Here is a 42,989-nt window from a genome sequence, read left to right on the forward strand (position 1 = left end):
GGCCTGAGGCCTCCGGCCTCAGGCCACGGGCACCGGGCGCGGCGCCCGCGCGGGCAGGCCCAGCAGTTCCAGGTCGGCGCGCAGGGCGTCCTCCCAGGGCGTGGCCCGCACGCCGAGGACCTGCTCGGTGCGGGTGGAGTCGACGAGGAAGGGCGCGGCGAACTGCCAGCGCTCGGCCTCCACCGCCGCCACGCTCGCGGACACGCGCGCGGCGGCGCGCAGCAGGGGGCGGGGGGCGACGCGCACCCGGTGGGGCCGCACCCCGCGCAGGCGGGCGACGTCGGCGGCCACCTCGTGCATCGAACGGGCCGCCGACGGCACCAGCCAGGCCCGGCCGTCGGCGCGCTCGTCGTCCACGACGGCGAGCAGGGTGGTGACGGCGTCGGGCAGGAACGTCCAGGCGTGCGGCGCGGCGGGGTCGCCGAGCAGCGCCCACGGGACGCGGCCGCGCGCGGCGCGCGGCACGACCTCCAGGTCCAGGTGGCTGTTGGCGCCGGGCCCGCCGCCGAAGTAGTCGGAGGCGCGCACCTCGCTGGCGCGCAGGCGCCCGGCCTCGTGGCGGGCGAGGGCGTCGAGCCAGGTGCGGGCCCGCACGGCGCCCTTGGTGCCGGGGGCGGCGGCCAGGGGGGCGTCCTCGGTCATCGGCGCGGTGCGTGGCCCGTAGCCGTAGAGGTTGGAGAAGGCGACGTAGCGGGCGCCGCCGGCCTCGACGGCGTCGAGGAGGGCCGCGGTGAGGCCGGGCCACTCCTGCGGCCAGCGGTGGTAGGCGGGGTTGACGGCGTTGACGAGGGTCGACGCCCCGCGCACGGCGTCGGCGAGGGCGCCGGTGCCGGAGCGGTGGTCGGCGGCGACGTCGAGGGCCAGTCGGCGCACGCGCTCGTGGTCGGGGCCGCGGCCGGAACGGCTGACGAGGACGACCTCGTCGCCGCGGCCGGCCAGCGCGAGGGCCAGGCGGGTGCCGACGGGGCCGGCGCCGGCGACGACGTGGCGGGCGGGGGTGGGCTGGACGGGCACGGCGGACTCCTCGGTGTGAGCGGCGCTCTCGGACGAGAGCAGTGTTCACGCGACTCGGCTCCGTCGTCAAGAGCAGCGCTCTCGATGATGAGCGGTGCTCTCGGGCGTGCGAGGATGCCGGGATGAGCCCCTCCGCCGCCGCCGAGGCCCGCGCCCGGGCCCGCGAGGACGTCGTGCGCCGCATCGTCGGGGCCGGCCGCCGCCAGCTCGCCGAGGTCGGCGCCGCCGGCCTGTCGCTGCGCGCCGTCGCCCGCGAGCTGGGCATGGTCTCCTCGGCCGTCTACCGCTACGTCGCCACCCGCGACGAGCTGCTCACGCACCTCATCGTCGAGACCTACGACGCCCTGGGCGAGGCCGCTGAGCGCGCCGACGCCGCCTGCGCGCCCGAGGATGCGGCCGCCCGCTGGCGGGCGGTGTGCCGGGGGACGCGCGCGTGGGCGCTGGCGCACCCGCACGAGTTCGCCCTCGTCCACGGCAGCCCCGTCCCCGGGTACGCCGCGCCGGTGGAGACGGTGCGCCCCGCGGGCCGGGCGCCCGCGGTGATGGGCCGGCTGCTGCGCGAGGCCGTGTCCGCCGGCGTCGTCGACCCCGCTGCCGTCCGCCCCCTGCCGGCCGGGACCCCCGCCTCCCTGCGGGCGGACCTGCGCGCGCTCGCGGCCCAGCCGGTCTTCGGGCTGCTGCCCGCGGACGGGGGAGCGGTGGAGGGCGAGGACGCGCTCGTGGCCCTCGTCGCGCACGGCCTGGCCGCCTGGCAGCAGGTGACCGGTGCCGTGGTGCTGGAGCTCGACGGCGCGCTGACGAACGTCGTCGGCGACCGCGCGGCGTGGTTCGACGTCCTCGTCGACGGCTGGCTCGACGTCCTGCTGCCGGGGGCGGGGAACTCCCGTCCGGGTGCGCGGGAGGACTCGGTGTAGTCGTCCCGCGACTCTCCCCGGAACCCCCGGACGCGGTCCCCGGAACTCCCCGTGCACGGTTCCTCGCGACCTGCGACGGAGTTCCGTCCACGGGCCGTGATGGTTTCCTGACGGTGCGTCGAGAACTCCCCCGCAGTGGTCCCCCGGTCGGGGGACGGGTCGTGAAAACGTTGCAGCGCAGCCCTTCCGCGCCGGTACGGTGCCCGGGTCCCGGGCCGCCGCGAACCCGGGGGTCTGGGGGAGACCGTGAGCACCACCCGCACCGCGCTGCCCGCGCTCGTCGCCGCCGCGTTCGCCGGCCACGTCGCCTACCCGGCGTGGCTGCTGGCGCACCGCCCGCGACGCGCGGGCGCCACCGCGATCGGCGCAGCCGACGCGGGACCCGTCGGCGAGCACGGCTGGACGTGGGAGGACGTCGACGTCCTCGTCCCCGCCCACGGCGAGGCCGGCGTCATCCTGCAGACCCTGCGCACCCTCGTCGACGCCTGCCGCGTGCCGCTGTCCTGCGTCACCGTCGTCGTCGACGAGGACGAGCGCACCCGCGACCTGTGCCTGGCGCACGGGTTCCGCGTCGACTACGCCGAGCGGCGCGCCGGCAAGGCCGCCGCCGTCAACCGCGGCGTGGACGGCACGAAGGCGCCGTACGTCGTGGTGGTCGACGCCAACGCCACCCTCGACCAGGACGGCTTGCGGGCCCTGCTGAACACCTGCGTCGCCCGGTACGACCTCGTCTCCGGCCTGCGCCGCGAGCGGGGCGCGGCCGACGAGGGCCTGTACTGGCGCTACGAGAACTGGATCAAGACGACGGAGGCGGCCCGCGGCGGGTCGCTGGCCCTGGTCGGCGAGGCCGTCGCGTTCCGCCGTCCCGTCTTCCGGCCGATCCCGGCCGGGACCGCCAACGACGACCTGTGGCTGGCCTTCGACGTCGCCTCGCGCGGGTACGCCGTCGGCGTCGAACCGCGCTGCCTCGTCGTCGAGGACTCCGCCCCGCGCGGCGACCAGCTCGAGCGGCGGGTGCGCATCATGGCCGGTCAGCTGCGCCTGTTCTGGCGCTACCGCGCGCAGTTCGCCACCGGGCCGGTGGAGTTCCGCCGCTTCGCCGCGCACAAGGTGTGGCGCTCCACCGTCGGCCCGGCCGCCCAGGTCGCGCTGCTGGCGGGCGCGGCCGCCGCACCGCGCCGGCGCACCTCCCAGCTCGTCCTGGCCGGCCACGCGCTGGCCGTGCTCGCCTACGCGCGCGGGGACCGCCTGCACGGGCGGGCCAGCGCCCCGCTGCGGCTGGCCGGGCAGGCGGTGGGGATGCCGCTGGTGGTGTTCTGCCGCGCCCTGCCGCGCGCCGTGCGCGGGCAGTCGGGGGTGTGGACCAAGCGCATGCGCTGAACCCGGGAGGGTGCGCTGAGCCCCGGGAGGGTGCGCTGAGCCCCGGGAGGGTGCGCTGAGCCCCGGGCGGGAGCGCTGAGCCCCGGGAGGGTGCGCCGACCCGGGGGAGGGTGCGCCGACCGACCGCGGGGGATGATGGCGCGGTGAGCCCCGAGCCCGTCGTCCACGTCCTGCACGAGAACCCCGAGTGGCTGCCGCCGTTCGTCGAGGCGTTCGCCGCCGAGGGGGTGCCGCTGCGCGAGCACGTCCTGACCGGCGGCGAGCTGGACCTCGCCGCGGAACCGGAGCCGGGCGTGTGGTGGTCGCGGATGTCGGCGTCCGCGCACACCCGCGGGCACACCGCCTCCGTCGCCCACACCCGTGCCGTGCTGTCGTGGCTGGAGGCCTCGGGGCGGCGCACCGTCAACGGCCGGCGCGTGCTGGAGCTGGAGCTGAGCAAGGTGCAGCAGCTCACCGCGCTGGCCGCCTCCGGGATCGACGTCCCCCGCACCGTCGCCGTCGTCGGCACCGAGCGGCTGCGCGCGGCGGCGCTCGCCTTCGCGCGCGAGCTGGGCGGGCCGTTCGTCACCAAGCACTCGCAGGGCGGCAAGGGCCTGGGCGTGGCCCGGTTCGACTCCGCCGAGGAGTTCGAGGCCGGTGCCGGCGACCTCGACGAGCCCGCCGACGGGGTGTGGCTGCTCCAGGAGTACGTCGAACCCGCCGACGCCTCGATCACCCGCGCGGAGTTCGTCGGCGGGGAGTTCCTGTACGCCGTGCGCGCCGACACCGCCAAGGGCGGTTTCCAGCTCTGCCCGGCCGACGCCTGCGAGCTGGACCCGGTGACCGGCCGGCCCGTCCTCCCGCCGGGGGCGACGGTGCCGCAGGAACCGGGCGACACGGTGTTCAGCCTGCGCGAGGGGTTCGACCACCCGGTGCTCGCGCAGCACGCGCGGTTCCTGCGCGAGCAGGGCGTCGAGGTCGCGGGGATGGAGTTCATCGAGACGGTCGACGGCCGGCTGGTCACCTACGACGTCAACACGAACACGAACTACAACGCGGCGGTGGACGCCGCGGCGCCGCGCTCGGGGCCCCGCGAGATCGCCCGCTACCTGGGGCGCCTGCTGCGCGGCTGAACCCCGGCCGGGGCGCCGCGAGCGCACCGCGAGCGCACCGCGAGCGCACCGCGAGTGCGGGAGGCGGGACTCGAACCCGCACGCCCGGAGGCACAGGATCCTAAGTCCTGCGTGGCTGCCAGTTACACCACTCCCGCTCGCCCCGGCAGCCTAACCGGGACGGGCGGGAGGAGGTGGGTCCGGCGGCCTCCGGGGCGGGCGTCAGGCCGCGTCGAGGCCCAGGTCGCGGCGCAGCTTGGCGACGTGGCCGGTGGCGCGCACGTTGTACTGCGCCAGCTGCACGACGCCCTCCGGGTCCACCACGACCGTCGAGCGCACCACGCCCACCGACGTGCGCCCGTACATCGTCTTCTCGCCCCACGCGCCCCACGCCTCGAGCACCGCGTGGTCGGGGTCGGACAGCAGCGGGAAGGTCAGGCCGTCGCGCTCGGCGAACTCGGCCAGCTTCGCGACCGGGTCGGGCGAGACGCCCAGGACCCGGTACCCGGAGGCCGCGAGGGCGTCCAGGGAGTCGCGGAAGTCGCACGCCTGCGTCGTGCAGCCCGGCGTCATCGCCGCCGGGTAGAAGTAGACGACGACGTGCTCGCCGCGCAGCTGCGACAGCGTCACGGTGCTGCCGTCGTGCGCGGTCAGCGTGAAGTCGGGGGCGGTGTCGCCGGGCGTCAGCCGGCCTGCGGGGCGGTCGGTCACGGCGTCACCGTAGCCGCCGGGGCCCGGCCCGCGACCGGGCCGCGGCCGGGTGGGGAACCGCGTCGGGGCCGACACGTGAGCGCGGCGGGGCCGCCCGCGCGTGCGGCGGGACGCCCCTCCGGTACGGTCGGGTCGCCCCGCCGCCCCCCGGGCCGGTGCGCGGGCCGCAGCACCAGGCGCAGCAGGAACAGGGCACGAGGACCACACCGGTCGGCAGGAGGCACCGTGGCGGGCAGCGACGGCAAGGTCGAGATCACCACCACGGACCCCCGTGCGCTCGAGCGGGAGGTCCAGGTGCGCCGGGACCGGCTGGCCGCCACGCTCGAGGAGCTGCACGACCGGCTGCAGCCCTCGGAGATCGCCCGCCGCGGCCTGACCTCGGCGCAGACGTCCGCCCTCGGCTTCGTCACCGACCGCCGCGGCGGGCTGCGCACCGAGCGGGTGGCCGCCGTGGCCGCTGTCGTCGTGGGCGTGGGGGTCGTGATCGTCGTCCGCGCCGTCCGCCGGCGCCGCTGAGCCGGCGGACCCGCCCGGGCCGCGCGCGGGGGCCCGGCTGTACGGTCCCCGCGTGACCAGCGCGCCCGACCCCAGCCGCCTGCCGGTGCGGATGCTGCACGACCGGGTGCTCGTCTCCGCCGACGACGCCTCCGAGCGCAGGTCCTCCGCCGGCATCGTCATCCCCGCCACGGCCGCCGTGGGTCGCCGCCTGTCGTGGGCGACCGTCGTGGCCGTGGGCCCGCACGTGCGCCAGGTGCAGGTGTCCGACCGCGTGCTGTTCGACCCCGACGACAAGGCGGAGGTCGAGCTGCACGGCAAGGGGTACGTCCTGCTGCGCGAGCGCGACCTGCACGCCGTCGCCGCCCCGCGCGTCGACGACGGCCAGACCGGGCTGTACCTCTGAGGCGCTCCGGCACCGCGCCCGCCGCGTCGCCCGGCGCTCGCCGCAACGCCCGCTACACCCCGCTGGCGGCCGACGGTCCGCTGCCGTGGGACATGGTCCGCGCGGTCCCGGCGATCCGGCGCAGCCCGGTGGACTTCCTCACCGCCACGGCCGCCCGCTACGGCGACCTGGCCGCGTTCCCGCTGCCGCGCACCCCCGTGCTGCTGCTCAACGACCCCGCCGGCGTCAAGCACGTCCTCGTCGACGCCCACCGCCGCTACGGGCGCGCCACCCCGCAGTACTCGGCGCTGGCCACGGTCACCGGCCAGGGCCTGCTCGCCAGCGACGGGGACACGTGGCGCCGGCACCGGCGCACCGTGCAGCCGGCCTTCCACCACGGGGCGCTGAGCGACGTGGCGGAACGCGCGGTGGCGGCCGGCGCCCGGCTGGGCGCCGAGGCCGACGCGCGGGCCGGCGCGCCGCTGGAGGTCCTGGACGCCACCTCCCGCGCGAGCCTGGAGGTCGTCGGGCACACGCTGGCCGACGCGGACCTGTCCGGGGTGGCGCAGCAGCTCGTCGACGCGGTCGGGCGGGCGCTGGAGCTGCTCGTGGCCCGCGCCGCCAGCCCCGTGCCGGGCTCGTGGCCCACGCGCTCGCGGCGGCTGCTGGAGCGCGAGACGGCGCGCATCGACGCCGTCTGCGCGCGGATCGTCGCCGCCCGCAGGGCCCGCCCGGCCGCGGCGGACGGCGACGAGCGCGAGGACGGGCGCGAGGACGTCGTGGGGCTCATGCTGCGCGCCGGGCTCAGCGACGCCGAGGTGCGCGACGAGCTGGTCACCTTCGTCGTCGCCGGTCACGAGACGGTCGCATCGTCGCTGACGTGGACGCTGGACCTGCTGGCCCGCCACCCGGGCGCGCAGCAGCGGCTGCACGCCGAGCTGGACGAGCTCCTCGACGGCGGGCGCCGCTCGCCGGGGTGGGAGGACCTGCGCGGGCTGCGGTTCACGCGGGCGGTCCTGGAGGAGTCGCTGCGGCTGTACCCGCCGGCGTGGGTGATCACCCGGCGGGCGCTGGAGGACGACGTCGTCGCGGGCGTCGAGGTGCCTGCGGGAACCCTCGTCATCGTCTGCACGTGGGCGCTGCACCGGCACCCGGCGGTGTGGGAGGAGCCGGAGGAGTTCCGGCCCGAGCGCTTCCTGGACGCCGCCCGTCGCGAGAGGGGCTACGTGCCGTTCGGGGCGGGGCCGCGGCTGTGCATCGGCCGCGACCTGGCGCTCGTGGAGTCGGTCCTGCTGCTGGCCGAGCTGCTGCGCACGCGCTCGCTGGCGCCCGCGCCGGGGCCGCGCCCCGCGGTCGAGTCGCTCGTCACGCTGCGACCGCGGGGCGGGCTGCACCTGCTGGTGCGGGACCGCGACGGGTTCAGGCCCGGGGGAACTGCGGCGTCCCGCTGACCCGCACGGTCGTGGACGTCGCGCCGGACGCCGTCGGCGGCAGGCCGTCCAGGACGACGGAGGCGCCGGTGGACCAGGCCCGCACCACGGTCGTCGTGGAGCGGCAGGCGCCCAGCGCGCCGCTCGAGGGCAGCGTGAACCCGGCGCGCAGGACGGCGGTGTCGGCGTCCACCCGGGTGGCCGGGCCGATCGTCGAGGCCGAGCGCGGCCACACCGGCCCGACGGGGACCTGGGTGCGCACCCACGTCGAGCGCGTCGACGTGCCGCAGCGCACCTCCAGGGTGACGCCGGCGGCCCCGCCGAAGCCGATCCCGCCGCCGGCGCGGTCCCCGGCCGCGGCCAGGCCGCTGACGCGCACGTCGATCGTGCCGTACCCGCAGGGGCTGACCGGCGGGGTGGCCGTGCGGCACGTCTCGGGCAGGACGGCGGGGCGCGGGGAGAGCGTCACGGCGCCGGGTGCCGCCCGCACGCCCGGCGGTGCGGTGGCGGCGCTCGCGGCGGGTGCCGCGGCGAGGCCGGCGGTCAGGACCGCGACCGCGGCGAGGGCGGGGACGCGGCGTCGGGCGCGGCGTCGGGCGGGGCGGGGGGTGGGGCCGGTGGTGCGCGTGCGCTCGTTCACGGGTGCCTCCACGGTGAGGTCTGCCGGCGTCGGTGCTCGGCGGCACGCAGTCTCGTCCTACTGTCCGTGACCATCAAGCGACTCCCTGAAGTCGCCGGTGTGGGCCCGGCGGTGGGAAGCGTTTGCTCGTGCTCAAGCGGCGTTGCCCGCGGGCCGACGACCACGGGGTGGGGCGAGAGCGGTGAGGGGCGGCTGGCGCCTCGTGCTGCCCGCGCTCACCGGCCTGGGTGCCCTGGCCGTCGTCCTCACCGGGGCGGGACCGGTGCCGCAGGCCGTCGCCGCTGTGGCCCCCGGCGTCCTGGCCGTCGCCGCGGTCGCGGCGGGCCTGCCGCGGCGCCCGCCGGCGCACCGGCCGCCGTGGTTCCTGCACGGCCTGGGACTGGCCTGCATCACAGTCGGCTACGCGCTCTTCCACGCCGAGCTCCGCGGGGACGGAGCGGTGGCCGCAGGGACCTCGAACGTCTTCTTCGTGCTCGGCAACGTCCTGGTGCTCACGGCGCTCGCCTCCCTGAGCTGGCGGCGCTTCGACTCGGGCGCCCTGCTGGACACCGCCATCGCGGCGACCGGTGCTGCCGTCGCCGTCGGCGCCCTCGTCGTCCGGCCCGCGCTGGCGCAGACCGGGGTGTCGGGCACCGGGGCGGTCCTCGTCGTCCTCTACCCGCTGATCGACCTGCTGCTCCTCGGCCTGGCCCTGCACTGGCTGCTGTCGGGACGATCGGCTCGAGCTCCGTCGGTGCTGGCCGCCGCGGCCTACGCGTGCCTGCTGTGCGGGGACGTGGTCACGGGGGCGGTGGCGGTCCTCGCCCCGGGGCTGGCCGGTCCGTGGCAGCTGCTGCCCTTCGCGTGGTGCCTGTCGCTGCTGGCGGCCGCGGCGCTGACCTCGACCGGCCTGGCGGCCGCCACCCCCGGCGACGCCGGGATCGGCTGGCCGCTGTGGCGGTGGCTCCTGGTCGGCGGGGCGGCGTGCCTGGCGCCCGCGGTGCTGCTGGGTCAGGGCCTGGCCGGGCTGCCCGTCGACTGGGCCGTCGTGGGCGCCGGGTCCCTGCTGCTGTCGGCGCTGACCCTGGCCCGCGTGCGCCAGCTCGTGCGCCGCGTCGAGGAGCAGGCCCGCCAGCTCGCCGAGGTGGCGCGCACCGACGCCCTGACCGGGCTGCCGAACCGCCGGACGTGGGACGCGGGTCTGCAGCGCGCGCTGGCCGACGGCGGTCCGGTGGCCGTCGCCCTGCTGGACCTGGACCACTTCAAACGGCTCAACGACACCGCCGGCCACGCCGCGGGCGACCGCGTGCTGCGGGGAGCGGCGAGCGCGTGGCGCGACCTGCTGCCGCCGGCGGCGATGATCGCCCGCTACGGCGGGGAGGAGTTCGCGGTGCTGCTGACCGGCGCGGCCGTGCCGGACGCGCTCGACCTCGTGGAGGACCTGCGCCGGGCCACCCCCGCGCCGCAGACGGCGTCGGCCGGTGTGGCGCTCTGGGACGGCGCCGAGGGCGCCGCGGAGCTGGTGGCGCGCGCCGACGCCGCCCTGTACGCGGCCAAGCGCGGCGGGCGCGACCGGGTGGCCGCCCGCTGAGGCGGGTTCGTGGGGGCGGGCCCGTGGGGGCGCGGGTCAGGGCGCCTCGACGGTCTCCCGGCGACGCACCTCCGCCAGGGCGGCGTCCAGGTGCGGGGCCAGCGGCCGACCGGCGGCGCGCAGCAGGTCCTCCAGCAGCAGCAGGGCGTGGGCGACGAGGGGTGCTGGGAGGGCCGGCGGCGGGTCGCCGTCCGCCGTGTCCGGGTGGGCGCCCAGCGCCCCGGTGAGCACGAGCACGAGCAGGTCCGGCGACAGGTCCGGCAGCCACGTCGCGGACCGGGCGGTGCGCGCGACCACGGCGCGCAGGTCGTCGGCGTCCAGGCCGTCGGGGTGCAGCCCCTCCAGCAGGTCGCGCAGCACGTCGCCGCTCACCGTGCGCACCTGCTCGGCGTCGAGCTCGGCCAGCGCGGCCGCAGCGGCGCGCAGCTCCTCCGCGTCACCGGCCGCGGCGGCGTCCACCCCGCGGACCAGGAGGCGGGACAGGCGGGTCGGGGACGTGCGCGGGGACGTGCCGGAGGACATGCCGCGATGGTGGCGCACGCCACCGACACGCAGGCCGCGCGGGCCCGGTACGAGCGCCGTGCGGACCCGGGACGCACGAGCGCCCCGCCCCCGCGGCGGCGGGGACGGGGCGCTCGGGTGGTGCCGGCGGTGCGGCGGGTCAGGCGTCGCAGGCCAGCCCGTCGCGCAGCGCGGCGAGGTTGGCCTCCATGAGGCCCAGGTAGTCCTCGTCCCGCGTGACCCGCTCGATCGGGTGCAGGACCCCGGTGCGCACGCCGAGGTCGTCGGCCAGCGCGGCGGCCACGCCCTCACCGGCGGCGGCCTCGAAGAAGACCGTCTGCACGCCGCGGCCGGAGACGGTCTGCACGACCTGCCGCAGGCGGGCGGGAGACGGCTCGACGTGCGGGTCGATGCCCGTGATGCCGAGCTGCTCCAGGCCGTAGCGCTCGGCCAGGTAGCCGAACGCTTCGTGCGAGGTGACCAGCGTGGCGCCGGCGCACCCGGCCAGCGCCTCGGAGTACTCCGCGTCCAGCGCCCGCAGGTCCTCCTCCAGGTCCGCGGCGGCGCTCGTGTAGGAGCCCGCGCCGTCGGGGTCCACGTGGGCCAGCTCCCCGGCGACCTCGCGGGTCACCTCGACCATCCGCACCGGGTCGAGCCAGAAGTGCGGGTCGGCGCCGAGGTCGGCCAGGGGAGCGGTGTCCACCAGGTGCTCCGGCGGGTCCTGCGCCAGCGCGGAGTCGACGGCCGGCTGCAGCCCGCCGAGGTGGACGACCAGGTCGGCGGCGCCGAGCTCGGCGACCTGCTGCGGGGACAGCTCCAGGTCGTGGCTGTCGGCGCCCGGCGGGACCAGGTTCTCCAGCGCGACGTCCCCGCTGCCGATCCGCTCGGCCGCCACCCGCTCGACGACGAACGCCAGCGGGTAGGAGGAGGCGACGACGGTGGTGGCGTCGCTGCCGGCGCTGCTGCCCGGGCCGCCCGCCGCGCCGCACCCGCCGGCCGGCACCGCGAGGAGCGCGGCGCCGGCCAGCAGGGCGGCCCGGCGGGACAGCGGGGCCGGGGTGCGAGGGGTCACGACCGCTGCTGCTCGCCCTCGTGGTCGTGCTCCTCGCCCTCGTGGGCGTGGTCGTCGTGGTCCTCGCCGGCGTGGTCGTGACCGTGCTCGCCGTCGTGGGCGGCGTTCTCGTCGGCGGAGCCCGTCACGCCCTTGAGCTCGTTGGGCGTCACCGACAGGTCGGCGCTGGCCCACACCTCACCGGTCTCGATGTCGACCGCGTGGACCTTGTCGTCCACCGGGTCGCTGACGTACGCGGTGCCCTCCATGGTGAACACCTGCGGCTGCGGGGTCTGCCAGTCCTCCTCGACCTCCCACTCGCTCATCACGGGGATCGAGCGGGTGACGGTGCCGGCGACGGTGTCGATGACGTGCAGCTGCCCGTCGGTGCCCAGGACGACGCCCTCGCCGTCCTCCCCGCGGCCCAGCGAGCGGTACCAGTAGGAGGACGGCAGGTCGACGAGCCGCAGCTGCCCGGTGGTGGTGTCGATGAGCGAGACGCGGGTGGTCAGGTCGATCTCGGCGTCGGGGTCCGACTTGTAGTCGCCGAGGACGATCGGGGAGTCCTCGGTGCCCCACTGGTTGCCGATGCGGCCGTACTCGTCGGGGCTCTGGACCTTGGTGATCTCCCCGTCCCTGTACACGAGGACGCCGTCGGTGCAGCCGACGACGACGACCTCGTCGGCGGCGACGGTCTCGCCGTGGACGTCGGGGCACTGGTCGTTCGCGGCGATCTCGTTCCCCTCGGCGTCCAGGACGCGGATGCCGGTGCGGGACTCCTCGTCGCCCTCGGAGACGACCATCCGGCCGTCGGACAGCTCCACGGCGAGTCCGTGGTGGGCCGAGGGGGTGGTGAGCTCCCGCGTCTCGCGGTCGGGGTCCTCCAGGTCGGCGCTGTCGAAGGCGACGACCTGGCCGGTGGCGTCGTCGAACAGGACGGTGCGGCCGGCGTGGGTGACGACGTGCCCGGCCTCCTCGGCCTCGAACACGGTGCCGGTGACGCGCGGCTCGGACGTGTAGTAGTGCGAGTGGTCGCCGTGCGCCTGCTCCCACGCGCCGGCGTCCAGGGAGTGGAACCCGCCGGCCGCGGTGACCAGCAGGTGGCGGCCGTCACCGGCCGGGTTCAGGCGGGTGAATCCGTCGAAGGGGAAGTCGCCGAGGACCTCCAGGGACGTGGCGTCCAGGACCTGCACGCCGCCGGAGTGCGTGATCGCCAGGCGCGGCTGGCTGGCGGCGGCCTCGGTGGGCTCGGGGGTGCTGGTCGCGGTGGGGGTCTGCTCCGGGGCCTCCTCGGGGGCCGCGGCCGTGTCGGCGCTCGAGCAGCCGGCGACCAGCGCGAGGGAGAGGGCCGCCGCCAGGGCGAGGGGTCGGCGGAGGGGAGGGCGGTGCACGGGGACGCTCCTGTCTGACCGGGGACTTCGACGGCGCAGACGCTAACACCTCTGATAATCGTTATCGACTAAGGTGTCGGGCGTGCGTCCCTCCACCGGCAGCCCGCCCGCCCTCCTCGACGGTCCCGCGCTCGCGGTGCGCGACCTCGTCGCCGGCTACGGCGGCGTCCCCGTCGTGCGCGGCGTGGACCTGACGCTGTCGCGGGGGGAGTGCGTGGCCCTGACCGGCGCCAACGGCTCGGGCAAGACCACGCTGCTGCGCTGCTGCCTCGGGCTCGTCCCCGTCCTCGGCGGCGAGGTGCGCCTGTGCGCCCGGCCCGTCGGCTACGTGCCGCAGCGGCACACCGTCGCCGCCGTGCCCGCCACCGTCGCGGAGGTCGTGGCCGCCGGCCGGCTCGCCGCCCGCGGCCCCCTCGCCCGCTTCGGCCGCGCGGCCCGCCGCGCCGACCGCGAGGCCGTCGCCGAGGCCCTGGCGGCCGTCGGCCTGTCCGACCGTGCCCGCGCCGGCATCGGGGAGCTGTCCGGCGGCCAGCAGCGCCGGGCGCTCGTCGCCCGCGCCCTGGCCCCGCGCCCGGCCGTCGTGCTCCTGGACGAGCCCACCGCCGGCGTCGACACCCGCAACCGCGAGCTGATCGCCCGCGCGCTGCGCGCCGCCGTCGACCGCGGCACCGCCGTCCTCGTCGTCACCCACGACGTGCCCGCCCTGTCCGGCGTCGTCCACCGGGTCGTCGAGCTGCAGGCCGGGCGCCTCGCGCCCGCCGTCGGTGACGCGCGCCTGCCCGCGGAGGTGACCCGGTGAGCGCCCTCGCCCTGCTCGCCGACCCGCCCGCCTGGCAGACGTGGACCGGCCTGGAGCACGCCTTCATGCAGCGCGCCCTGGTCGCCGCCCTGCTCGTCGGCCTCACCGCACCGCTGGTCGGCGTCTTCGTCGTCCAGCGGGGCATGGCCCTCGTCGGCGACGGCATCGGCCACGTCGCCCTCGCCGGCGTCGCCAGCGGCCTGCTGCTGGGCTGGGCCCCCGTGGCGACGGCCCTCGTGGCCGCCTGCGCCGCCGCCCTGGCGATGGAGGCCGTGCGCCACCGGCGCGGCACGGGCGGCGACGTCGCCCTCGCCGTCGTCTTCTACGGCGGCATCGCCGGCGGCGTGGTGCTCATGGGGTACGCGCCCCCGGGCGGGCCGACGCTGGAGAGCTACCTGTTCGGCGCGGTGACGACCACCAGCACCGCCGACCTCGTCAGCTTCGCCGTCCTGGCCGGCGCGCTGTCCCTCGTCGTCCTCGTGCTGCGGCCCTGGCTGTTCTCCGTCACCAGCGACGAGGAGCACGCGCGGGCCACCGGCGTCCCGGTGCGCCTGGTCAACGGCCTGCTGGGCGTCCTCGTCGCCGTCACCGTCGTGCTGTCCATGCGCACCGTGGGCCTGCTGCTCATCAGCGCCCTCGTCGTCCTGCCCGTGGCCGCCGCCCAGCGCGTGGCCCGCAGCTCCCTGGGTGTCCTCGTCCTGGCCTGCGCCGGCGGCGTCCTCGCCGGCAGCGGCGGGGTCGTGACCTCCTACTGGACGGGCACCCCCACGGGCGGCACGGTCGTCCTGCTGTCCCTGGCCCTCCTGGCCGTGGTGGTCGTCGCCGGCGCGGCCCACGGGCGCCTGGCCGGCCGCCGCCCCCGCCGCCGCGAGCAGGGGCCGGCCGCCGCGGCACCCCGGCCGGACGCGCTCTCGGTGCGCCCGGGCGCCGGCGGCTAGCGTTCGGCCGGTGCGCCCCGACCTGTCCTGGATCGTCCTGCCCGACCTGCACCCGGCCGCGTTCACCGCGGCGGCGCGCGAGGTCGAGGCCACCGGTGCGCGCACGCTGTGGACGTACGACCACCTGTCCTGGCGGGACATGCGCGACGGGCCGTGGTTCGGCGCGGTCCCGCTGCTGGCCGCCGCCGCGGCCGTCACCGAGCGGGTGCGGCTGGGCACCCAGGTCGCCTCGCCGAACTTCCGCCACCCCGTGCCGTTCGCCAAGGAGGTCGTCACCCTCGACCACGTCAGCGACGGCCGCTTCGAGCTGGGGATCGGCCGCGGCGGGGAGGGCGCCGACGCCACCGTCCTGGGCGGCGAGCCGTGGCCGGCGCGCGAGCGCACCGAGCGCTTCGAGGAGTGGACGCGGTTGCTGGTGACGATGCTGGAGCAGCAGGTCACCACCGCGCGCGGGCGCTGGTGGTCCGCGGTCGACGCGCGCACCGTGCCCGGCTGCGTGCAGCGGCCCCGCGTGCCCGTCACCGTGGCCGCGGCCGGCCCGCGCGGGATGCGGCTGGCCGCGGGGGTCGCCGACTCCTGGATCACCTACGGCGACGTGCGCGAGACCGGCCGCGGGTTCCTGGCGGCCGTCAGCGCGCAGAACCGGGCGCTGGACGAGGTCGTCGCGGCGGCCGGCCGGACCCGCCCCCTGCGCCGCACCGCGCAGGTCGGCCTGCTGGACCGCGAGCCCTTCACCAGCCCCGCCGCCTACGCCGACCTGCTCGGCGCGCTGGGGGAGGCGGGCTTCGACGAGGTGTCGCTGCACTGGCCGCGCGAGGACGGCCGGGGCGTGCCGCGCGCCGCGCTCGACGCGGTCCTCGCCGCCCACGCCTGACCCGCGGTCGCGGGGGTGCCGGGTCAGCTGAGGATGTCGCGGGTGACGGCGTGCTGTTCGGTCAGGACCCCGCCGATGAGCTCCTGGGTGCGGTTGATCTCCTCGACGGCGGTGTGGATGGTCGACAAGGTGGCGGTGACGGCGTCGACGTGGACCTGGATGCTGTTGACCTTGGCGCTGACGTCGCCGGTGGCGCGCTCGGTCTCGTCGGACAGCTCCTTGACCTCTTCCGCGACGATGGCGAAGCCGCGGCCGGCGTCACCGGCGCGAGCGGCCTCGATGGTGGCGTTCAACGCCAGCAGCTTGGTCTGCGCGGCGATGGACTGGATGGTGCGCACCACCTGGTTGATCTCGGTGCTCGCCCGGCCCAGAGCGCTGACCTGGTCGTTGGCGTCCTGGGCCATCTGCTCACCGTGGGCGGCGACGCTGGTGGCCGAGGCCACGTTGCGCTCCACCTCGCTGATGGAGTCCAGCAGTTCCTGTCCTGCGCGCTGCAGCTTGCAGCTGGCGATGAAGCGCTGCATGGCCTGACCGACCATGACGGCGGTGTTGCGCAGCGCGGCCTCGCGGCCGGGGTACATGATCAGGGTGCGGGTGGCGAAGAAGTCCATGGTGCCCACCAGGCGCCCGCCGGCGAAGATGGGCAGGCACACCCCGGACTTGACCCCGGCGCGCTGGGCGGCGGGTGCGCGCACGCAGTCGGTCAGCTCACCGAGGTCCTCGACGAAGACCAGGTCTCCCCGCGCCCAGGCCCGACCCGACAGACCCACGCCCTCGGCGAAGGAGGCCTGCAGCGTCACCGCCCGGAACTCCGCGCCCGCCTCACCCGATTCCTGCGCGAAGCGCAGGACGTTCCCGTCCTCGTCCAGGCGCCAGAACGACCCGTACTGCCAGTCGAAGTCCCGGCGGACGGTGTCCAGCGCCACCTGCAGCGCCTGCTCCTCGCCGGTGGCCGAGGTCAGCTCGCGGATCAGCGTGGAGACGGCCTCGACGTCCTGGGCGGCCTTCTCCTGGCGCACGGCGTTGTTCAGGCGTTCCAGCGCCGCGGAGACCAGCTGCCCGACCGAGCGCAGGACGGCCAGGCGGGAAGGTGAGGGGGACAGCCGCTGGGTGGTGAAGAAGTCCATGGTGCCCACGACCTGCCCGTGCTCGATGACGGGGAAGCAGATGCCGCTGCGCACCCCGGCGCGCGAGGCCGCGGGTGCGCGCACGCAGTCGGTCACCGAAGCCAGGTCGGCCACGAAGACGAGGTCGCGCTCGCGCCAGGCCCGCCCGGACAGTCCCACGCCCTCGGCGAAGGACGCCTGCAGCGTCACGCGGCGGAACTCCTCGCCGGCGTCACCGCTCTCCTGCGAGAAGCGCAGGGTCCGGCTGGCCCGCTCCAGCGCCCAGTAGGAGCCGTAGGCCCAGCCGAAGCGCGCGCGCACCGTCTCCAGCGCGGCGCGCACCGCCTCAGCGGGTGTGCGGGCCTGTCCCAGCGTCTGCACCAGCTCGGTGGCGGCCTCGACGTCGGCGCGGCTCTCCTCGACCTGCTGGGCCATCGACGCCACCACTGCTGCGTGCCTTCTGAACATGCGGGTCCGATCTGTGTCCGGGTGCGGCGCCGGTACCGCTGGCGGACCGCGACGCCTCGGCTTGGACGTCGTGGACACACCCGTCGACCGGCGACCCGCTCACCTTGAGCCGCGCCCCGTCTCGTCGGTGACCGCGTCGGTGGTCTCGTCGTGCCGGTCCGTCGGTGCAGGCTCGTCGAGGAGCCGACCAGGTCGCCCCTCGGGGAGGGCCCTCGGTCATCACGTCCGGACGGCTGCTTGAGTCCCGTCGCCCTCGCGCCGAACTCTCCCGGGTGGCAGCAGCGCGGCGAGCAGAGCGCCGGCAGGTGATCCGCGGTGCTCCGGTGCCGGTGGTGCTGGGCTGCCTGCTGTGCGCGGTCGTCCTGGTCGCCGGGTCGGTGTGGACGTCGACCGGGGCGCTCGTGCGGGTCGCGGTCGAGCAGGGCAGCGGGTCCGGTGCGCTGGTGCACCTGCTGGTGCGGTCGCTGGCTCGTGCGGCCGTGTTCGCCGCGGCTGCTGCGGTGCTCACCTGGCGGGCGCGCACCGTGCGCACCGAGGCGCAGGTCTGGGGCTGGTTCGCCCGGGCGGCCCGGGTCGCCACGGCGGCGGCGGTGGCGGCGGGTGTCGTGGACTGCTCCGCGGCGGTGGGGGTGCTGCCGGAGTCCGGGCTCGGTGGTCTCGTCCTGGGTGTGGGGGTGCTGGTCGCCTGCCCGCTGCTGTACCAGGGGCTGGTCCGGTGGAACCGGTACGGGACGGTCCTGTCGGACCCGGGTGACTGGCTCAACGGTGTCGGTGCGGTCTTCGCGCTGACCGCGGTGGGCAACCTGGTGCTGCCGCTGATCGGCTCCCCGCTGGTCCGCTGGCCGCTGTGGTCGGAGCAGTTGTGGCTGCTGCGGGCCTCGGCGGAGGTCATGCTGCTGGGCAGCGCGGTGACCGTCCTGGTCATCGGCGGCCTGGCCCGCGACGTGCGGGCGTGGGCGCTGTCCGGCTCGCTGCTGCTGGTCGTGGTCGTCGACCTGGCCGCCGTGCACGACCCGGTCGCCGCCGCCGGCAACGGGCGCTGGTCCGAGGTGGGCTGGGCGGTGATGGCGCTGAGCCTGGCCGTGGCCGCCGTGGTGCGGGCGGCCCCGCCGCTGGCGCGCCCGGTGACCACCACCGCTCCTACCGCCGGATCGCTGGTGGTGCTGCTGGCCTCGATCGCCGTCCTGGTCGCCGCCGGGTTGAGCACGCACGTGCTGGGCGACGGTGAGGTCCAGGCGGCCGCGGTCAGCGGTGGCCTGGCGGCGCTGAGCGTCTCGGTGCGCGGGGTGCAGCTGATCAGCATGCTGTCCGACCTGGTGATGCGCCGGCGCGAGGCCCTGACCGACGACCTGACCGGTCTGTCGAACCGGCGGGCGCTGAACCAGCGGCTGCGCGCCGGGTACGACCGCGGGGAGGAGGTCACCCTGGTGATCCTCGACCTGGACTCCTTCAAGCAGGTCAACGACCGCTTCGGCCACGCCGTCGGCGACGAGCTGCTGCGCCGCGCCGGGGTGCTGCTGCGCTCGGTGGCCGGCCCCGAGGCCTTCGTCGCCCGCCTGGGCGGGGACGAGTTCGCCCTCGTGCTGCCGGGCGGCTCGGTGGACGCCGCTGAGCAGGTGCTCGGCGCGCTGCAGCAGGTGACGCTCTCACCGGTGCGGATCGAGGGACGGCACCTGCGCGTCAGCGGCAGCGCCGGCATCGCCCGCAGCCGGGACGCGCGCGACCCCGAGCAGCTGCTCGTGCACGCCGACGCCGCCATGTACCGCGCCAAGGCCGCCGGTGGGGGCCTGCGGGTGCACGACGAGGCCGCCGCCGCGGCTGCCGCCGAGCAGGCGCTGCTGGTGGAGGAGCTGCGGGCGCTGCTGGGCGAGCAGGACGCCGTACCGGGCCTGCAGCCGGGTGACCTGGAGGTGCACTACCAGCCGCAGGTCGACCGCGGGGGCCGGCTGGTCGGGGTGGAGGCGCTGGTGCGCTGGCGCAACGCCCGCCGCGGCCTGCTGGGCCCGGACACCTTCCTGCCGCTGGTGGAGGACTACGGCCTGATGCCGGCGATGACCACCCGGGTGCTGTGGCAGAGCACCACCCAGGTCGCCGCCTGGCGCCGGCGGGGGCTGGACCTGCGGGTCTCGGTCAACCTGTCGGCTGCCTGCCTGACCCACCCGGACCTGCTGGGCACGGTCGAGGACACCCTGACCGCCACGGGGTTGCCGGCCGGACGCCTGGTGCTGGAGGTGACCGAGACCTCGGTCATGGCCGACCCGGCCGGGTCCGTGGCGCGCCTGGGCGAGCTGGTCGCGCGGGGGGTGGAGGTCAGCATCGACGACTACGGCACCGGGCACTCCTCGCTGGCCTACCTGAACGACCTGCCGGCGGTGGAGCTGAAGCTGGACCGCTCCCTGGTCGCCGGGGTCGGCAGCGGCGGGCGAGCCGAGGACATCGTCGCCGGCACCGTCGCGCTCGCGCACCGGCTGGGACTGCGCATCGTCGCCGAGGGGGTCGAGGACGCCCAGGTGCTGCACGCGCTGCACCGCCTGGGCTGCGACGAGACCCAGGGGTACTTCCACAGCCGTCCCCTGCCCGCCGCCGCCTTCGAGCAGTGGCTCGGCGCCCTGCCGGCGACCCGCCAGCCCGCACCACTGCCCTCGGCCCTGTGAGCGCAGCGCGCCGACCGCGCCCGCCCGCGCCGGTGCGAGCGGACGGCTGGACCTCTCCGCTGGCGGCTGTGCGGGACGCCCTGGGGGCCCGGGCAGACCGCTGCTCGGGTGACGGTGGGAGAGACGGAGAAGGCCCCGCACCGCAGGAGCCTCAGCTCGCCGCGGCACGGGGCCTCGAGGTGCGCCATCATGGACTCGAACCATGAACCCGCTGATTAAGAGTCAGCTGCTCTGCCAATTGAGCTAATGGCGCGCAACAGGTCATGACCTTAGCAGGCACCGGCGGCGAGGACGAAATCGCCCCCGCCGCCACTGCTCCACCCGGGGTCCACCCGTGGTCGCGGGGTCAGGAGCGGGAGGCGTCCTGCTCCCACCACGCGTCCTCGGGCAGGCCCTCCGCCTCGAGCAGCTCCGCGGAGCGCGGGCCCTCCGGCGAGGCCATGTCCATGATGAGCGAGAGCGGGATGTGCTCGGAGAGCATCGCCCTCGCGGGGTCCGCCGCGTCGCGGCCCGTCGTGTCCTGCGTCATGCGTCCTCCCGAGGAGCGTGTGGTGTGACGGACTGGACGTCGTCGCCCCGGGACACCGTCTTGAGCCGTCAGCGCGGGCTCGACCCGTCCGGAGCACCGCCCGCGCGCTCGGTGACGGCGCGTGCCCGCCCGGCGGGCTGGGTCGCGGGCGGGGTCGCGGGCGGGGTCAGCTGGCCGCGGTGCAGCGCGACGGCCGCCGCGGCCCGCCGCCGGCGCCGCCGGCGCTCGCGGTCGGGCAGCCGGGACGTCACGGGACCGGGTGCGCTGATCACGCTCGGGACGCTAGGCGCGGGCGCCCGGCGCGCGCATCGGCCCGCGGGCGGGTCCGCGCGTCCTCCCACCGGTGGACGGGCGCGCCGGCGCGGAGCACAGTTGTGCGATGTTCAGCGAGGGTGCCGGCGTGCGCCTGTCGATGCCCCAGGCGCTGCTGCTCGCCCTGCACGTGCGCGACGCGGCGGGGCTGGTGCCGCCCGTGTCGGACCTGCTGCCGGACCTGCCGCCGCTGGCCCCGCCGGCCGCGCCGCTGGTCGGCGCGAGCGCGGAGCTGGCCGGCGCGCGGGTCGCGGGGGAGCAGTGGGCCCGCTGGTGGGCGGGCGCCTTCCCCGGCGGGCCGCAGGCCCTCACCTCGATCCTGCCGCCGCGCTACCCGGGGCTGCGCGGGATGCCGGAGCTGCGCGGCTTCGTCGAGCTGGACGCCGACGAGGCCGTCGCCTGGTGCGCGCGCGCCCGGCAGGTGGAGGCCGACGTGCTGCGGCGGGTGCCCACCGCGCTGTTCGAGACGAACCTGCTGGGGGAGGTCGAGCGCGAGCTGGGCCGCCGGCTGCGCACCTTCCGCCTGGACGTCGTCGTGCTGCCGGTCGCGGGCGCGCACGCCTGGGAGGTGGCGGGCGTGCCCGTCATCAGCCTGGCGCTGCGCGCGGACCGCGGCGCCTACCTGGCGTGGCTGCGCGAGCGGCTGCTGGCCATCGGACGGCTGCGCGGCGGCAGCGGGGTCAGCGGCTCCGACGGCGGGCGCACGGGCGTCTGACGGGCGCCCGGACGGGCCTGTGAGCAGGGCTCAGGCGTCGGGCCAGACGACGCCGACCTTGCCGCCGGCGCCGGAGTCGGCGACCCGGTACGCCTCGCCGGCCTCGGCCAGCGGGAACGTGTGGGTGACGACCCGCTCGGGGTGCAGCCCCCAGCGCACCAGGTTCTGCAGCAGCTCGCCCATGCGCACCGTGGAGGACACCCACGAGCCGTGGACCGTCAGCTGCCGGTGGATGAGGACCTCGCTGACGTCCACCGCCAGCCGCCCGCCCTCGCCGACCAGCGCGGCGCGCCCCCACCGGCGGGTGTGCCGCAGCGCCGTCAGCTGCCCGGCGCCGCTGCCGGAGCAGTCCACGGCCGTCTCGGCGCCGTCGCCCAGCAGGGCGGTCAGCTCCTCGTCGCTGCCGGCGACCGCGTGGTCGACGGCGCCCAGCTCCAGGGCCAGCTCGCGCCGGGCCGGGCTGGGGTCGGTGCCCACGACCGTCGTGGCGCCCATCGCCCTCCCCAGCAGCCCGGCGGCCAGCCCGACGGGGCCGAGGCCGGTGACCAGCAGCCGGTCGCGGCCGGACACCCCCAGCCGGCACAGCGCCTCGTAGGCGGTGCCGAACCCGCACGCCACGCACGCGCCGTCCAGGAACGTCAGCTCGTCGGGCAGCACGAGCAGGTCGCGCTCCTCGGCCAGCAGCAGGTCCGCGTGCCCGCCGTCGCGCTGCCAGCCGTAGGCGGCCCGCCGCTCGGACGTGCAGGAGATCTGGTACCCGCGGCGGCAGTCGTCGCACTGCCCGCAGCCGGAGATGTGGTAGACGACCACCCGGTCGCCGACGCCGATCCGGTGCACGCCCTCGCCGACGGCGACGACCCGCCCGGCCGGCTCGTGCCCGCCCGCCACGCCCTGGTACGCCTCCGGGCCCTCGCCCAGGTGCTCGCGGTAGATGGCCCGCAGGTCCGAGCCGCAGATCGTCGAGGCCCGCACCGCCACCACCACCTGCCCGTGGCCGGGGGAGGGGTCAGGCACCTCCCGCAGCTCGACCTCGCGGTTCCCGGGGAGGAAGGCGGCGCGCACGGGCGGTCTCCTGTCTGGTCGGCAGCGCTGACGACGACGGAGGGGCGGCCCCGCGCGGGGCCGCCCCTCCGGAGCGGGGTGAGTGACGGGACTTGAACCCGCGACTTCCTGGACCACAACCAGGTGCTCTACCAGCTGAGCTACACCCACCACGACGCCGTCCGCCCGGTCCGGGCACGCGGCGACGCAGCGAGGATACACGCCCGGCGCGGGTACGGCCGCCGCCGGTCACCCGGCCGGGCGCGCGCTCAGCCGTGGGCCGCGGCGCCGTCCTCGGGCGTCAGCTCGTGGCGCTTGCCCGCGGCCTTCGCCGTCTCCGAGTCCGGCCCGGGGGCGGGCACGAACAGCACGTCCCGGTAGTACTTCAGCTCCTGCACGCTCTCGCGGATGTCCGCCAGCGCCCGGTGCCCGCCGTGCTTGGCGGGGGTGTGGAAGTACACGCGGGGGAACCAGCGCCGCGCCAGCTCCTTCAGCGAGGACACGTCGACGATCCGGTAGTGCAGGTGCCCGGTCAGGGCCGGCATGTCGCGGGCCAGGAACGCGCGGTCGGTGTGCACCGAGCTGCCCGCCAGCGGCGCCTTCCGCGCCTCGGGCACCCACTGGCGCACGTACTCCAGCACCGCCTCCTCGGCTTCGGCCAGCGTCCGCCCGTGCGGCAGCTCCGCGAGCAGACCGGAGGCGGTGTGCATGTCGACGACGACCTGCTCCATGCCCTCCAGCGCCTCCTGCGGCGGCTTGACCACGACGTCGACGCCCTCGCCGAGCACGTTGAGGTCGGCGTCGGTGACGAGGGCGGCGACCTCCACGAGCGCGTCGCGCTCCAGGTCCAGGCCGGTCATCTCGCAGTCGATCCACACGATCCGGTCCTGCACGCGGTCCTGCGCGCGGGTGCCGCCGGACGGGGCCGGGCCGCCGCCGGACGGTGCCGGGCCGCCGCTGGTTGTGCTGCTCACGGCGCCAGCCTAGGCGGTGCCCTAGCCTGACCCCCATGCCGGACGACGCCCCCGGCGGCCCGGCCGGTACCCCCGCGCTCGCCGCACCGTCCGGCGCGGGCGCCGGTGGTGCTCCCGCCGCCCGCGCGCCGCGCGGTCGCTCGCTGCTCGTCCTGACCGTCCTCGTGCTGCTGGTGTGCGGGTCGCTGTCCATCGCCGCGGTGACGATGGAGGTCGGGCTGCGCGGCACCCTGCCGGGTCTGCTGCTGGCGGCCGTGCCCGTGGGGCCGGTGCTGGCGACCGTGATGTGGCTGGACCGCCACGAGGCCGAACCCCCGCACCTGCTGGCGTTCGCGTTCGGGTGGGGCGCGTGCGTGGCCAGCCTGGGCGCGCTGGTCCTGAACTCGCTGGGCTCGCAGCTGCTGCACCGGGCCGTGGGCGACGTGACCAGCACCTCGGTCTTGGTGGCACCGCTCGTCGAGGAGTCCCTCAAGGGCCTGGGGCTGCTGCTGGTGCTGCTGCTGCAGCGCAGGCACTTCGACGGCGTCGTCGACGGGATCGTCTACGCGGCGTTCGTCGGGGTCGGGTTCGCCTACCTGGAGAACGTCCTCTACCTGGGCCGCGCGCTGGGCGCCCCGGAGGGCCAGGCCTCGTTCGTGGCGGTGTTCGTGCTGCGCTGCCTGGTCTCCCCGTTCGCGCACCCGCTGTTCACGATGGCCGTCGGCGTCGGCCTGGGGCTGGCGGCCTCGCACCGCTCGCGCCTCGTGCGGGTGGTGGCGCCCGTGGCCGGGCTGGTGGTCTCCGTGGTGCTGCACGCGCTGTGGAACGCCAGCGCCAGCAGCGGGGTGACGACGTTCATCGAGCTGTACCTGCTGCTGCAGGTGCCGGTGTTCGTCGCCGCCGTGGGCGTGGCGCTGGCGGCGCGCTCGCGCGAGGCGCGCCTGGTGGGCCGGCACCTGCAGGTGTACGTGCGCACGGGCTGGCTGACCGCCGACGAGGTGCGCACCCTGTCGTCCACGGGCGGGCGGCGGCTGGCCCGCCGGCAGGTCGCGCGCGGCGGCGGCCGGCCCGCGCTGGCCGCGCTGCGCGAGTTCCACGAGACGGCCACCGAGCTGGCGTTCCTGCGCGACCGCGCGCGCCGCGGGGTGGCGCGCCCGGGGGCGGAGGAGACCGCGCTGCTGGAGCGGCTGGTCGCCGACCGGGCCCAGCTGCTGGCGGTGCTGCCCCCGCCGCGCGCGCCCCTGCCGCCCGCGCCGCGCTGAGCCCGCGCCGCGCGGGCCCCGTGGCCGGTGCGGGCGGGTGGGTGACGGGTCGGTCACACCCGCTGGACACGGCCGCCGCCGCGGCGGAGCATCGCGGGGCGCGACCGCCGCAGGGGCGGCCGCGCGGCTGCGCCCGGCGCGGTCCCGGGCAGCGGCGCCCCGCCGGGGGGACGTAGCCTGCTGGGGCGCGCCGGACGGTGCGCTCAGGGGGGTGGCCGCGGACGCGGCCGCCGGGACGTCTCGCCGGGACAGAGGGTGGTCAGGGTGCCCACGGAGAACCGCTACGACGCCGTGCTCATCGGCGGGGGCATCATGAGCGCCACGCTCGCGGCGATCGTCGGGGAGCTGGAACCCGACTGGTCCGTCCTCGTGCTGGAGCGCCTGGACACCCTGGGCGCCGAGAGCTCCGACCCGTGGAACAACGCCGGCACCGGCCACTCGGCGCTGTGCGAGCTGAACTACACGCCGCAGAGGGCCGACGGCAGCGTCGACATCGCCAAGGCCGTCGCCATCAACGAGTCGTTCCAGGTGAGCCGGCAGTTCTGGGCGCACCTGGTGGAGACCGGCGCGCTGGCCGACCCGGGCGCGTTCGTCCGCTCCGTGCCGCACATGAGCTTCGTGCGCGGAGCCGACGTGGACTTCCTGCGCGCCCGCTACGAGGCGCTGTCGGCGCACCCCCTGTTCGCGGACATGCAGTGGGCCGACGACCGCGCGACGGTCGGGGAGTGGGCGCCGCTGCTGCTGGAGGGGCGAGCGCCCGGCGAGCGGATCGCCGCGACGCGCTCCGAGGCGGGCACGGACGTGAACTTCGGCGCCCTGACCCGCGAGCTGCTGGCGGGCGCCGCCGCCCGCGGCGTCGAGGTGCGCACCGGGCACACCGTCACCGACCTGGCCCGCCGCGGCTCCGGGTGGGCGCTGACCGTGCGCGCCGACGGCGCCGGCACCGAGGAGGTCGTCACCCCGTTCGTGTTCGTCGGCGGCGGGGGCGGCGCCCTGCACCTGCTGCAGCGCAGCGGCGTCCCCGAGGGCCGCGGGTTCGGCGGGTTCCCCGTCAGCGGCCAGTGGCTGCGCTGCACGAACCCCGACGTGGTGGCCCGGCACGCCGCGAAGGTCTACGGGCAGGCGGAGGTCGGCGCCCCGCCGATGTCCGTGCCGCACCTGGACACCCGCGTCGTCGACGGGCAGCGGGCCCTCATGTTCGGCCCCTACGCCGGGTTCAGCCCCAAGTTCCTCAAGACCGGGAAGCTGACCGACCTGCCGCGCTCGGTGCGCGCCGACAACCTGCTGCCGATGCTGGCCGTCGCGCGCGACAACGTCCCCCTGACGACGTACCTGGTCAAGCAGGTCCTGCAGTCGCCCGCGCAGCGCCTGGAGGCGCTGCGGGTGTTCTACCCGGACGCCCGCGAGGGGGACTGGGAGCTGCTGACCGCCGGGCAGCGCGTGCAGGTCATCAAGAAGGGCCCGCGCGGCGGGGTGCTGCAGTTCGGCACCGAGCTCGTGCACGCCGCCGACGGTTCGATCGCCGCGCTGCTGGGCGCCTCCCCGGGCGCCTCCACCGCCGTGGACGTCATGTTCAAGCTGCTGCGCCAGTGCTTCCCGGCGCACCAGGAGGCCTGGCGCTCCCGGCTGGTGGACATGGTGCCCAGCTACGGCCGGGCCCTGTCCGAGGACGCCGACCTGCTCGCGAAGGCGTCCGCCCGCACCCGCGACGCCCTGCACCTGACGGCCTGAGGGTCCCGCCCCTCGAGCGCCGACCCGCTCAGGCGGGGGAGGTCGTGCCCGCCCGCCCCGCCCGGTCGGCGTCCACCGCCGCGTCGGCGGCGGCCACGAAGGCGTCGCTGACGCCCCGCACCACCTTGCGCGCGAACGCGGCCCCGCTGGCCCGCGCCAGCGACAGGTCCTCCAGGTGCAGCTCGCCCGGGTGCGGCGCCCGCTCGGCGAACAGCGCCAGGGTGGTCGGCCCGTGCACCACCCGCAGGTCCGGGTGGGCGGCCAGGACGCTGTGCACGTACGCCTCGTCCGGCAGCAGCGTGGAGGCGAAGAAGCGCACGACGTCGGGGCGCTCGGCGGTGGTGCGCAGCAGCCGCGCGACGGCGCGCCGCGACAGCACCGTCCACAGCGACCCCTTGCGGTAGGGCACCGGCGGTGCGTCCGCGCGCGGGTGCGAGACCAGCCAGGTGCGCCCACCGGCCAGGCGCACGTCGGGGGCCCCCGGGACCACGGCGCCCACCGCGCGGGAGGCCGCCGCGACGGGCCCGGCCAGCCCGCCCGGCAGCAGGCGCCCGCCCGGCAGCCGGTGCCAGGAGCGCTCCCAGCGGTCGCGGTGCTCGCGCGGGTCGGGGTTGAGCAGGGCGTCGACGCCGGTCAGCGAGCGCTCCCAGGTGGCCAGGTCCCGCACCGGGTGGTCCTGCCCGGACAGCAGGACGGTGTGCGAGGGGGAGAAGCGCCGCTCGGCCTCCGCCAGCGCCTCCAGCACCGCCGCCACCGTCGACCAGGTGCCCCAGCGGATCGGGGTGCGGCTGCGCAGCACCTGCGCGCCGGCGGCCGCCGCCTCGCGCGGGTCCAGGAACCCCGGCCGGCTGTGCCGGACGAGCACGTGCGCGCCCGGCGACAGCTCCCGCACCCGCCGCGCGGTGCGCAGCACCAGGTCCGCGTCGAGGTGGCTCATCAGGACGTAGGCGAAGGCCCCGTCCGCACCCGTGCGCTGCACCGTGCTCCCGTCCGTGGGGCGGCGCCGGGACGGCGCCGTGTGGGAGCACAGCGTGGACCAGCCCCGCCCGCCCCCACCACCCGGGGCCCACCACCCCGGGGGACGCGCGGTCAGCCGGCGGTGCCCTCGCGGCGCGCCGCGCCCCAGCCGTGCCAGCGCTCCACCTCGACGAGGACGCTGACGCGCGGGCTGTCGCGGTGCGGGTAGGGCGTGCCGAGGTAGTGCCCGGACAGGCGGTCGATGTCGGCGAGCCCGGTGTCCTCGCGCACCTGCACGACCCGGCCCTGGAGGCTGACGTGGGTGTGCCAGTCGTCCTCGGCGAGGGCGGTCAGCGAGACGCGCGGGTCGCGCTCGAGGTGGCGCAGGCGCGCGCGGGACGCGTCCAGGTTCAGCAGCACCCGCCCGTCGTCCTGGAGCAGGTACCAGGTGGCGACGGTGACGGGGTGGCCGTCGGGGTGGACGGTCGCCATCACCGCCGGGTTCGGCCGGCGCAGCAGGGTGGTGACGTCGTCGGGCAGCGGGGGGACGGGCACGGGGTTCCTCTCGAGGGACGGTCCGGGGCTGCGATGCTCGCGCAGGCCACCGCGGGTGCTCGCGGCGGGGGACGGGGGAGCGCGTGGTCGCGGACGGTGCGGGAGCCGGTGGAGCGCGGTACGGGGTGGTGCCCTCGCCGCTGGGCGACCTGCTCGTGGCCCGCGGCGACGACGGCGTGCGCGGCGTGTGGTTCCCCGGGCACCGCGGCGGGCCGTCCGCGGACCTGCTGGGGGTGCGCGACGACGCGGCCGTGGCGGACGTGCGCGAGCAGCTGACCGAGTACTTCGCCGGCCGGCGCCGCGCGTTCGAGCTGCCGCTGGCCCCGGCCGGTGACGCGTTCGCGCAGCGGGTGCGGGCGGCGCTGCTGCGCGTGCCGCACGGCGCGACGACGACGTACGGGGCGCTGGCCCGCGACCTCGGCGGGCCGGGGTACGCCCAGGCCGTCGGCGCCGCCAACGGCCGCAACCCGCTGAGCGTCCTGGTGCCCTGCCACCGCGTCGTCGGCGCGGACGGGTCGCTGGTCGGCTACGCGGGCGGCCTGGCGCGCAAGCGGTTCCTGCTGGCGCTGGAGGAGGCGCCGGCCGAGGAGGCGGGGCGCCTGTTCTGACCGGCGCTCAGCCGTCCAGCTGCCGGCGCACGTGCTCGACGACGGCGTCGGCGGCGGCCTCCACCTGCTCCAGCGTGCGCTCGAAGTCCTCGCGGCCGCCGTACCAGGGGTCGTCGATGTCGAGGGCGGCCTCGTCGGCCACCGCGCCCGGCCCCTCGACGTCCGGGGCGTCCGGGTCGAAGGAGCGGTACATCCGCACGCGGGCGGCGGCGTCCTCGCCGGGGGCGCGGGTGCGCAGCCAGCGGGCGTGCCGGGCCGTCATCGCCAGCAGCAGGTCGCGCTCGCCGATCTCCTGCGAGCTGACCTGGTGGGCGCGGTGCCGGGGGACGTCGTAGCCGTGCTCGCGCAGCACGGACGCGGCGCGCGGGTCCACGGGGTTGCCGTGCTCCTCGTCGCTGATCCCGGAGGAGTCGACCTCCACCCGCCCGTCCAGACCGGCCTCGGCCAGGCGCCGGCGCAGCACCACCTCGGCCATCGGGGAGCGGCAGATGTTGCCCGTGCAGACCGTCATGATCCGGTAGGTCACCGGGCCATCCTCGCGACCTCCCCCACGACGACGACGGCCGGGGCCCGCACCCCGCGCGCGGCCGCGACGGCGGCGATGTCCGCCAGTGGCGCGGTGGTCGTGCGCTGCGAGGGCCGCCAGCCGTCCTCCACGACGGCGACGGGGGTCGCGGGGTCCTTGCCGTGGGCGAGCAGCCCGGCGGCCAGCGCGGGCAGGGTCGAGACGCCCATGAGGACGACGAGGGTGCCCTCCAGCCGCGCGAGGGCGGCGTGGTCCAGCTCGCCGGTGCTGGTGTCGTGCCCGGACAGCACGGTGACGGCGCGGGCGGTGCCGCGGTGGGTCACGGGGATCCCGGCCGCGGCGGGGACGGCGAAGGCGCTGGTGACCCCGGGCACGACCTCGACCTCGACGCCGGCCTCGCGGCAGGCCAGGACCTCCTCGCCGCCGCGGCCCAGGACGAAGGGGTCGCCGCCCTTGAGGCGGACCACGTGCCGGCCGGTGCGGGCCGCCTCCACCAGCAGGCGGTTGATCTCGTGCTGGGGGACGGGGTGGTGGTCGGGGGTCTTGCCGACGTCGACGACCTCCACCTCCGGGTCCAGCTCGTCGAGGACGTCGAGGGGGGCCAGGCGGTCCACGACGACGAGGTCGGCCTCGGCCAGCCGGCGCCGCCCGCGCAGCGTCAGCAGCCCCGCGTCGCCGGGGCCACCGCCGACGAGGGTGACGCGGCCGGGGCCCGGGCGCCGGCGGCGCAGGGGAGCGGGCTCCGGCGTCCCGTCCACCGCCCCGTCCAGCGCGCCGTCCAGCCAGCGGCCCAGGGCCTGGCGCAGGCGGCGCGCCCGGCGGGGGTCGCGCCCGGCGGTGACGGAGACGACCACCTCACCGCCGCCGGCCAGGTCGCGGCGGGCCACGGCGGGCGTCCACGCGGTGGACGCGGCCGCGTCGTCGGCGCGCACGCACCAGGTGCGCTGCGCCTCGGCGGCCGCCGCCAGCGCGCTGTCGGTGAGCGGGTCGCCGGTGGCGGTGTGCACCAGCCAGGCCCCCTCGACGTCGGCCGCGACGGCGGGACGGGCGTGGTGGACCAGCGCGCCCGCGCCGGCCAGGTCGGCGAGGTCCTCGCACAGCTGCGGGGCGACCACGACGACGTCGGCGCCGGCGGTCACGAGGTCCGCGGCGCGGCGGGCGGCCACGGGCCCGCCGCCGGCGACGAGGACCCGACGGCCGGTGACGTCCAGGTGCAGGGGCAGCATCAGGCCTCCTCGGCCAGCGCGAGGGCGGCCAGGACGTCGGCGACGCCCGGTGCCCCGCTGGGCGCGTCAGGCCCGCCGGGAGCGGTGACGACGACGGCCGTGAGCCCGGCCTCCCCGGCCGGGCGCGCCGCGGCCCGGGCCTCGGCGGCCGAGCCGGCAGCCACCAGGGCCACGAGCCCGGCGTCGGCGAGGAGCCGGGCGACGTGCCCGCTGCGGCGCACCAGCTCGGCCCGTTCCGCCGGCCCGTCGCCGAGGTCCTCGGCCAGTCCGGCGCGCACGTTGCCGGGGTCGAGCGCGTAGGCGGGGCGCCCGGCGGCCAGCAGCGCGGCCTCCGCCTCCCGCAGCACCTCCGGGGCGGCCCCGACCAGCCACACGGCCGCCCCCCGGTGCGGTCGCGCCGCCCGCGACGGCGTCCAGCGCGCCACGCCCTCCGCGCCCTCCGCCGGCCGCCCGGCGCCCGCGCGCGGCACGGCCTCGCGCACCACGCCCGCGGCCACGGTGGCGTGGGTGTGCTCGTCGACGAGGACGAACGCGCCGGTGTCGCGGTTGCGGGTGTAGGCGTCGACGACGAGGTCGACGGCCGTGCGCACGGTCACCGTGCCGATGTCGTTGAGCTCCAGCCGCTCCGGCGACGTGACGTCCGCCAGGGTCGCCGGGTCCAGGCGGTCGTGCAGGGCGGTGACCTGCGCCCGCGCGGTGCGCGTCGTGTGCTTGAGCAGCAGCCGCTGCCCGGGACGGAGCGGCTCCTCGCCCATCCAGCACAGCTGCGCGCGCAGCTCCCGCGTCACCACGGGCGGGTCCTCGGGCGCGGTCAGCACGTCCCCGCGGCCCACGTCGAGGTCGTCGGCCAGCTGCACCGACACCGACAGCGGCGCCAGCGCCGTCTCGCGCTCCTCGTCCAGCGCGTCCAGGGCCGTGACGCGGGTGCGCGCGCCCGAGGGCAGGACGACCACCTCGTCGCCGGCGCGCAGGGTCCCGGCGGCCAGCCGGCCCGCGTAGCTGCGCCGCGCACCGGCCACCGGCCGGGACACCCACTGCACGGGCAGGCGCAGCCCGCCCTCGCCGGGCGGGGGGACGTCGACGGCGTCCAGGTGCTCCAGCAGCGTGGGCCCGTCCCACCACGGGGTGCGCGCCGAGCGCACCGCCACGTTGTCGCCGTGCTTGGCGGCCACCGGCACCACGAGCAGCGGCACGCCCAGGCGCTCGGCGACGTCGTGCAGCTCCGCGCGCACGCGGTCGAACGCGCCGCGGTCGAAGTCGACGAGGTCCATCTTGTTCACGGCCGCCACCAGGTGCGGCACGCCCAGCAGCGTCGCGATGCGCGCGTGCCGGCGGGTCTGGTCCAGGACCCCGGCGCGCACGTCGACGAGGAGCATCGCCAGGTGGGCGTTCGAGGCGCCGGTCACCATGTTCCGCGTGTAGCGCACGTGACCGGGGGTGTCGGCCAGCACGTAGTTGCGCGCAGCCGTGGAGAAGAACCGGTACGCCACGTCGATCGTGATGCCCTGCTCCCGCTCGGCGCGCAGGCCGTCCGACAGGGCCGCCAGGTCCGGGCCGTCGGGGCCGTCCACGGCGGCCAGGTGGTCGGTCGGCAGGCTGCCGGTGTCCAGCAGCAGCCGGCCGATGAGCGTGGACTTGCCGTCGTCGACGGACCCGGCCGTGGCCATCCGCAGCAGTTCCCGCATCAGAAGTACCCCTCGCGCTTGCGGTCCTCCATGGCGGCGGAGGAGGTGCGGTCGTCGGCGCGGGTGGCGCCGCGCTCGGAGACGGTCGCCGCGCCGACCTCGGCGAGCACCGCCTCGACGTCGGTGGCGTCCGAGCGCACGGCGCCGGTGACGGTGAGGTCCCCGACGGTGCGGTAGCGCACCCGCAGCCGCCGCACCCGCTCGCCGGGCAGCGCCGGGGTCAGGGGCGTGACGGCCAGCAGCATCCCGTCGCGCTCGACGACGTCGCGCTCGTGCACGTAGTAGATGGACGGCAGGTCCAGGCCCTCCAGGGCGACGTAGCGCCACACGTCCAGCTCGGTCCAGTTGCTCAGCGGGAACACCCGCACGTGCTCGCCGCGCCGGATCCGGCCGTTGTACAGCGACCAGGGTTCGGGCCGCTGCGCGCGCGGGTCCCACTGCCCCGCGGCGTCGCGGACGCTGAGGACGCGCTCCTTGGCGCGGGCGCGCTCCTCGTCGCGGCGGGCGCCGCCGAACGCGGCGTCGAAACCCCCCTCGGCGAGGGCGTCGAGCAGCGTGCGGGTCTGCAACCGGTTGCGCGATGCGCCGGGAGCGTCCTCGCGGACCCGACCGCGGTCGATGCTGTCCTGCACGGAGGCCACGAGCAGCCGGTGGCCGCCCGCGCGCACCCGCCGGTCGCGGAACTCCAGCACCTCGGGGAAGTTGTGGCCGGTGTCCACGTGCAGGACGGGGAACGGCACGGGCGCGGGCCGGAACGCCTTCTCCACCAGGCGCAGCAGCACCACGGAGTCCTTGCCGGCGGAGAACAGCAGGACGGGCCGCTCGAACTCGGCGGCCACCTCGCGCACGACGTGGACGGCCTCGGCCTCCAGGGCGCGCAGGTCGTCCACGGCGCCGGGGCGGGTGGCGGGACGGGTCCCGCGCTGGTGCGCGGGGTGCACGGCGGGGGCGCTCACAGGTGGATCCCGCACTCGGTCTTGGCGCTGCCCGCCCACCGGCCCGAGCGCGGGTCCGCGCCGGCCGCGACGGGGCGCGTGCAGGGGGCGCACCCGATGGACGGGTACCCCTGCGACAGCAGCGGGTTGACGAGGACGCCGTGGTCGTCGGCGTAGCGCTGCAGGTCGTCGGCGCTCCAGGCGGCCAGCGGGTTCAGCTTGACCAGCCCGTGCCGCTCGTCGAACTGCACCAGCGGTGTCCCGGCCCGGGTGGGCGCCTCGTCGCGGCGCACCCCGGTGACCCACGCCTCGTACCCGGCCAGCGCGGCCGCCAGGGGTTCCACCTTGCGCATGCGGCAGCACGCCGCCGGGTCGCGCTCGTGCAGGCGGGCGCCGTGCTCCTCGTCCTGCGCGGCGACGGTCAGCCGCGGCAGGACGTCCACCACCCGCACGTCCATCGTCGCCGCGACCGCGTCGCGGGTCCCGCGGGTCTCGGCGAAGTGGTACCCGGTGTCCAGGAACAGCACGTCCACGCCGGGGGCGTGCCGGGCCACCAGGTGCGGCAGGACCGCGTCGGCCATGCTGCACGCGACGGCCAGCCGGCCGCGGAACTCCGCGGCCGCCCAGGCCGCGACCTCGTCGGCACCCGCCCCGGCGAGGCGGTCGGCGGCCGCGGCCGCGAGCGCGCGCAGCTCCCCGGCCGGGCGGGTGGTGGGGGTCGTCCCCGTGGGGGTGCTCATCGCAGGGCCTCCTCGTCGCTGCGGTGCGCCCAGGCCGCGAACGTCTCGCGGTCGGCGCGGGTGTCCAGGTAGCGGCGCACGACGCGCTCGACGTAGTCGGCCAGGCCGGTGGCGCTCACCTTCAGCCCGCGCACCGTGCGGCCCAGCCCGGGTTCGGCGCGGTCGGCGGAGGCCAGCCCGCCGCCCAGGTGGACCTGGAACCCCGGCACCTGCACGCCGTCGTCACCGGTGACCAGCTGCCCCTTGAGGCCGATGTCGGCGGTCTGGATCCGGGCGCAGGAGTTCGGGCACCCGTTGACGTGCAGGGTGATCGGCGTGTCGAGCTCGATCCCCGCCAGTCGCCGCTCCAGCTCGGCGACCGCGTCCGCCGCCGTGGCCTTGGTCTCGACGATCGCCAGCTTGCAGAACTGTATGCCCGTGCAGGCGATGGTGCTGCGGCGGAACGGCGACGGCGCGGCGGTCAGCCCGAGCTCCCGCGCCGCGGCCAGCAGCGCGTCGACGCGGGCGGGGTCGACGTCCAGGACGACGACCTTCTGGTGCGGGGTCAGCCGCACGCGGCCCGACCCGGCGGCCTCGGCGGCGTCGGCCAGGGCGCGCAGCACCGTGCCGCTGACCCGGCCCACGGTGGGGGCCAGGCCCACGTAGCGGCGGCCGTCCTTCTGCTCGTGCACGCCGACGTGGTCACCGGGACCGCGCGGCGGCGGCGGCGCCGGGCCGTCGGTCAGCCGCCGGCCCAGGTACTCCGTCTCCAGCACCTCGCGGAAGCGCGCGGCGCCCCAGTCGGCGACGAGGTACTTCAGGCGGGCCTTGTTCCGCAGCCGGCGGTAGCCGTGGTCGCGGAACACCCGCACGACCCCGTGCCACACGTCGGGCGCCTCGTCCGCGGTGACGAACGCGCCCAGGCGCTGGGCGAGGTGGGCGCTGGTCGAGAGCCCGCCGCCGACCCACACGTCGAAACCCGGCCCGAGCTCGGGGTGGACGACGCCGACGAACGACACGTCGTTGATCTCGTGGACGACGTCCTGGCTGGGGTGGCCGGTGACGGCGGTCTTGAACTTGCGCGGCAGGTTCGCCAGTTCCGGGTCGCCGACGAAACGCCCGACGATCTCCGCCACGACCGGTGTCGGGTCGACGACCTCCTCGCGGGCGATCCCGGCCACGGGGCTGCCGAGCACGACGCGCGGGGTGTCGCCGCACGCCTCGGTGGTGCGCAGGCCCACGGCCTCCAGCTCCCGCCACACCTGCGGAACGTCCTCGACCCGCACCCAGTGCAGCTGGACGTTCTGCCGGTCGGTGATGTCGGCGGAGTCGCGGCCGAAGCGCGTGGACAGCTCCCCGACGACCCGCAGCTGCTGCGTCGTCAGCGCCCCGCCGTCGATCCGCACGCGCAGCATGAAGAACTCGTCGGACAGCTCCTCGTTCGACAGCTGCGCGGTGCGGCCGCCGTCGATGCCGGGCCGGCGCTGGGTGTACAGGCCCCACCAGCGGAACCGGCCGTTGAGGTCGTCGGGGTCGATGGAGGAGAAACCCTCCCGGGCGTACACGCGCTCGATCCGCTCGCGGACGTCGAGGCCCGGCCCGGCGGCCTTGACCTCCTCGTTGTGGTTGAGCGGTGCCCGACCGTCCACGGCCCACTGGCCGTTGCTGCGGGTGCGCGCGGGGCGGGCCGGCGGCGCGGCGGGTGCGCCGGACGTCGTGAGCGAGGGGTCGGGTGTCATCGGTCCTCACGGGGGTGCGGGCCCTCCGTGAGGAGCGCCCCTAGCGGTGACGGGGAGGGGTGGGGGAGGTGGTGCGGCGGCAGGCGTAGTTGCTGTGCACGCGCATGAGGTCGACGTACCGGCGCGAGACGAGGCGCACGGTCAGCGGCTGGACCACGTCCCCACCGTAGGGCACGCGGAACTCCCGTCAAGCCCGTCGGGGAGTTCCGCGGGTTCTCCGGCGGGTTCTCCGTGCGGTCCGCGAGGAGTTCCGGCCGGTGGCGGGTGTTGACGGTCCGGGCCCGGCGCCCTAGCGTGGTCGGCAGGTCACGAGTGCCAGCGCCAAGCCCCGGCTCGCTGGTCGGCAACCCTCCTCCGCGGCGGGGTGCTCCGGGTGAGGACCTGGTCGGTCGCCGCACGGTGCCCGGCAAGCGCGGACCTGCGGGTCCACCGGGACGAACGGGAACCCCTCGTGCGCAGACTCGTGCTCCTCGCCGTCGTGGGCCTGCTGGCCCAGCTGGTCGACGGTTCGCTCGGCATGGCCTACGGCGTCACCTCGACGACGCTGCTGCTCCTCGTCGGCACCAGCCCGGCCCTGGCGTCGGCGACGGTGCACCTGGCCGAGATCGGCACCACGCTGGCCTCCGGCGCGGCGCACCACCGGTTCGGGAACGTGGACTGGCGCGTCGTCCGGCGGGTCGGGATCCCAGGCGCCGCAGGCGCTCTCGTCGGTGCCACGCTGCTGTCGTCGTTGCCGGCGGACGTCGCCGCCCCCCTCGTCAGCGTGCTGCTGCTGGGGCTGGGCGTGTACGTCCTCGTGCGGTTCTCAGTGACCACCCTGGACGTGCGGTCCCTGCACCGCCCGCTGCGGCGCAGGTTCCTGGCGCCGCTCGGGCTGTTCGCGGGTTTCGTGGACGCGACGGGCGGCGGCGGCTGGGGCCCGGTCGGCACCCCGGCCCTGCTCGCCTCGGGCCGGCTGGAACCGCGCAAGGTGATCGGGTCCGTCGACGCCAGCGAGTTCCTCGTGGCCGTCGCGGCCAGCGCGGGTTTCCTGCTGGGCCTCGGGGCGCAGGGCATCGCCTGGTCGTGGGTCCTCGCGCTGCTCGCCGGGGGGCTGGTGGCCGCGCCGATCGCCGCCTGGCTGGTCCGGTTCGCACCCCCGCAGGTGCTGGGTGCCGCCGTCGGCACCGTCATCGTCCTCACGAACTCCCGCACCCTCCTGCGCACCGACGCCGTCGCCGCGCCGGACGGCGCGCGGTTCGCCGTCTACGCGCTCGTCCTCCTCGCCGGCGGACTGGCCGTGACCAGCGCGGTGCGCCGCCACCGGCGTTCCCGGAGCACCCCCGTCCCCGAGCTGCAGAGGAGCACCCCCGCGTGACCTACGTCGTCGCCCAGCCGTGCGTGGACGTCAAGGACAAGGCGTGCGTCGAGGAGTGCCCCGTCGACTGCATCTACGAGGGCGAGCGGTCGCTGTACATCCACCCCGACGAGTGCGTGGACTGCGGGGCCTGCGAGCCCGTGTGCCCCGTCGAGGCCATCTACCACTCCGACGACGTCCCGGAGCAGTGGTCGGCGTTCACCGCCGCCAACGTCGAGTTCTTCGACCGGGTCGGCTCCCCGGGCGGGGCGGCGGCGCACGGCCCGGTGGCCGGTGACCACCCGCTCGTGGCGACCCTGCCCGGGCCGTCCTGACGGTCCCCGCCCGCGCTGCGCCGTCCGGGTCCTCCCGGCCGCCCGGCCTCAAGGTGCCGGGCCGGACCTCCGATCGGGCAGACGTGGACGATCCCAGCGTGCCGGAGCGCGGTGAGCGGTCCCCGCTGGTGAGCCTGACGCCGCGGCGGCCCGGCGCCGGGCCGTCCCGTCGAGCCCGCGCGTCGTCGCCGAGCGCCCTGGACCGCGAGACCTCCCGCGCCGTGCTCGACAGCACCGCGGCCCTGGTGTGCGTGCTGGACGTCCACGGCCGCTTCACCCTGTTCAACCGCGCCTGCGAGGAACTGACCGGGTACGCGGCCGAGGAAGTGCTCGGCGAGGAGATGTTCGACCTGGTGGTCGTGCCGGAGGACCGCGACCTGGCCCGGCAGGGCGTCGCCCTTGGCGTGGCCCACGGGTCCTCCAGCGTCGCCGAGGGGGAGTGGCTGGACCGTCGCGGCGGCCGGCACCGCATCCGCTGGCACAACACGGTGCTGCTCGACGAGGACGGGGTGCCCGACCGCCTCGCGTGCGTGGGCGTCGACGTCACCGAGCAGCGCCGCGCCGAGGAGATGCTGCGCCAGCTGGCGAGCACCGACCCCCTCACCGGGCTGCTGAACCGGCGCGCGCTGTTCGAGCAGGCCGCTGCGGCCCTCGAGCCCGGCGGCGAGGGCTGCGGCGTCGTGTGCGCCGACCTCGACGGTTTCAAGCGCGTCAACGACGAGCACGGGCACGCCGTCGGCGACGCCGTCCTCGTCGAGGTCGCCGCCCGGCTGCGCTCCGCCGTCCGCGACGGCGACGTCGTCGCCCGCACCGGCGGCGACGAGTTCGTCCTCCTCCTGCGCGGCACCGGGTGCGACCCCGCCGACGCCGCCGCGCGCGCCGCCCGGGTCGCCGCGGCCGGCCCGCTGGCCCGCGCCCACGGCGTCGGCGTGAGCGTGGGGTGGGTCCTCGCGGCCGCCGGCGCCGACGTCGACGAGGCGCTCTCGCGCGCCGACGAGCGCATGTACGAGGTGAAGCGCTCCCGCCGGCTGGGGTGAACGCCGGTCGACCGCTCGGTGCACGTCCTCACCGCCGTGTTACGGCGGTGTTACGTTGCGCGTGTGAGCTTCCACGACCAGTTCGTGCTGGCGCAGGGGCCCCGGGCCCACCCGCAGGGGTGGGGCGAGCGCACGGCGCACGGGTGGACGCTGGCGTCCCACCCGTCCCTGCCGGTCGTCCCGCTCCTCGAGGGCGACGGGAGGACCGCCGGTTGGCTGCTCGGGTGGGTCGTCGCCGAGGACGGTGCCCTGCTGCACGAGCGGGCCTCGCTGCCCGTCGAGGCGGTCACGGGCCCCGGCGGGACGGGCGCCGACCCCGGCGCCGTGGAGGACCACCTCTACCGCTGGGCGGGGCGGTGGGCGTGCCTGCTGCTGCGCGGGCGGGCCCGCCTGCACCTGGACCCCGCCGGGTCGCTGGCCGTGGTGCACTCCCTGGCCGAGCGCGCCGTCGCCTCCACGACCACGGTGCTGCGCTGGGGCGACCCCGAGCTGGCCAGGCGCTGGGAGCGCCGCACGCTGCGCCGCAGCGGGTACCACCCCGCCGGGGTCACCAGCGCCGAGGGCGTGCAGCGCCTCCTGCCCAACCACTACCTCGACCTCGCCTCCTTCGAGCCGGTGCGGCACTGGCCCACCGCGCCGCTGGAACCGGTGAGCTCGGCCGCCGCGACCGCCGAGCGCGTCGAGGTCGTCGCCGGTGCCGTCCGCCACCTCCTCGTGTCGCTGGCGGCCCGGCACGAGCTGCTGCTGCCGCTCACCGCCGGCCGCGACAGCCGCCTCGTCGCCGCCGCCGCCCGCCCCGTCCTCGACCGCACGACGTTCGTCACCTTCGGCTACGAGGACGACCGGCGCACCGACGTCTCCTTCGCCCGCGAGGTCGCCCGGCGCCACCACTTGGACCTGCGCGTGCTGCCGCTCCCGCCGGTCCCCGAGGCCGACGCCCGCCGCTACCTCGAGCGCGTCGGGTACGACGCCCACGAGGGCAAGGCCCGCGACTTCGACCTCGCCGCCCGCGCCCTGCCCCTCGACCGGGCGTGGGTGACCGGTTTCGCCGGCGAGGTCGGCGGCGCGCCCTACTGGCGCGGCACCGACGTGCCCGCGGCCCCGCGGCCCGACGAGCTGCTGCGGCTGGTGCGGCTGCCCCCCGACGAGCGGCACGAGGACGCCCTGGCCCGCTGGCTCAAGGAGGTGCCGCACCGCGACGTGCACGACCTCCTCGACCTGGCCTACCTCGAGATGCGCGTGGGCTGCTGGGCCGGCCCCCAGCTGTACGGGGCCGCGCCCTTCACCCTCAGCGCGATCGCCGTCAACTCCCGGGCCGCTTTCACCGCGATGCTGCAGCTGCCGCTGGAGCACCGCCGGCGGCGCGAGCTGCCGCCGGCGGCGACCCGGCTGCTGTGGCCGGAGCTCGCCCGCCCGCCCTACGGCCGCGCGCCCGGGGTGCGCGGCTGGCCGGTGGCGCTGCGCCGCACCGCCGGCGCCGCGCGCGCCCGGCTGGCGCTGGGGACGCGGGCGGCGCGGCTGACCGGACGGAGCGGGTGACCGGGCGGAGCGGCTAGCGTCCGGGCACGTGCTCCGCCTCCGCGACCGCCCGCGCACCCCGCGCACGCCCTGGTGGAGGTTGCCGGCCCCGGTGCGGACGCTGCTGCTGAGCCAGTTCGCGTTCAACGTCGGCTTCTACCTCGTCGTCCCCTTCCTCGCGGTGCACCTGGCCGACGACCTGGCGATGGCCGGGTGGCTCGTCGGCGTCGTCCTGGGCGTGCGGACCTTCAGCCAGCAGGGCCTGTTCTTCGTGGGCGGTGCGCTCACCGACCGCTTCGGCGTCCGCCCCGTGCTCCTGACCGGGTGCGCGGTGCGGGTCGCCGGGTTCTGCGTGCTCGGGGTGGCGGGGTCGCTGCCGTGGGTGCTCGTCGGGACCGTCCTCACCGGGTTCGCCGCCGCCCTGTTCTCCCCGGCCGTGGAGACGGGCCTGGCCCACGAGGGCCGTCGGCTGGAGGACGCGGGCACCACCACCCGCGCGGAGCTGTTCGCCCTCGACGCCGTCGTGGAGAAGGTCGGCTCGTCCGTGGGGCCGGTGCTCGGCGCGCTGCTGCTGGCCGTCAGCTTCACCACCACCTGCCTGGTGGCCGCGGGCGTCTTCGTCGTCGTCCTCGTGGCGAACGCCCGCTGGGGCCCGCGCGCGCAGCCGGGCGGTCCCGCGCCGGCGGGCGTGCTGCACGGGTGGGGGGCGGTGCTGCGCAACCGCCGCTTCCTCGTCTTCACGGCGCTGTGCTCGACGTCGCTGCTGGCCTACAACCAGATGTACCTGGCCCTGCCGGTGGAGCTGGAGCGGGCCACCGGCTCCACGGCCGCGCTGGGGGCGATGTTCGTGGTCGCCGCGGCGGTGACCGTCACCGCGCAGGTGCCGCTGGCCCGCTGGGCACGGCGCCGCGGCCCGGCCACCGCCCTCCCGCTGGGCTTCTCGGTCACCGCGGTGGCGTTCGCGCTCGTGGCCGCCGCCACGGCCCTGCCTGCGGGTGCCCTGCCGGCGCTCGCCCCGGCCGTGGCGTTCGTCGTCGTCCTGCACCTCGGCTCCGCCGTGGCCGGCCCCCTGGTGCGCGACCTCGTCCCCCCGCTGGCCCGGGAGCGGCACGTCGGGGCCCACTACGGGGTGCTGGCCTCCGCCGGGGGGCTCGCCGTGCTGCTCGGCTCGACGGCCGTGGGCGCCCTCCTGGAACCGGGCGCGGCGCTGCCGTGGCTGCTGCTGGCCGTCCTGCCGCTGCTGTCGGCGGCGGGCCTCGCGGTCCTCACCCGGCGGCCCGCTGCGCCCGCGCACCCCGGGCGCGCCGGAGGCCGGCGGGCGAGGGGGCCAGCGCCGACGCGCTGACCGCGAGCACCGACAGCGCGACCAGCGAGAGCGCCGGCGCCAGCACCACCCACGGCGCGCGCTCCACGTAGGGCAGGCCCTCCGCCAGCACCAGGCCCCAGTCCGGCGTCGGCGGCTGCGGGCCCAGGCCGAGGAAGCCCAGCCCCGCCAGGGCCAGCGCCACCCCCGGCAGGCGCAGGAACGCGTTGCGCAGCACCGGCCCGGCCACCATCGGCAGCACGTGCACCAGCAGCAGCCGCACCCGCCCCACCCCGAGGACGGGCAGGACCCGCACGTGCGGCTGCGCCACCGCCTCGGCCACCAGCGCCGAGGTGTGCGAGGCCAGCGGGGCCCAGCTCACCAGCAGCACCGCGATCGCGGCGCCGGTCGCCGAGGGCCCCGTCACCGCGGTCACCAGCAGTCCGGCGATGACGGGCGGGGCCGCGTTGGCCACCTCGACCGGGCCGGCCGTGAGGTTCGGCAGCAGACCGGCCAGCACCCCCACGAGGTAGCTGGCCAGCACCACGACGACGGCCGTGGCGATCGTCGTGCCCGCTCCCTGGCCCAGCCGGGCCAGCAGGTCGCGGCCGGAGGCGTCCGCGCCCAGCAGCAGCTCCGCGCCGGGCGCGGTCAGCCGGCCCCGGTCGGCGGCGAACGGGTCGCCGCTGAAACCGCCGACCACGAGCAGGACGAGCAGCAGCAGCGCGCTCAGCGGCACGAGCCGGTCCCGCAGGCGGGTGTGGTGCCCGGTCGAGGGGATGACCAGCCCGCCCGCGCGCGCCGCGCGCCCCAGGACGAGGCGGCGCACGAGGTCGGTCGTCACGCCGAGCAGGGCGCCGAGGCCGATGAGCAGGAGCATCCCGGCCTGCAGGACCGGCAGGTCCTGCGTCTGCGCCGCGCCCAGCGTGGTGCGGCCCAGGCCGGGGACGGCGAAGACCCGCTCGACCGCGACGGCGCCGCCGACGAGGCTGACGACGACGAGGCCGACCTGCGGCAGGACGGGCGGGACGGCGCGCAGCAGCACCCCGCGCGCCAGCGCGCCCCGCGGCGCGCCCGCCGCCGTCCACGTCGCCACCCACTGCTCCGCGCCGCTGGTCGCGACCGCGTCGGCGACGATCCGGCCCATCAGCCCGCCCGCCGGCAGGCCCATCGCCAGCGCCGGCAGCACGGCGCTGGACGGCCCGCTCCACCCGTACGGCGGGAACAGGCCCAGCCACACCGAGGCCACGACGAGCAGGACCGTGGCCAGCAGGAACTCCGGCAGCGCCGTGAGGGCGGCGGCGACCGCCCCCGACGTGCGCCGCGGCCTCCCGCGCAGCACCGCCGCCAGCGACGGCGCCACCACGAGGGCCGCCACCAGGACCGCCGCGACGAAGGAGAACGCCATGAGCGTCACCGACACGCCCGTGGCCGACAGCACCCCCGGCAGCACCGGCGCCCCGCTGACCCACGAGGTGCCGAAGTCGCCGCGCACGACGTCGCCCAGCCAGCGGCCCAGCAGCACGACCGGCCCGTCCGCCAGGCCCAGCTGGCGGCGCACGGCCTCCAGGGCCTCCGGGGTGGCCTCCTGCTCGGCGGAGCGCCCGCGCAGGACGGTCAGGGCGGGGTCGCGCCCCGACAGCCACGGCAGCAGGCCGACCACGCCGACGACCGCGACGACCGTCAGCAGCCGCGACAGCGGCCGCGCGAGAGCGGCCGCCACCGCGCGGGCGCGCCGGCCCCCCCAGCCGGCGGGGGGCCGGGGGGAGGGCCCGGCGGACGGGGGGACGTCGACGACGCTCACGGGTTCCTCGGACCTCCTCAGCGGGGGGCGGTCTCGGCGCTGATCAGCTCGCGCTCGCGGGAGTCGCGGACGACGTCGGTGAACCGGCCGGACTCGCCCTGGACCACGCGCTCGTGCAGCATCGGGATCGCCGCGTCGGTCTCCAGGACGAGCCGCTCGGCCTCCAGGACGGCCGCGCGACGGGCGTCACCGGTCGGGACCTCCGCCGCCCGGCGCAGCGCCTCGTCGACGGCGGGGTCGCACAGCTGGGCGATGTTGAAGGAGCCCTCGCAGGAGAAGTCGGAGTACATGTAGGCGACCGGGTCACCGGAGTCCAGCACGGTCGCGCGGGACAGGACGAACGCGTCGAAGGCGCCCGCGAGGGCGTCGGACTCGATCTGGGCGTACTCGCGCACCTCCTGGCGGACGCGGAAGCCGGCGGCCTCGAGCGACTGCTGCAGCTGCACCGCGACCTCGGGCAGCTCGGCGCGGTCGGTGAAGGTGGCCAGGACGACCTCCGCGCCCGCCGGGTCGGCCGCGGGGGTCTCCGAGCGCTCGGGACGGCCTTCGGCGGCCCACGGCAGCGCCGGGCCGAGCAGGCCCTGCGCCACGTCCGCGCGGCCCTCGTAGACGGTGTCGACGATGGTCTGCCGGTCCACGGCGTCGGGGGGGGGGGGGGGGGGGGGGGGGGGGGGGGGGGGGGGGGGGGGGGGGGGGGGGGGGGGGGGGTGGGGGGGGGGGGGGGGGGGGGCGTGGACCTGGTGGTGCTGCA

40 protein-coding genes, 3 tRNA genes, 1 pseudogene and 1 riboswitch are annotated in these 42,989 nt (G+C 77.2%); of the genes and pseudogenes, 20 read left to right on the forward strand and 24 right to left on the reverse strand.

What is annotated here, in order from left to right; all coding sequences use genetic code 11:
* Positions 1-18 precede the first annotated feature (18 nt).
* The gene (locus ACRYMY_RS15085) at positions 19-1,014 is read right to left on the reverse strand and encodes an NAD-dependent epimerase/dehydratase family protein (protein WP_432548053.1); all 996 of its coding nucleotides are present in this window, start codon (positions 1,012-1,014) and stop codon (positions 19-21) included.
* A gap of 122 nt (positions 1,015-1,136) precedes the next feature.
* Between ACRYMY_RS15085 and ACRYMY_RS15090 the strand changes: the two genes are divergently transcribed.
* From ACRYMY_RS15090 to ACRYMY_RS15100, 3 genes are all read left to right on the forward strand, one after another.
* Positions 1,137-1,928 (forward strand): TetR/AcrR family transcriptional regulator, encoded by a 792-nt coding sequence (locus ACRYMY_RS15090; protein WP_432548054.1) that lies wholly within the window; start codon positions 1,137-1,139, stop codon positions 1,926-1,928.
* 246 nt (positions 1,929-2,174) lie between these two features.
* A complete protein-coding gene (locus ACRYMY_RS15095; protein ID WP_432548055.1) occupies positions 2,175-3,308 on the forward strand; it encodes a glycosyltransferase in 1,134 nt (377 codons plus the stop codon).
* A 143-nt stretch (positions 3,309-3,451) separates the two neighbouring features.
* A complete protein-coding gene (locus ACRYMY_RS15100) occupies positions 3,452-4,420 on the forward strand; it encodes an ATP-grasp domain-containing protein (protein WP_432548056.1) in 969 nt (322 codons plus the stop codon).
* A 55-nt stretch (positions 4,421-4,475) separates the two neighbouring features.
* On the opposite strand, the gene ACRYMY_RS15105 is transcribed toward ACRYMY_RS15100, so the two are convergent.
* Positions 4,476-4,557 (reverse strand) — tRNA-Leu (locus tag ACRYMY_RS15105).
* Between the two features lie 64 nt (positions 4,558-4,621).
* Complete coding sequence (bcp, locus tag ACRYMY_RS15110; RefSeq protein WP_432548057.1) at positions 4,622-5,110, reverse strand: thioredoxin-dependent thiol peroxidase; 489 nt, start codon at positions 5,108-5,110, stop codon at positions 4,622-4,624.
* A gap of 225 nt (positions 5,111-5,335) precedes the next feature.
* On the opposite strand from bcp, the gene ACRYMY_RS15115 reads away from it, so the two are divergent.
* From ACRYMY_RS15115 to ACRYMY_RS15125, 3 genes are all read left to right on the forward strand, one after another.
* On the forward strand, positions 5,336-5,626 hold the full coding sequence (locus tag ACRYMY_RS15115; RefSeq protein ID WP_432548058.1) for a DUF3618 domain-containing protein: 291 nt from the start codon (positions 5,336-5,338) through the stop codon (positions 5,624-5,626).
* A 91-nt stretch (positions 5,627-5,717) separates the two neighbouring features.
* Positions 5,718-6,011, forward strand: a complete 294-nt coding sequence (locus ACRYMY_RS15120) for a GroES family chaperonin (protein ID WP_432548089.1) — start codon at positions 5,718-5,720, stop codon at positions 6,009-6,011.
* Positions 6,012-6,091: 80 nt separating this feature from the next.
* Entirely contained in the window at positions 6,092-7,441 is a 1,350-nt protein-coding gene (locus ACRYMY_RS15125) for a cytochrome P450 (RefSeq protein ID WP_432548090.1), read from the forward strand.
* Here the strand turns inward: ACRYMY_RS15125 and ACRYMY_RS15130 are convergent.
* The gene (locus tag ACRYMY_RS15130) at positions 7,410-8,060 is read right to left on the reverse strand and encodes a hypothetical protein (protein ID WP_432548059.1); all 651 of its coding nucleotides are present in this window, start codon (positions 8,058-8,060) and stop codon (positions 7,410-7,412) included. The two genes, ACRYMY_RS15125 and ACRYMY_RS15130, sit on opposite strands and share 32 nt — an antisense overlap.
* Before the next feature lie 181 nt (positions 8,061-8,241).
* On the opposite strand from ACRYMY_RS15130, the gene ACRYMY_RS15135 reads away from it, so the two are divergent.
* Positions 8,242-9,630, forward strand: a complete 1,389-nt coding sequence (locus ACRYMY_RS15135) for a GGDEF domain-containing protein (protein ID WP_432548060.1) — start codon at positions 8,242-8,244, stop codon at positions 9,628-9,630.
* Positions 9,631-9,666: 36 nt separating this feature from the next.
* Here the strand turns inward: ACRYMY_RS15135 and ACRYMY_RS15140 are convergent, their stop codons facing one another.
* From ACRYMY_RS15140 to aztD, 3 genes are all read right to left on the reverse strand, one after another.
* Entirely contained in the window at positions 9,667-10,152 is a 486-nt protein-coding gene (locus ACRYMY_RS15140) for a hypothetical protein (protein ID WP_432548061.1), read from the reverse strand.
* Positions 10,153-10,291: 139 nt separating this feature from the next.
* A complete protein-coding gene (locus tag ACRYMY_RS15145) occupies positions 10,292-11,203 on the reverse strand; it encodes a metal ABC transporter substrate-binding protein (protein ID WP_432548062.1) in 912 nt (303 codons plus the stop codon).
* Positions 11,200-12,573, reverse strand: a complete 1,374-nt coding sequence (gene aztD, locus ACRYMY_RS15150; RefSeq protein ID WP_432548063.1) for a zinc metallochaperone AztD — start codon at positions 12,571-12,573, stop codon at positions 11,200-11,202. The genes ACRYMY_RS15145 and aztD overlap by 4 nt, the downstream gene beginning before the upstream one ends.
* 82 nt (positions 12,574-12,655) lie before the next feature.
* On the opposite strand from aztD, the gene ACRYMY_RS15155 reads away from it, so the two are divergent.
* The 3 genes from ACRYMY_RS15155 to ACRYMY_RS15165 are packed head-to-tail and all read left to right on the forward strand — an operon-like array spanning position 12,656 to position 15,184.
* On the forward strand, positions 12,656-13,372 hold the full coding sequence (locus ACRYMY_RS15155) for a metal ABC transporter ATP-binding protein (protein ID WP_432548064.1): 717 nt from the start codon (positions 12,656-12,658) through the stop codon (positions 13,370-13,372).
* The gene (locus ACRYMY_RS15160; protein WP_432548065.1) at positions 13,369-14,310 is read left to right on the forward strand and encodes a metal ABC transporter permease; all 942 of its coding nucleotides are present in this window, start codon (positions 13,369-13,371) and stop codon (positions 14,308-14,310) included. The genes ACRYMY_RS15155 and ACRYMY_RS15160 overlap by 4 nt, the downstream gene beginning before the upstream one ends.
* 10 nt (positions 14,311-14,320) lie before the next feature.
* Positions 14,321-15,184: an LLM class flavin-dependent oxidoreductase gene (locus ACRYMY_RS15165; protein ID WP_432548066.1), complete on the forward strand. Its 864-nt coding sequence runs from the start codon at positions 14,321-14,323 to the stop codon at positions 15,182-15,184.
* 23 nt (positions 15,185-15,207) lie between these two features.
* On the opposite strand, the gene ACRYMY_RS15170 is transcribed toward ACRYMY_RS15165, so the two are convergent.
* Entirely contained in the window at positions 15,208-16,725 is a 1,518-nt protein-coding gene (locus tag ACRYMY_RS15170; RefSeq protein WP_432548067.1) for a GAF domain-containing protein, read from the reverse strand.
* A 338-nt stretch (positions 16,726-17,063) separates the two neighbouring features.
* Here ACRYMY_RS15170 and ACRYMY_RS15175 point away from each other — a divergent pair, with 338 nt between their 5' ends.
* On the forward strand, positions 17,064-19,412 hold the full coding sequence (locus ACRYMY_RS15175) for a putative bifunctional diguanylate cyclase/phosphodiesterase (protein WP_432548068.1): 2,349 nt from the start codon (positions 17,064-17,066) through the stop codon (positions 19,410-19,412).
* A gap of 180 nt (positions 19,413-19,592) precedes the next feature.
* On the opposite strand, the gene ACRYMY_RS15180 is transcribed toward ACRYMY_RS15175, so the two are convergent.
* The 3 genes from ACRYMY_RS15180 to ACRYMY_RS15190 all read right to left on the reverse strand — a co-directional run bounded on the left by ACRYMY_RS15180 (position 19,593) and on the right by ACRYMY_RS15190 (position 20,213).
* Positions 19,593-19,665 (reverse strand) — tRNA-Lys (locus tag ACRYMY_RS15180).
* Positions 19,666-19,758: 93 nt separating this feature from the next.
* Positions 19,759-19,941, reverse strand: coding sequence for a hypothetical protein (locus ACRYMY_RS15185; RefSeq protein WP_432548069.1), 183 nt, complete (start codon positions 19,939-19,941; stop codon positions 19,759-19,761).
* 68 nt (positions 19,942-20,009) lie between these two features.
* Positions 20,010-20,213: a hypothetical protein gene (locus ACRYMY_RS15190; RefSeq protein WP_432548070.1), complete on the reverse strand. Its 204-nt coding sequence runs from the start codon at positions 20,211-20,213 to the stop codon at positions 20,010-20,012.
* Between the two features lie 107 nt (positions 20,214-20,320).
* On the opposite strand from ACRYMY_RS15190, the gene ACRYMY_RS15195 reads away from it, so the two are divergent.
* A complete protein-coding gene (locus tag ACRYMY_RS15195) occupies positions 20,321-20,968 on the forward strand; it encodes a hypothetical protein (RefSeq protein WP_432548071.1) in 648 nt (215 codons plus the stop codon).
* A 30-nt stretch (positions 20,969-20,998) separates the two neighbouring features.
* Here ACRYMY_RS15195 and ACRYMY_RS15200 read toward each other — a convergent pair whose 3' ends face one another.
* The 3 genes from ACRYMY_RS15200 to orn form a co-directional block, all read right to left on the reverse strand.
* The gene (locus tag ACRYMY_RS15200) at positions 20,999-22,030 is read right to left on the reverse strand and encodes a zinc-dependent alcohol dehydrogenase family protein (RefSeq protein WP_432548072.1); all 1,032 of its coding nucleotides are present in this window, start codon (positions 22,028-22,030) and stop codon (positions 20,999-21,001) included.
* A 77-nt stretch (positions 22,031-22,107) separates the two neighbouring features.
* A tRNA-His gene (locus ACRYMY_RS15205) sits at positions 22,108-22,180 on the reverse strand.
* A gap of 98 nt (positions 22,181-22,278) precedes the next feature.
* Positions 22,279-22,902: an oligoribonuclease gene (gene orn / locus ACRYMY_RS15210; protein WP_432548091.1), complete on the reverse strand. Its 624-nt coding sequence runs from the start codon at positions 22,900-22,902 to the stop codon at positions 22,279-22,281.
* A gap of 116 nt (positions 22,903-23,018) precedes the next feature.
* On the opposite strand from orn, the gene ACRYMY_RS15215 reads away from it, so the two are divergent.
* Both ACRYMY_RS15215 and ACRYMY_RS15220 read left to right on the forward strand, forming a co-directional pair.
* Positions 23,019-24,224 carry a PrsW family intramembrane metalloprotease gene (locus tag ACRYMY_RS15215; protein ID WP_432548073.1) on the forward strand — a complete coding sequence of 402 codons (1,206 nt, stop codon included), beginning with the start codon at positions 23,019-23,021 and terminating at the stop codon, positions 24,222-24,224.
* Between the two features lie 264 nt (positions 24,225-24,488).
* The gene (locus ACRYMY_RS15220) at positions 24,489-25,955 is read left to right on the forward strand and encodes a malate:quinone oxidoreductase (protein WP_432548074.1); all 1,467 of its coding nucleotides are present in this window, start codon (positions 24,489-24,491) and stop codon (positions 25,953-25,955) included.
* A 28-nt stretch (positions 25,956-25,983) separates the two neighbouring features.
* Here the strand turns inward: ACRYMY_RS15220 and ACRYMY_RS15225 are convergent, their stop codons facing one another.
* On the reverse strand, positions 25,984-26,934 hold the full coding sequence (locus tag ACRYMY_RS15225; RefSeq protein WP_432548075.1) for a core-2/I-branching beta-1,6-N-acetylglucosaminyltransferase family protein: 951 nt from the start codon (positions 26,932-26,934) through the stop codon (positions 25,984-25,986).
* 110 nt (positions 26,935-27,044) lie between these two features.
* Positions 27,045-27,467: a TIGR03618 family F420-dependent PPOX class oxidoreductase gene (locus tag ACRYMY_RS15230; protein ID WP_432548076.1), complete on the reverse strand. Its 423-nt coding sequence runs from the start codon at positions 27,465-27,467 to the stop codon at positions 27,045-27,047.
* 83 nt (positions 27,468-27,550) lie between these two features.
* Between ACRYMY_RS15230 and ACRYMY_RS15235 the strand changes: the two genes are divergently transcribed.
* The gene (locus ACRYMY_RS15235; protein ID WP_432548077.1) at positions 27,551-28,075 is read left to right on the forward strand and encodes a methylated-DNA--[protein]-cysteine S-methyltransferase; all 525 of its coding nucleotides are present in this window, start codon (positions 27,551-27,553) and stop codon (positions 28,073-28,075) included.
* Between the two features lie 7 nt (positions 28,076-28,082).
* Here the strand turns inward: ACRYMY_RS15235 and ACRYMY_RS15240 are convergent, their stop codons facing one another.
* The 6 genes from ACRYMY_RS15240 to ACRYMY_RS15265 are packed head-to-tail and all read right to left on the reverse strand — an operon-like array spanning position 28,083 to position 34,905.
* Positions 28,083-28,601: a low molecular weight protein-tyrosine-phosphatase gene (locus ACRYMY_RS15240; protein WP_432548078.1), complete on the reverse strand. Its 519-nt coding sequence runs from the start codon at positions 28,599-28,601 to the stop codon at positions 28,083-28,085.
* The gene (gene cobA / locus ACRYMY_RS15245; protein ID WP_432548079.1) at positions 28,598-29,827 is read right to left on the reverse strand and encodes a uroporphyrinogen-III C-methyltransferase; all 1,230 of its coding nucleotides are present in this window, start codon (positions 29,825-29,827) and stop codon (positions 28,598-28,600) included. Before cobA ends, ACRYMY_RS15240 begins: the two co-directional genes overlap by 4 nt.
* Entirely contained in the window at positions 29,827-31,512 is a 1,686-nt protein-coding gene (locus tag ACRYMY_RS15250) for a GTP-binding protein (protein ID WP_432548080.1), read from the reverse strand. The genes cobA and ACRYMY_RS15250 overlap by 1 nt, the downstream gene beginning before the upstream one ends.
* On the reverse strand, positions 31,512-32,453 hold the full coding sequence (gene cysD / locus ACRYMY_RS15255) for a sulfate adenylyltransferase subunit CysD (protein WP_432548092.1): 942 nt from the start codon (positions 32,451-32,453) through the stop codon (positions 31,512-31,514). Before cysD ends, ACRYMY_RS15250 begins: the two co-directional genes overlap by 1 nt.
* A gap of 11 nt (positions 32,454-32,464) precedes the next feature.
* Positions 32,465-33,187 carry a phosphoadenylyl-sulfate reductase gene (locus ACRYMY_RS15260; RefSeq protein ID WP_432548081.1) on the reverse strand — a complete coding sequence of 241 codons (723 nt, stop codon included), beginning with the start codon at positions 33,185-33,187 and terminating at the stop codon, positions 32,465-32,467.
* On the reverse strand, positions 33,184-34,905 hold the full coding sequence (locus ACRYMY_RS15265; protein WP_432548082.1) for a nitrite/sulfite reductase: 1,722 nt from the start codon (positions 34,903-34,905) through the stop codon (positions 33,184-33,186). Before ACRYMY_RS15265 ends, ACRYMY_RS15260 begins: the two co-directional genes overlap by 4 nt.
* 304 nt (positions 34,906-35,209) lie before the next feature.
* Positions 35,210-35,324, forward strand: a riboswitch (SAM riboswitch).
* A 32-nt stretch (positions 35,325-35,356) separates the two neighbouring features.
* On the opposite strand from ACRYMY_RS15265, the gene ACRYMY_RS15270 reads away from it, so the two are divergent.
* The 5 genes from ACRYMY_RS15270 to ACRYMY_RS15290 all read left to right on the forward strand — a co-directional run bounded on the left by ACRYMY_RS15270 (position 35,357) and on the right by ACRYMY_RS15290 (position 40,476).
* Positions 35,357-36,262, forward strand: coding sequence for a sulfite exporter TauE/SafE family protein (locus tag ACRYMY_RS15270; protein ID WP_432548083.1), 906 nt, complete (start codon positions 35,357-35,359; stop codon positions 36,260-36,262).
* Positions 36,259-36,576, forward strand: coding sequence for a ferredoxin (gene fdxA, locus ACRYMY_RS15275; RefSeq protein WP_432548084.1), 318 nt, complete (start codon positions 36,259-36,261; stop codon positions 36,574-36,576). Before ACRYMY_RS15270 ends, fdxA begins: the two co-directional genes overlap by 4 nt.
* 83 nt (positions 36,577-36,659) lie before the next feature.
* The gene (locus ACRYMY_RS15280; RefSeq protein WP_432548085.1) at positions 36,660-37,613 is read left to right on the forward strand and encodes a GGDEF domain-containing protein; all 954 of its coding nucleotides are present in this window, start codon (positions 36,660-36,662) and stop codon (positions 37,611-37,613) included.
* Positions 37,614-37,676: 63 nt separating this feature from the next.
* The gene (locus ACRYMY_RS15285) at positions 37,677-39,152 is read left to right on the forward strand and encodes an asparagine synthetase B family protein (RefSeq protein ID WP_432548086.1); all 1,476 of its coding nucleotides are present in this window, start codon (positions 37,677-37,679) and stop codon (positions 39,150-39,152) included.
* A gap of 28 nt (positions 39,153-39,180) precedes the next feature.
* On the forward strand, positions 39,181-40,476 hold the full coding sequence (locus ACRYMY_RS15290) for an MFS transporter (protein WP_432548087.1): 1,296 nt from the start codon (positions 39,181-39,183) through the stop codon (positions 40,474-40,476).
* Here the strand turns inward: ACRYMY_RS15290 and ACRYMY_RS15295 are convergent.
* Entirely contained in the window at positions 40,397-42,238 is a 1,842-nt protein-coding gene (locus ACRYMY_RS15295) for an ABC transporter permease subunit (RefSeq protein WP_432548088.1), read from the reverse strand. The genes ACRYMY_RS15290 and ACRYMY_RS15295 overlap by 80 nt on opposite strands.
* A 17-nt stretch (positions 42,239-42,255) precedes the next feature.
* Positions 42,256-42,882 (reverse strand): annotated as a pseudogene (locus tag ACRYMY_RS15300) (ABC transporter substrate-binding protein); the annotation flags it as partial.
* Positions 42,883-42,989 lie beyond the last annotated feature (107 nt).

The sequence above is a fragment of the Kineococcus haloalkalitolerans genome (genome assembly GCF_050871905.1).
In the GTDB taxonomy this organism is placed as follows: domain Bacteria; phylum Actinomycetota; class Actinomycetes; order Actinomycetales; family Kineococcaceae; genus Kineococcus.

Coding starts and splice junctions, on each gene's coding strand:
- ACRYMY_RS15170 (WP_432548067.1), bottom strand. CDS start 16,725: ATGGCCCAGCAGGTCGAGGAGAGCCGCGCCGACGTCGAGGCCGCCACC.
- ACRYMY_RS15265 (WP_432548082.1), bottom strand. CDS start 34,905: ATGACACCCGACCCCTCGCTCACGACGTCCGGCGCACCCGCCGCGCCG.
- ACRYMY_RS15195 (WP_432548071.1), top strand. CDS start 20,321: ATGTTCAGCGAGGGTGCCGGCGTGCGCCTGTCGATGCCCCAGGCGCTG.
- ACRYMY_RS15250 (WP_432548080.1), bottom strand. CDS start 31,512: ATGCGGGAACTGCTGCGGATGGCCACGGCCGGGTCCGTCGACGACGGC.
- cobA (WP_432548079.1), bottom strand. CDS start 29,827: ATGCTGCCCCTGCACCTGGACGTCACCGGCCGTCGGGTCCTCGTCGCC.
- ACRYMY_RS15185 (WP_432548069.1), bottom strand. CDS start 19,941: ATGACGCAGGACACGACGGGCCGCGACGCGGCGGACCCCGCGAGGGCG.
- ACRYMY_RS15260 (WP_432548081.1), bottom strand. CDS start 33,187: ATGAGCACCCCCACGGGGACGACCCCCACCACCCGCCCGGCCGGGGAG.
- ACRYMY_RS15090 (WP_432548054.1), top strand. CDS start 1,137: ATGAGCCCCTCCGCCGCCGCCGAGGCCCGCGCCCGGGCCCGCGAGGAC.
- ACRYMY_RS15140 (WP_432548061.1), bottom strand. CDS start 10,152: ATGTCCTCCGGCACGTCCCCGCGCACGTCCCCGACCCGCCTGTCCCGC.
- ACRYMY_RS15120 (WP_432548089.1), top strand. CDS start 5,718: ATGCTGCACGACCGGGTGCTCGTCTCCGCCGACGACGCCTCCGAGCGC.
- ACRYMY_RS15215 (WP_432548073.1), top strand. CDS start 23,019: ATGCCGGACGACGCCCCCGGCGGCCCGGCCGGTACCCCCGCGCTCGCC.